Annotated in this window: 48 protein-coding genes and 1 tRNA gene (1 of these 49 running past the window's edge); 24 read left to right on the forward strand and 25 right to left on the reverse strand. The window is 59.1% G+C overall.

The annotated features are described in order from the left end of the window. Nucleotides 1–47: 47 nt before the first annotated feature. Nucleotides 48–350: an IS3 family transposase gene (locus BT179_RS27050; RefSeq protein WP_072430580.1), complete on the forward strand. Its 303-nt coding sequence runs from the start codon at nucleotides 48–50 to the stop codon at nucleotides 348–350. After that, complete coding sequence (locus BT179_RS22430; RefSeq protein ID WP_072430581.1) at nucleotides 347–1,183, forward strand: IS3 family transposase; 837 nt, start codon at nucleotides 347–349, stop codon at nucleotides 1,181–1,183. The genes BT179_RS27050 and BT179_RS22430 overlap by 4 nt, the downstream gene beginning before the upstream one ends. Before the next feature lie 68 nt (nucleotides 1,184–1,251). Here BT179_RS22430 and BT179_RS22435 read toward each other — a convergent pair whose 3' ends face one another. From BT179_RS22435 to BT179_RS22450, 4 genes are all read right to left on the reverse strand, one after another. Then, nucleotides 1,252–2,226 carry a serine/threonine protein kinase gene (locus tag BT179_RS22435; protein ID WP_072389829.1) on the reverse strand — a complete coding sequence of 325 codons (975 nt, stop codon included), beginning with the start codon at nucleotides 2,224–2,226 and terminating at the stop codon, nucleotides 1,252–1,254. Nucleotides 2,227–2,388: 162 nt separating this feature from the next. After that, a complete protein-coding gene (locus BT179_RS22440; protein ID WP_072431934.1) occupies nucleotides 2,389–4,290 on the reverse strand; it encodes a PhoX family protein in 1,902 nt (633 codons plus the stop codon). 66 nt (nucleotides 4,291–4,356) lie between these two features. Then, entirely contained in the window at nucleotides 4,357–5,121 is a 765-nt protein-coding gene (locus BT179_RS22445) for a TOBE domain-containing protein (protein ID WP_072389824.1), read from the reverse strand. Nucleotides 5,122–5,179: 58 nt separating this feature from the next. Further along, complete coding sequence (locus tag BT179_RS22450) at nucleotides 5,180–5,920, reverse strand: ComF family protein (RefSeq protein ID WP_072431935.1); 741 nt, start codon at nucleotides 5,918–5,920, stop codon at nucleotides 5,180–5,182. 90 nt (nucleotides 5,921–6,010) lie between these two features. Here BT179_RS22450 and bioB point away from each other — a divergent pair, with 90 nt between their 5' ends. From bioB to BT179_RS22505, 11 genes are all read left to right on the forward strand, one after another. After that, nucleotides 6,011–7,066 (forward strand): biotin synthase BioB, encoded by a 1,056-nt coding sequence (gene bioB, locus BT179_RS22455; protein ID WP_072389817.1) that lies wholly within the window; start codon nucleotides 6,011–6,013, stop codon nucleotides 7,064–7,066. A gap of 146 nt (nucleotides 7,067–7,212) precedes the next feature. Continuing rightward, nucleotides 7,213–8,391, forward strand: coding sequence for an 8-amino-7-oxononanoate synthase (gene bioF, locus BT179_RS22460; protein WP_072389814.1), 1,179 nt, complete (start codon nucleotides 7,213–7,215; stop codon nucleotides 8,389–8,391). Then, the gene (locus BT179_RS22465; protein WP_072389810.1) at nucleotides 8,384–9,115 is read left to right on the forward strand and encodes an alpha/beta fold hydrolase; all 732 of its coding nucleotides are present in this window, start codon (nucleotides 8,384–8,386) and stop codon (nucleotides 9,113–9,115) included. Before bioF ends, BT179_RS22465 begins: the two co-directional genes overlap by 8 nt. After that, nucleotides 9,108–9,917, forward strand: coding sequence for a malonyl-ACP O-methyltransferase BioC (gene bioC, locus BT179_RS22470; protein WP_072389807.1), 810 nt, complete (start codon nucleotides 9,108–9,110; stop codon nucleotides 9,915–9,917). The genes BT179_RS22465 and bioC overlap by 8 nt, the downstream gene beginning before the upstream one ends. Further along, nucleotides 9,914–10,594 carry a dethiobiotin synthase gene (gene bioD / locus BT179_RS22475; protein ID WP_072389804.1) on the forward strand — a complete coding sequence of 227 codons (681 nt, stop codon included), beginning with the start codon at nucleotides 9,914–9,916 and terminating at the stop codon, nucleotides 10,592–10,594. Before bioC ends, bioD begins: the two co-directional genes overlap by 4 nt. A gap of 118 nt (nucleotides 10,595–10,712) precedes the next feature. After that, on the forward strand, nucleotides 10,713–11,009 hold the full coding sequence (locus BT179_RS22480) for a pyrroloquinoline quinone biosynthesis protein PqqE (protein WP_072431936.1): 297 nt from the start codon (nucleotides 10,713–10,715) through the stop codon (nucleotides 11,007–11,009). 1,040 nt (nucleotides 11,010–12,049) lie between these two features. After that, nucleotides 12,050–13,855, forward strand: coding sequence for a phenylacyl-CoA dehydrogenase (locus BT179_RS22485; RefSeq protein WP_072389798.1), 1,806 nt, complete (start codon nucleotides 12,050–12,052; stop codon nucleotides 13,853–13,855). 224 nt (nucleotides 13,856–14,079) lie between these two features. Then, entirely contained in the window at nucleotides 14,080–15,369 is a 1,290-nt protein-coding gene (locus BT179_RS22490; RefSeq protein WP_072431937.1) for a GGDEF domain-containing protein, read from the forward strand. Between the two features lie 91 nt (nucleotides 15,370–15,460). Continuing rightward, nucleotides 15,461–17,257 (forward strand): acyl-CoA dehydrogenase C-terminal domain-containing protein, encoded by a 1,797-nt coding sequence (locus BT179_RS22495; protein ID WP_072431938.1) that lies wholly within the window; start codon nucleotides 15,461–15,463, stop codon nucleotides 17,255–17,257. A gap of 195 nt (nucleotides 17,258–17,452) precedes the next feature. Then, nucleotides 17,453–19,231, forward strand: coding sequence for an acyl-CoA dehydrogenase C-terminal domain-containing protein (locus BT179_RS22500; RefSeq protein WP_072389788.1), 1,779 nt, complete (start codon nucleotides 17,453–17,455; stop codon nucleotides 19,229–19,231). Between the two features lie 340 nt (nucleotides 19,232–19,571). Next, nucleotides 19,572–19,730 carry a YqaE/Pmp3 family membrane protein gene (locus BT179_RS22505; protein WP_003177654.1) on the forward strand — a complete coding sequence of 53 codons (159 nt, stop codon included), beginning with the start codon at nucleotides 19,572–19,574 and terminating at the stop codon, nucleotides 19,728–19,730. Nucleotides 19,731–19,795: 65 nt separating this feature from the next. Here the strand turns inward: BT179_RS22505 and BT179_RS22510 are convergent, their stop codons facing one another. The 11 genes from BT179_RS22510 to BT179_RS22560 form a co-directional block, all read right to left on the reverse strand. Further along, nucleotides 19,796–21,622, reverse strand: coding sequence for a S9 family peptidase (locus BT179_RS22510; protein WP_072389785.1), 1,827 nt, complete (start codon nucleotides 21,620–21,622; stop codon nucleotides 19,796–19,798). Then, the gene (gene pqqE / locus BT179_RS22515) at nucleotides 21,588–22,757 is read right to left on the reverse strand and encodes a pyrroloquinoline quinone biosynthesis protein PqqE (RefSeq protein WP_072389781.1); all 1,170 of its coding nucleotides are present in this window, start codon (nucleotides 22,755–22,757) and stop codon (nucleotides 21,588–21,590) included. The genes BT179_RS22510 and pqqE overlap by 35 nt, the downstream gene beginning before the upstream one ends. After that, the gene (gene pqqD, locus BT179_RS22520) at nucleotides 22,729–23,004 is read right to left on the reverse strand and encodes a pyrroloquinoline quinone biosynthesis peptide chaperone PqqD (protein WP_072389777.1); all 276 of its coding nucleotides are present in this window, start codon (nucleotides 23,002–23,004) and stop codon (nucleotides 22,729–22,731) included. The genes pqqE and pqqD overlap by 29 nt, the downstream gene beginning before the upstream one ends. After that, a complete protein-coding gene (gene pqqC, locus BT179_RS22525) occupies nucleotides 23,001–23,753 on the reverse strand; it encodes a pyrroloquinoline-quinone synthase PqqC (RefSeq protein WP_072431939.1) in 753 nt (250 codons plus the stop codon). Before pqqC ends, pqqD begins: the two co-directional genes overlap by 4 nt. Before the next feature lie 202 nt (nucleotides 23,754–23,955). Continuing rightward, nucleotides 23,956–24,867 (reverse strand): pyrroloquinoline quinone biosynthesis protein PqqB, encoded by a 912-nt coding sequence (gene pqqB, locus BT179_RS22530; protein WP_072389772.1) that lies wholly within the window; start codon nucleotides 24,865–24,867, stop codon nucleotides 23,956–23,958. Between the two features lie 80 nt (nucleotides 24,868–24,947). Continuing rightward, nucleotides 24,948–25,022 carry a pyrroloquinoline quinone precursor peptide PqqA gene (gene pqqA / locus BT179_RS22535; protein WP_053156473.1) on the reverse strand — a complete coding sequence of 25 codons (75 nt, stop codon included), beginning with the start codon at nucleotides 25,020–25,022 and terminating at the stop codon, nucleotides 24,948–24,950. A gap of 157 nt (nucleotides 25,023–25,179) precedes the next feature. Then, nucleotides 25,180–27,621, reverse strand: coding sequence for a pyrroloquinoline quinone biosynthesis protein PqqF (gene pqqF / locus BT179_RS22540; protein WP_072431940.1), 2,442 nt, complete (start codon nucleotides 27,619–27,621; stop codon nucleotides 25,180–25,182). A 41-nt stretch (nucleotides 27,622–27,662) separates the two neighbouring features. Further along, a complete protein-coding gene (locus tag BT179_RS22545) occupies nucleotides 27,663–28,457 on the reverse strand; it encodes a carbon-nitrogen hydrolase family protein (RefSeq protein ID WP_072389765.1) in 795 nt (264 codons plus the stop codon). 12 nt (nucleotides 28,458–28,469) lie between these two features. Further along, the gene (locus BT179_RS22550) at nucleotides 28,470–30,152 is read right to left on the reverse strand and encodes a flavin monoamine oxidase family protein (RefSeq protein WP_072431941.1); all 1,683 of its coding nucleotides are present in this window, start codon (nucleotides 30,150–30,152) and stop codon (nucleotides 28,470–28,472) included. A gap of 180 nt (nucleotides 30,153–30,332) precedes the next feature. Continuing rightward, the gene (locus tag BT179_RS22555; RefSeq protein ID WP_072389758.1) at nucleotides 30,333–30,794 is read right to left on the reverse strand and encodes an Lrp/AsnC family transcriptional regulator; all 462 of its coding nucleotides are present in this window, start codon (nucleotides 30,792–30,794) and stop codon (nucleotides 30,333–30,335) included. 35 nt (nucleotides 30,795–30,829) lie between these two features. Further along, a complete protein-coding gene (locus BT179_RS22560) occupies nucleotides 30,830–33,310 on the reverse strand; it encodes a YciC family protein (protein WP_305728567.1) in 2,481 nt (826 codons plus the stop codon). Nucleotides 33,311–33,674: 364 nt separating this feature from the next. On the opposite strand from BT179_RS22560, the gene BT179_RS22565 reads away from it, so the two are divergent. Continuing rightward, nucleotides 33,675–34,811, forward strand: coding sequence for a phospholipase D family protein (locus BT179_RS22565; RefSeq protein WP_072431942.1), 1,137 nt, complete (start codon nucleotides 33,675–33,677; stop codon nucleotides 34,809–34,811). Here BT179_RS22565 and BT179_RS22570 read toward each other — a convergent pair. Next, nucleotides 34,808–36,247, reverse strand: coding sequence for a DNA adenine methylase (locus tag BT179_RS22570; protein WP_371264419.1), 1,440 nt, complete (start codon nucleotides 36,245–36,247; stop codon nucleotides 34,808–34,810). The genes BT179_RS22565 and BT179_RS22570 overlap by 4 nt on opposite strands. Nucleotides 36,248–36,255: 8 nt before the next feature. Between BT179_RS22570 and BT179_RS22575 the strand changes: the two genes are divergently transcribed. The 7 genes from BT179_RS22575 (at nucleotide 36,256) to BT179_RS26870 (ending at nucleotide 43,882) form a co-directional block, all read left to right on the forward strand. Continuing rightward, nucleotides 36,256–37,377 (forward strand): site-specific DNA-methyltransferase, encoded by a 1,122-nt coding sequence (locus BT179_RS22575; RefSeq protein WP_072431944.1) that lies wholly within the window; start codon nucleotides 36,256–36,258, stop codon nucleotides 37,375–37,377. A gap of 522 nt (nucleotides 37,378–37,899) precedes the next feature. After that, on the forward strand, nucleotides 37,900–38,826 hold the full coding sequence (locus BT179_RS22580) for an FRG domain-containing protein (protein ID WP_072431945.1): 927 nt from the start codon (nucleotides 37,900–37,902) through the stop codon (nucleotides 38,824–38,826). 757 nt (nucleotides 38,827–39,583) lie between these two features. Further along, nucleotides 39,584–40,315, forward strand: a complete 732-nt coding sequence (gene virB5, locus BT179_RS22585; protein ID WP_072431946.1) for a P-type DNA transfer protein VirB5 — start codon at nucleotides 39,584–39,586, stop codon at nucleotides 40,313–40,315. Between the two features lie 13 nt (nucleotides 40,316–40,328). Continuing rightward, a complete protein-coding gene (locus BT179_RS22590; RefSeq protein ID WP_072431947.1) occupies nucleotides 40,329–40,814 on the forward strand; it encodes a hypothetical protein in 486 nt (161 codons plus the stop codon). Further along, nucleotides 40,811–41,065: an EexN family lipoprotein gene (locus BT179_RS22595; protein ID WP_072431948.1), complete on the forward strand. Its 255-nt coding sequence runs from the start codon at nucleotides 40,811–40,813 to the stop codon at nucleotides 41,063–41,065. Before BT179_RS22590 ends, BT179_RS22595 begins: the two co-directional genes overlap by 4 nt. Before the next feature lie 8 nt (nucleotides 41,066–41,073). Beyond that, nucleotides 41,074–42,159 carry a TrbL/VirB6 family protein gene (locus BT179_RS22600; protein ID WP_072431978.1) on the forward strand — a complete coding sequence of 362 codons (1,086 nt, stop codon included), beginning with the start codon at nucleotides 41,074–41,076 and terminating at the stop codon, nucleotides 42,157–42,159. Nucleotides 42,160–43,087: 928 nt separating this feature from the next. Next, nucleotides 43,088–43,882, forward strand: a complete 795-nt coding sequence (locus tag BT179_RS26870) for an HNH endonuclease (protein WP_072431951.1) — start codon at nucleotides 43,088–43,090, stop codon at nucleotides 43,880–43,882. 327 nt (nucleotides 43,883–44,209) lie between these two features. On the opposite strand, the gene BT179_RS22620 is transcribed toward BT179_RS26870, so the two are convergent. From BT179_RS22620 to rpsU, 8 genes are all read right to left on the reverse strand, one after another. Continuing rightward, nucleotides 44,210–44,971: a helix-turn-helix domain-containing protein gene (locus BT179_RS22620; RefSeq protein ID WP_072431952.1), complete on the reverse strand. Its 762-nt coding sequence runs from the start codon at nucleotides 44,969–44,971 to the stop codon at nucleotides 44,210–44,212. 2 nt (nucleotides 44,972–44,973) lie between these two features. Continuing rightward, a complete protein-coding gene (locus BT179_RS27055; RefSeq protein ID WP_072431953.1) occupies nucleotides 44,974–45,204 on the reverse strand; it encodes a hypothetical protein in 231 nt (76 codons plus the stop codon). A 260-nt stretch (nucleotides 45,205–45,464) separates the two neighbouring features. Beyond that, nucleotides 45,465–46,520 carry a tyrosine-type recombinase/integrase gene (locus BT179_RS22630; protein WP_072431954.1) on the reverse strand — a complete coding sequence of 352 codons (1,056 nt, stop codon included), beginning with the start codon at nucleotides 46,518–46,520 and terminating at the stop codon, nucleotides 45,465–45,467. Nucleotides 46,521–46,646: 126 nt separating this feature from the next. Next, nucleotides 46,647–46,723 (reverse strand) — tRNA-Ile (locus BT179_RS22635). Nucleotides 46,724–46,738: 15 nt separating this feature from the next. After that, the gene (locus BT179_RS22640) at nucleotides 46,739–50,482 is read right to left on the reverse strand and encodes a bifunctional diguanylate cyclase/phosphodiesterase (protein WP_072431955.1); all 3,744 of its coding nucleotides are present in this window, start codon (nucleotides 50,480–50,482) and stop codon (nucleotides 46,739–46,741) included. 124 nt (nucleotides 50,483–50,606) lie between these two features. Beyond that, nucleotides 50,607–52,454, reverse strand: coding sequence for an RNA polymerase sigma factor RpoD (gene rpoD / locus BT179_RS22645; protein WP_072389752.1), 1,848 nt, complete (start codon nucleotides 52,452–52,454; stop codon nucleotides 50,607–50,609). A gap of 67 nt (nucleotides 52,455–52,521) precedes the next feature. After that, nucleotides 52,522–54,480, reverse strand: coding sequence for a DNA primase (dnaG, locus tag BT179_RS22650; protein WP_072389749.1), 1,959 nt, complete (start codon nucleotides 54,478–54,480; stop codon nucleotides 52,522–52,524). Nucleotides 54,481–54,960: 480 nt separating this feature from the next. Then, nucleotides 54,961–55,176, reverse strand: coding sequence for a 30S ribosomal protein S21 (gene rpsU, locus BT179_RS22655; protein ID WP_002551877.1), 216 nt, complete (start codon nucleotides 55,174–55,176; stop codon nucleotides 54,961–54,963). 199 nt (nucleotides 55,177–55,375) lie between these two features. Here rpsU and tsaD point away from each other — a divergent pair, with 199 nt between their 5' ends. Then, complete coding sequence (gene tsaD / locus BT179_RS22660; protein WP_072431956.1) at nucleotides 55,376–56,401, forward strand: tRNA (adenosine(37)-N6)-threonylcarbamoyltransferase complex transferase subunit TsaD; 1,026 nt, start codon at nucleotides 55,376–55,378, stop codon at nucleotides 56,399–56,401. 8 nt (nucleotides 56,402–56,409) lie between these two features. Here the strand turns inward: tsaD and plsY are convergent, their stop codons facing one another. Beyond that, complete coding sequence (gene plsY / locus BT179_RS22665) at nucleotides 56,410–56,979, reverse strand: glycerol-3-phosphate 1-O-acyltransferase PlsY (RefSeq protein ID WP_072389742.1); 570 nt, start codon at nucleotides 56,977–56,979, stop codon at nucleotides 56,410–56,412. Nucleotides 56,980–57,053: 74 nt separating this feature from the next. Between plsY and folB the strand changes: the two genes are divergently transcribed. Then, a complete protein-coding gene (gene folB, locus BT179_RS22670; RefSeq protein ID WP_072389739.1) occupies nucleotides 57,054–57,407 on the forward strand; it encodes a dihydroneopterin aldolase in 354 nt (117 codons plus the stop codon). After that, nucleotides 57,398–57,671: the 5' portion of a 2-amino-4-hydroxy-6-hydroxymethyldihydropteridine diphosphokinase gene (gene folK, locus BT179_RS22675; protein WP_072389736.1), read on the forward strand. Its footprint extends 245 nt past the window's final position; 274 of the gene's 519 nt are visible here — the first part of the coding sequence; it begins with the start codon at nucleotides 57,398–57,400; its stop codon lies off the right edge, out of view. The genes folB and folK overlap by 10 nt, the downstream gene beginning before the upstream one ends.

Consider the following 57,671-nt stretch of genomic DNA (forward strand, 5'->3'; position numbering starts at 1 on the left):
ACCTCAATCGGGCGCTATGATAGCGCCCAAATCTGAGGTGTTTGGCTATGCGTAAATCCTATTCGAGAGAGTTCAAACTCAAGGCCGCCAGCATGGTGCTGGACGAGGGGCAATCGGTACCTGAGGTCTGTGTCGGTTTGGATATTGGCCCTACAGCCTTGCGCCGTTGGGTCGATCAGGTTCGTCAGGAACGCCAAGGTTCAACGCCGGCAGGGGCCAAAGCGATTACCGCCGATCAACGTGAGATCCAGGAGCTCAAAGCGTTGCTGCGGCAAAAGGATCGGGATATCGAAATCCTAAAAAAGGCCAGTGCTCTCCTGCTTTTGGACGCCAAAGATCACTCTCGTTGATCTGTGAGCTGGGCGAGCAATACGGCGTCAATGAGTGCTGTCGGGTGCTTGGCATCAACCGCAGCAGCTTTTACGCCTGGCGTCAGCGCCAAGACAAAGTGAATCCTCGGCGAGAAAAGCTCAAGGCCGTGCTGGTCAAGCATCACAAGGCGTCGAGAGAGTCGGCGGGGGCCCGCACCTTGGCCAAGCAGTTGCAAGCCAGCGGACACAGTGTCGGGCGGTTTATGGCTCGCAGTTTGATGCGAGAGGCAGGCATTGTCAGTCGTCAGCGCAGGCGTCATAAGTACAAGTCACCAGGGGTGGAAGCGCTGGTGGCGCCACACATACTCAAGCGCAAGTTTGATGTGACGGCGGTTAATCAGGTGTGGTGTGGAGACGTGACGTACATCAAGGTGGGCAAGCGATGGCTGTACTTCGCGGCGGTTCTGGATTTGTATGCTCGCCGGGTGGTGGGTTGGGCGTTTTCGATGATCTCCGATGCCACGTTGACCTGCGAAGCTCTACGAATGGCGGTTGAAGTGCGCCGTCGCCCTGCAAACGTGCTGTTTCACTCCGACCAGGGTTGCCAGTACACCAGCCATAAATTCAGGAATGTACTGATGGAACACGGGCTACAGCAGAGCATGAGTCGTAAAGGCGAATGCTGGGACAACGCCCCAATGGAGCGTTTCTTTGGAAGTCTGAAATCAGAGTGGGTACCCGAAACAGGCTACGAATCCGAGCATGAAGCCCGAGCGGATGTGCAGCGCTATGTATCGCGCTACAACACCGTCAGGCCTCATAGCTACAACGACTATCGGTCACCAGTCGCCAAAGAACGGCTGGCGGCGTAAGCCTTAACTGGTGTCCAAGATTACTTGACCAGTTCAAGCTCGCTCCCACAAGGGATCCGCGGCGGTCGTCAGAACAGCCTCAGCGGCTCTTCATTGAGCGCCGCCAGTTGCTCGCGCAACGCCAGTATCTGGTCGCCCCAGTAGCGTTCGCTGCCGAACCACGGGAAGCTGCGAGGGAAAGCCGGATCATCCCAGCGCCGCGCCAGCCAGGCGCTGTAGTGCATCAGGCGCAACGCGCGTAGGGGCTCGATCAGGGCCAGCTCCCGCGGGTCGAAGTCGTGGAACTCCTGATACCCGTCCATCAATTCCGACAACTGTCCCAGGCATTCCTGCCGATCACCGGCCAGCATCATCCACAGGTCCTGCACTGCCGGTCCCATGCGGCAATCGTCCAGGTCGACGATGTGGAAGACCTCGTCGCGGCACATCATATTGCCCGGATGGCAGTCACCGTGCATGCGGATGTTCTGGTGGGGTGTGGCGGCGTAGACCTCTTCGACACGCTTGAGCAGGTCCCTGGCCACCGACTCGTAGGCGGGCAGCAGGCTGCGGGGGATGAATCCGCTTTCCAATACGGTGGTCAGCGAATCATGGCCGAAGTTCTTCACGCCCAAGGCTTCACGATGTTCGAAGGGGCGAGTGGCCCCCACCGCATGCAGGCGCCCGAGCAGTTGCCCCAGGCGGTAGAGCTGATCGAGGTTGCCCGGCTCCGGTGCACGACCGCCGCGACGGGGGAACAGGGTGAAACGGAATCCGGCATGTTCATGCAGGCTGGTGCCGTTGTGGATCAGTGGAGCCACCACCGGCACTTCGCAATCGGCCAGTTCGAAGGTGAAGCGGTGCTCTTCGAGAATCGCTTCGTTGGTCCAGCGCTGGGGGCGATAGAACTTCGCGATCAGCGGCTCGGCATCCTCGATACCCACCTGATAGACCCGGTTTTCGTAGCTGTTGAGGGCCATTACCCGGGCGTCGCTGAGAAAGCCAATGCTTTCAACGGCATCGAGTACCAGGTCGGGGGTGAGGTTTTCAAATGGATGGGACATGCTGACTCCTGCGCAGCGGCAGGGCTGCCGCGTCCGGCCCGGCATGGTAGCGCAGACAGAGGCAGATAGGTGGCGGCTGTGCTGACGCTATCGCGAGCAAGCTCGCTCCCACAGGGATAGCGGAACCATTGCGGGAGCGAGCTTGCTCGCGATGAGGCCCTGTCAGGCGCCGATGACTCCACCGTCTTCCCGGGTGATCACCATCACCGAGGAGCGTGGCTTGCCATTGGGCTGATGCTCAGGGAATGTCGAACCGCCGTTTTCCCCCGGGTGCTGGATCCCGACGAACATGGCCTTGTAGTCCGGCGAGAAACTGATGCCGGTCACTTCACAACCCACTGGCCCGACCATGAAGCGGCGAATTTCGCCGCTGTCAGGATCGGCGCAGAGCATCTGGTTGTTGCCCATGCCGGCGAAATCCCCGGTGTTGCTGGAGTCGCCGTCGGTTTGAATCCACAGCCGTCCGCCCTTGTCGAAACCCAGGCCATCGGGACTGTTGAACATGTTCTGCGCATTGATGTTGGATGAACCGGCCTTTGGCGTGCCGGCATGCACCGTCGGGTTGCCTGCGACGACGAACAGGTCCCAGGAGAAGGTCTTGGAGGCATGGTCGTCGCGGTCGGTGCGCCAGCGCAGGATCTGTCCGTAGACGTTCTTGGCCCGAGGGTTCGGTCCGCCCACCGGCTGGCCTTCCTCGCCGCGCTTGGAGTTGTTGGTCAGGGTGCAGTAGACCTGGCCGTCTTTCGGGCTGACCACGATCCACTCCGGGCGGTCCATGCGCGTGGCGCCAACGGCGCTGGCGGCAAGGCGTGCGTGGATCAGCACTTGGGCCTGGTCGGCGAAGCCGCTGCTGGCGTCGAGGCCGTTCTTGCCATGGGTCAGTTCGATCCACTGGCCCTTGCCTTTCGGATGGTCCGGGTTGCCGTCACCGGCATCGAAGCGCGCCACGTACAGCGTGCCGTGGTCCAGCAGGTTGCGGTTGGCCTTGGCATTGCGATGGTTGATGCGTTCACGGCTGACGAACTTGTAGATGAATTCGCCACGTTCGTCGTCGCCCATGTACACCACGGCGCGGCCGTCATTGGTCTGGGCGAGGGCGGCGTTCTCATGTTTGAAGCGGCCCAGGGCCGTACGTTTGACCGGCGTGGAATCTGGATCGAATGGATCGATTTCCACGACCCAGCCGTGGCGATTGAGCTCGTTGGGGTTCTTCGCCAGGTCGAAGCGTGGGTCGTGCAGGTGCCAGTTGATCTCACGGCTGGCAACGGTGGCGCCGTAGCGCTTCTGCGCTTCGTCGAACTGCAGGTCGGGCTTGCTGCTGCCGAAGCAATCGGTGAAGTTCTCTTCACAGGTCAGGTAGGTGCCCCACGGTGTCATGCCGTTGGCGCAGTTCTGGAAGGTACCGAGCACTTTCTTGCCGCTCTTGTCGGCGCTGGTCTTCATCAGCTCGTGTCCGGCAGCCGGGCCGCGCAGGCGGATTGGCGTGTTGCCGTGGATCCTGCGGTTATAGCGCGACTCCTGGACGAACTGCCATTGGCCACGGCGACGCTGGACTTCGATCACCGAGACGCCTTCGCTGGCCTGGGCCTTGCGCACGTCTTCGGCGGACTGCGGCAGGCCGCCATGGGAGAAGAGGTAGCGGTAGTTGGTGTATTCGTTGTTGATCGCCATCAGCGCACGGTTGTTGTCACCGGGGAACGGGAACAGGCTCATGCCGTCGTTGTTGTCACCGAACTGCATTTCCTGGGCCCGGGCAGTGCCGTTGCCACTGGGGTCGAAGGCCGGCGCATTCCTTTGCAGCGGCTGGCCCCAACTGATCAATACCGAGGACTTGTAGCCCGGCGGCAATGTGATGGTGTCAGCGCTGGTGGCGGCGATGCTGTCGAAGCCCAGCAGCCTGCTGTTGCCTTCGCTCACGGCGGCGGCCAGCACGCTGCGGCTCAGCAGGTTGCCACCCAGGAACATCGCCGCCCCGCACAGGGCGCCGGCGCTGATGAAGCTGCGTCGGCTCAGGCCAACGATTTTTTCCAGGTCGGTGGATTGGTTTTCTTCTAATAGGCTCATCTCAGGCTCCCTGCTGGTTTTGGCAGACACCTTAAAGCCGGTCGATGAAGCTATTGTTTCAGCGCGCTACAACGGTGTGCCGAGCAGCACATTTGTCGGCGAAAACACCACGTGCACCGCTGAGCCCACCGTCAATTGGCGTGCCTGCAACCGGAGCGGGTCGGCCAGGGCGCACAGGGTCTGGCCATTGGGCAGGCCGATGCGCACTTCGCTGGGACCGTCGCTGGCATTGGCGATCTCCTCGATCAGGCCCTGCAGCACGTTGTCGTCCGGCGCTTGCGCCTGGCCGATGGGGAACAGCTCCAGCCAGCCGGCTTTTATCAGGGCGACCACTTCGGTCCCCGTCTCCAGCTCCAGGCGCATCGTGCTGTCATGGGTAATCTGCGCCTCGATCACCAGGCCTCGGGCCAGCTCCAGGCGTATCCGATCGTTATGGCCCTGGGCCTCGATGCCGAGGACCGTGCCGTGCAGCTGGTTGCGGGCGCTGGTGCGTAGCATGAGCCGGCTCAGCAGGCCCAGGTCACCTGCGTCCTCGCTCGCCTGCAGCAACTGCGCCTGCAGGGCTTGCAGGCGCAGGTACAGGCGCAGCACGCGCTGGCCTTCTTCCGATAGCCGTGCGCCGCCCCCGCCCTTGCCGCCGACACTGCGCACCACCAGCGGCTGATCCGCCAGGTTGTTCAGTTCGTCGATGGCATCCCAAGCGGCCTTGTAGCTCAGGCCCGCGCTCTTCGCCGCGCGAGTGATCGAGCCTTGTTCGGCGATATGCTGCAACAGGGCGATGCGCTGCGGGCGCCGGACGATGTGCTGGGTCAGAAGCGTGGGCAATGACATGACGCAAAACCGTGCGAAAGAGTGAATGCAAGGACGTTGGCGCCTTGGGCCTGGCGCGTCAAGCCGGCTCACCCGGTTTTGGCGTACGGGCCAGGCAATACACATCGACCCGTGCAGCGCCGGCGTCGAGCAACAGCCGGGCCAGGGCCTGGGCGGTGGCGCCGGTGGTCAGCACATCGTCCACCAGGGCCAGGTGCCGATTGCGGACCGGGGCATCGGCCATCATGGCGAATGCCTGGCGCAGGTTTTGTCGGCGTGCCCGGGCGTCGAGCACCTGCTGGGCTGGCGTGTCCTGGACACGCCGCAACAGGTTTTCTGCACAAGGGATCTGCAATACGGTGCCGAGCCAGCGCGCCAACAGGCTCGCCTGATTGAACCCTCGCTGGCGCAAGCGTCGAGTAGTCAGAGGCACCGGTACCAAGGCGTCGGGGCGTTCCAGGCCTTCATCGAAGTGGTGCTGTAGCGACAGCGCGAGCAATTGGCCCAGTAATCGGCCAAGGGGCCATTTGGCCTGATGCTTGAATCGGGTGATCAGGCTGTCTATCGGGAAATCGTAGGCCCAGGACGCCAAGACCCGTTCGTAGGCCGGTGGCCGGGTGGCGCACTGTCCGCACAGCAGGTCGGCCATGGGCAGCGGCAGGGCGCATCTGCCGCATTGGTCGCCGAGCCAGGGCAATTCGCTTTCGCAGGGCGTACAGATGGGTTGGGGGGTGTCAGTGGTTTCCCCGCATAACAGGCAGGATTGTTTGTTTTTTAACCAGATGTAAACTTGGCCTTTGTATTGCGGTTGACAGCTCATGACTCTTCCTTAAATATGCCGAACATCCGTGTCGCGCCTGTGGGTATTGCATTGCCCAGGCGCCAGCCAAGCATAATCAAGGAATTGCCCATGAGCGCCAGCACCACTGCCAACCTGCGTCATGACTGGTCTTTGGCCGAAGTCAAAGCACTCTTCGTCCAGCCATTCAACGACCTTCTGTTCCAGGCGCAGACCGTGCACCGCGCGCACTTCGACCCTAACCGCGTCCAGGTCTCCACGCTGCTGTCGATCAAGACCGGCGCCTGCCCGGAAGATTGCAAATATTGTCCGCAGTCCGGTCACTACAACACCGGCCTGGACAAGGAGAAGCTGCTGGAAGTGCAGAAGGTCCTCGAAGAAGCCGCCCGCGCCAAGGCCATCGGTTCGACCCGTTTCTGCATGGGCGCGGCGTGGAAGCATCCGTCGGCCAAGGACATGCCCTACGTGCTGGAGATGGTCAAGGGGGTGAAGGCCATGGGCCTGGAAACCTGCATGACCCTGGGGCGTCTCGACCAGGAGCAGACCGAGGCGCTGGCCAAGGCTGGCCTGGACTACTACAACCACAACCTCGACACGTCGCCGGAGTTCTACGGCAATATCATTACCACCCGCACCTACAGCGAGCGCCTGCAGACCCTGGCCTATGTGCGTGAGTCGGGGATGAAAATCTGCTCTGGTGGCATCCTGGGCATGGGCGAGTCCCTGGACGATCGCGCCAACCTGCTGATCCAGCTGGCCAACCTGCCGGAGCATCCGGAGTCGGTGCCGATCAACATGCTGGTGAAGGTCGCCGGCACGCCGCTGGAGAATGCCGAGGATGTCGACCCGTTCGATTTCATTCGCATGCTCGCCGTGGCGCGGATCCTGATGCCCAAGTCCCACGTGCGGTTGTCGGCCGGGCGCGAGGCGATGAACGAGCAGATGCAGGCGTTGGCCTTCATGGCCGGGGCCAACTCGATTTTCTACGGCGACAAACTGTTGACCACCGCCAACCCGCAGGCCGACAAGGACATGCAACTGTTCGCGCGCCTGGGTATCCAGCCCGAGGCCCGTGAAGAACATGCCGATGAGGTCCACCAGGCGGCGATCGAACAGGCGCTGGTGGAGCAAAAGAGCAGCGAGCAGTTCTACAACGCGGCTGTCTGAATCGACGCAAAACCTGTGAGAGCGGGGCTTGCACGCGAATGCGGTGCGTCAGGCCACAATGCTTGGACTGGCACGCCGCATTCGCGAGCAAGCCCGCTCCCACAGGAAAACCCCTGAGTCTTTGAATAGTGTCACCCGAGGCCTGCATGCCTTTCGATCTCGCCGCACGCCTGGCTGCCCGTCGTGCCGACAATCTCTATCGCCAGCGCCCACTGCTCGAAAGCCCACAGGGGCCGCAAGTGGTGGTGGACGGCCAATCCTTGTTGGCGTTCTGCAACAACGATTACCTGGGGCTGGCCAATCATCCGCAGGTGATCGAAGCGTGGCGCGCCGGGGCGTCCCAGTGGGGTATAGGGGGCGGCGCGTCGCATCTGGTGATCGGCCACAGCGGCCCGCATCATGCACTGGAGCAAGCACTGGCCGAATTCACGGGCCGTCCCCGTGCGCTGTTGTTCACCACGGGCTACATGGCCAACCTTGGCGCCGTGACCGCACTGGTGGGGCAGGGTGACACCGTGCTGGAGGACCGGCTCAATCACGCCTCGCTGCTCGACGCCGGGCTGTTGTCGGGCGCGCGTTTCAATCGCTACTTGCACAACGATGCGCAAAGCCTGGCCAAGCGTCTGGAGAAAGCCACCGGGAACACCCTGGTGGTGACCGATGGGGTATTCAGCATGGATGGCGACGTTGCCGACCTGCCGGCCCTGGCCCGGGAGGCCAAGGCCCGAGGGGCCTGGCTGATGGTCGATGATGCCCACGGCTTTGGCCCGTTGGGTGCCAACGGAGGCGGTGTCGTCGAGCATTTCGGCCTGGGCCAGGAGGATGTACCGGTGCTGGTGGGCACTCTGGGCAAGGCCTTTGGTACTGCTGGGGCGTTTGTCGCCGGAAGCGAAGAGCTGATCGAAAGCCTGATCCAGTTCGCGCGGCCCTACATCTATACCACCAGCCAGCCGCCAGCCCTGGCTTGCGCCACGCTCAAGAGCCTCGAACTGCTGCGTCGCGAGCATTGGCGACGCGAGCATCTGCAGATGCTGATCCGACAGTTTCGCCAGGGGGCCGAGCAGATCGGACTCCAGTTGATGGACAGCTTCACACCGATCCAGCCGATCATGATCGGCGATGCCGGGCGGGCAATGCGGTTGTCGCGGATGCTGCGTGAGCGGGGGGTGATGGTGACCGCGATCCGCCCGCCAACCGTGCCGGCTGGCAGTGCCCGTTTGCGCGTGACACTGACCGCTGCCCACAGCGAAGCCCAGGTGCAGCTATTGTTGAATGCACTGGCCGAGTGTTTTGCCCAACTGGGACCGGAGCCAAGCCATGCGTGATCGACTGATTCTGCTGCCCGGCTGGGGATTGGGTGTATCGCCGCTGGAGCCGTTGGCGGCCGCGCTGCATGGGCTCGATGAACACCTGCGGGTGGAAATCGAGCCGCTGCCGACGCTGGCGTCAAGCGATCTTGGTCAATGGCTCGATGAGCTGGACGCGACCATACCCCAGGACGCCTGGTTGGGCGGCTGGTCCCTGGGCGGCATGCTGGCCGCGGAATTGGCCGCGCGCCGGGGCGAACATTGCTGCGGTCTGCTGACCCTGGCGAGCAATGCGTCATTCGTGGTCCGGGAGCACTGGCCGAGCGCGATGGCCGGATCGACCTTCGACGGGTTCCTCGCCGGGTGCGTGGCCGATCCACGCCAGACCCTCAAGCGCTTCAGCCTGCTGTGCGCCCAGGGTTGCGGCGATCCACGCGGGCTGTCGCGGTTACTGCTGGCCGGTGCGCCATCCCTGTCGCCCGAAGTCTTGCTGGCTGGGCTGCAAGTGCTGGCACAGTTGGACACCCGTGTCGCGTTGCAGCGCTTTCGCGGTCCGCAACTGCACTTGTTCGCCGGGCTCGATGCCCTCGTACCGGCCGAAGTGGCCAGTGACTTGCTGGCATTGTTGCCGGACGTCGAAGTCGGCCTGATCGAACAGGCCGGCCATGGATTCCTTCTGGAGGATCCCCACGGTGTGGCGGGGGCGATCCAGGCTTTCTTGCATGAGTCCGGCGATGACTGATCTGTCTCTACCCAAACTGCCTCCGGCCCTGCCCGACAAGCGTCAGGTGGCAGCCTCGTTTTCCCGGGCGGCGGCCAGCTATGACAGCGTGGCCGAACTGCAGCGCGACGTGGGCCAGCTTCTGCTGGAGCGGTTGCCACCTATGGTGCCGGGACGCTGGATGGACCTGGGTTGCGGCACTGGCTATTTCACCCGGGCCTTGGGCGCACGCTTCGGTGAAGCCAACGGCCTGGCGCTGGATATCGCCGAGGGTATGCTCAGGCACGCCCGGCCCCAGGGGGGCGCCGCGTATTTCGTTGCCGGCGACGCAGAGCGGCTGCCGCTTGAGGCGGCGAGTTGCGATCTGATGTTCTCCAGCCTGGCGGTGCAGTGGTGCGAAGCGTTCGACTCGGTCCTGAGCGAGGCTTATCGCGTCTTGAAGCCGGGAGGCGTGTTTGCCTTCACCAGTCTTTGCGTGGGCACCCTGCATGAGTTGCGCGACAGCTGGCGTCAGGTGGATGGCCTGGTGCATGTCAACCGGTTCCGCGAGTTCGAGACTTATCGAAAGCTGTGTGCAGCCAGCGGATTGTCTGTAGTCAGTCTCGAAAAACACCCCCATGTATTGCATTACCCCGATGTGCGCAGCCTGACTCATGAATTGAAGGCATTGGGCGCCCACAATCTGAACCCCGGTCGACCGGGTGGCTTGACGGGCAGGGCACGGATCCTGGCGCTGGTCGAAGCGTACGAGCGGTTCCGTCAGACCCAGGGGTTGCCGGCGACTTATCAGGTGGTCTACGCCATTTTGGAGAAACCGCTATGAGCCAGGCTTATTTCATCACCGGCACCGACACCGATGTGGGCAAGACCACCGTCGCCGCTGGGCTGCTGCACGCCGCACGGCAGGCCGGTATGAGCACGGCTGCCGGCAAGCCCGTGGCCTCCGGCTGCGAGATCACTCCCAAAGGTCTGCGCAACGCCGATGCCCTGGCGTTGTTGGCCGAGTGTTCGATGCCGCTCGGTTACGCACAGGTCAATCCGGTGGCCTTCGAGCCGGCCATCGCACCGCACCTGGCGGCCCGGGAAGCGGGCGTGGCACTGACAGTTCAATCGTTGTTGGGGCCGATGCGTGAAGTGCTGGCCTTGAACGCCGATTTCACCTTGATCGAGGGGGCGGGTGGCTGGCGTGTGCCGCTGGCCGATCAGGACAATCTCTCGGACCTGGCAATGGCTCTGGGCCTACCGGTGATCCTGGTAGTGGGCGTGCGCCTGGGCTGCATCAGCCACGCCCTGCTAACCGCCGAGGCGATTGCCCGCGATGGTTTGCAACTGGCCGGATGGGTGGCGAACATCATCGACCCCAAAACCTCTCGCCTGGAAGAAAACCTGGCCACCCTGGCCGAGCGCCTTCCCGCGCCCTGCCTGGGTCGTGTGCCGAGAATCAAGGGCGTGACAGCCGAAATCGTGGCTGGGCATCTGCATCTGGATTTGCTGGAATGAAGACATGCCAAGGTTTTGCCTATGAGGCGGCACTGTGCCATTAGTGTTTTTGACGGGCCTTTTTCCAAGGCTTCTGCTTCAATAGCACCGTCGATCCTTCAAGAAGACGAGTCCTGCCATGGAAATCTCAGGAAATACCGCGTTCTACGCCGGTCTGAGCACTATTCAGACAGGGCAGGGCCGCGTCGATCTGGCATCAGGCCAGATCGCCAGCAATACGATCGAACGTTCGCTGACCAGCCAGTCGTCCGACATACAGGTCGATCGCCTGCGTTCGGTGGATCGCAGCCAGCAGTCAGACCTGGCCAGCAACATGGTCGAGATGGCCCAAGGCAAGTTCCAGGTACAACTGGGCGTCAATGTGGCCAAGGCGTCCGATGAAATGCTGGGAACGTTGATCGATACCTTCGCCTGATCTTGCGTTCATTGGCGCCGTGGAGAGAAGTGCACCCGATTCGTGGCTGTCGTGCATTCCAGGGTGTCTCATGAACTTGCGATGTAGCCCCAGACCGTTGGGGTAATTGCGCTGCCAGCCCCAGAGCTGCCTGCAATGACAACCTGTCCCAAGGTTGGACTGTTACCTCTGCGCAGTCTCCGGGGCTTTGCGCCAACTAGAAGCCCTCTAACTGTCCGCTCCGAGTCACGCGCTCGTACTGCTGCACCTTTACACCAGCCGAGACGGCGGTACCTACCACCACGATTCTGCCGTCCGGTTGCAGGCCCATCGAGTTGTGGCTCAGTTTGTTCAACGTGCGGAAATCAACAGCGGTTCACCGTTATTGAAACTGTCATCCTCTCACCGTTCGCTTCCGACCTGACAAGTAAGCCGCTTTGCAGGTCGTCTGGCGCATTTGCGTAACCGGCGACGAGAATCTTGTCGTCATTCTGGACCAACACGCGGTTAACGATATCCGTACGCGTGTCGGCAAACTCTTGTCGCCATCCAGGAAATTCCAACCAAGCTCGTGGAAGGCCCTGTCCTTGATCCCGTCAGGCAGGTAGCGCGTCAGTGCAAAACGATCTTCGAGTTGCAAGGCAAAGATCAATCTGGCTTCTCCATCGTGAGCGATAGTGGTGACGCTACCTCGTCCATTGAAGCTGATAGAACCGTCTGTATCAGATTTACAGTCCGGTTCGCCTGGAATGCGAGTCGAGCTGTCTCCTGCGGATTGGGTGGCCATGTGCTTTCTTCCAGGGGGAGCTAGTCTTGACCGAAACGGCTCTGTGCCTCCTGGCCGGTACGTCAGTTTTCCCGTAACGCCGAACCTGTAAAGGTTGACAGTGGTGGCGTTGGTTCAAGTCAGGCTCGATGAATTTCAAGACGAAGGACGAGTGGTAACGGATCGACGCTTGACAAGATTTGGGCGTAAACGTATGTTTCAAACAACTGTTTGACCGCCACAACAAATCCTCGCGGTCGTTCATTCCCGGTTACATCAGCAGAGGTTTATCGCTATGCCTGACTACAAGGCCCCCTTGCGTGATATTCGCTTCGTTCGTGACGAACTGCTCGGCTACGAAGCGCATTATCAGAGCCTTCCGGCTTGCCAGGACGCAACTCCGGACATGGTTGACGCCATTCTCGAAGAAGGCGCCAAGTTCTGTGAGCAGGTGCTGGCTCCGCTGAACCGCGTGGGCGACCTCGAAGGCTGCACCTGGAGCGAGTCCGGCGTGAAGACCCCGACCGGCTTCAAGGAAGCCTACAAGCAATTCGTCGAGGGCGGCTGGCCGAGCCTGGCCCACGACGTCGAGCATGGCGGCCAGGGGCTGCCGGAATCCCTGGGGCTGGCAGTCAGCGAGATGGTCGGCGAGGCCAACTGGTCGTGGGGCATGTACCCAGGCCTGTCCCACGGTGCGATGAACACCATTTCCGAGCACGGCACGCCCGAGCAACAGGCGGCTTACCTGACCAAGCTGGTTTCCGGCGAGTGGACCGGCACCATGTGCCTGACCGAACCGCATTGCGGGACCGACCTGGGCATGCTTCGCACCAAGGCCGAACCCCAGGCCGATGGTTCCTACAAGGTAACCGGCACCAAGATCTTCATTTCCGCCGGTGAGCACGACATGGCGGACAACATCGTCCACATCGTCCTGGCGCGCCTGCCGGACGCACCGGCCGGGACCAAGGGCATCTCGCTGTTCATCGTGCCCAAGTTCCTGCCTCAAGCCGACGGCTCCATCGGCCAACGCAACGCGGTGAGCTGCGGTTCGATCGAACACAAGATGGGTATCCACGGCAACGCCACTTGCGTGATGAACTTCGACGCGGCCACCGGTTTCCTGATCGGCCCGGCGAACAAAGGCCTGAACTGCATGTTCACCTTCATGAATACCGCTCGCCTGGGCACCGCGTTGCAGGGCCTGGCCCACGCCGAGATCGGCTTCCAGGGCGGCCTGAAATACGCTCGCGATCGCTTGCAGATGCGTTCCCTGACCGGTCCGAAAGCACCGGACAAGGCTGCCGACCCGATCATTGTCCATCCGGACGTGCGTCGCATGCTGCTGACCATGAAAGCCTTCGCCGAAGGTAACCGGGCGATGGTGTACTTCACGGCCAAGCAGGTCGACATCGTCAAGTATGGCGTGGACGAAGAAGAGAAGAAAAAGGCCGATGCACTGCTGGCCTTCATGACTCCGATCGCCAAGGCATTCATGACCGAAGTCGGTTTCGAGGCGGCCAACCACGGCGTGCAGATCTATGGCGGCCACGGCTTCATTGCCGAGTGGGGCATGGAGCAGAACGTTCGCGACAGCCGTATCTCGATGCTGTACGAAGGCACCACTGGCATCCAGGCCCTCGACCTGCTGGGCCGCAAGGTGCTGATGACCCAGGGCGAGGCGCTGAAGGGCTTCACCAAGATCGTTCACAAGTTCTGCCAGGGCAACGAAGGCAACGAAGCGGTCAAGGAGTTCATCGAGCCGTTGGCTGCGCTGAACAAGGAATGGGGCGAGCTGACCATGAAGGTCGGTATGGCTGCCATGAAGGACCGCGAAGAGGTCGGCGCGGCCTCGGTGGATTACCTGATGTACTCGGGCTATGCCTGCCTGGCCTATTTCTGGGCCGACATGGCGCGCCTGGCAGCGGAAAAACTCGCCGCCGGCACCACCGAAGAAGCCTTCTACACCGCCAAGCTGCAGACCGCGCGTTTCTACTTCCAGCGCATCCTGCCACGTACCCGTACCCACGTGGCCGCCATGCTGTCGGGCGCCAACAACCTGATGGACATGAAAGAAGAGGACTTCGCGCTGGGCTACTAAGCCTTACGCGTTTCTCCTGAAAAAGCCGCTGCTTCCTTGCGAAGCAGCGGCTTTTTCATGGGTGCCAATATCTTGAAAAAACATTCATCGAGCTGAACCCTAAGAAAACATTCCTTCCTGCCGTTACAGGGATGGCAGTGTGACATCTGTCACATCTTCCGTGCCTTATTGTGCCAATAGCAGGCACAATGCCATCTTTGATCAGCCGGGTCGGAGTTCTACCCTTGCCGCGTTCTTCCGCTGTACGTTTCAGCCATTTCCTGCCGTCATTGCTGCTATTGCTGGCGGGGCTTGCGGCCGCCTACGTCAAGGATCTCAACGTCTTCTTCACGTCGTTGTTCAACGTTCTTCCAACCTTGGTGCTGCTGTTGGGCGGAGCCTACTGCGCGGTCTATCGACGCCAGCGTGAACTGTTCCTGATGGTCACGGTGTACATCGCCTATTTCCTGCTGGACACCCAGACCGACTTCTACCGCGACAACGGCAAGGTGCGCGAAGACGCGGCGGTGGTGTTCCACCTTGTTTGCCTGTTGCTGCCCTTGTTGTTTGGCCTGTTCGCAGCATGGCAGGAGCGTACCCATCTGTTCCAGGACATGGTGGCGCGTTTTGCGGTACTGCTGGCCTTCGGCAGCGTGGCCCTGGCCCTGGAGCAGAGTTATCCCCAGGCGTTGCTGGTGTGGCTTTCGGAGATCCGCTGGCCGGCGTTGCATGGTGCCTGGATGAGCCTGATCCAGCTGGCCTACCCGGTGTTCGCCGCAGCGTTCCTCTTGCTGGCCTGGCAATACTGGCGCAACCCCCGTCCCCTGCACGCCGCGCAACTGGTAGGCCTGCTGGGGTTGTTCTGGATGCTGCCGAAAACCTTCATCCTGCCATTCACCCTGAACATCATGTGCAGCCAGGTGATGTTGATGATCGCGGCGGCGGTCGCCCATGAGGCCTATCAGATGGCGTTCCGTGACGAACTGACCGGGCTGCCGGGGCGCAGGGCGTTGAACGAGCGCATGCAGCGCCTGGGGCGCAACTATGTGCTGGCGATGAGTGATGTGGACCACTTCAAGAAATTCAACGATACCCACGGCCACGACGTCGGCGACCAGGTGTTGCGCCTGGTGGCCAGCAAGCTGTCGAAGATCGGCGGTGGCGGCAGGGCATATCGCTATGGCGGTGAAGAGTTTGCCCTGGTGTTCGCGGGCAAGACTGTCGACGAGTGCATGCCTCACCTGGAAGTCATCCGCCAGTCCATCGAGACCTACAGCATCCAATTGCGTAATCCGGACAGTCGTCCCCAGGATGACCAGCAAGGTCGCCAGCGGCGTTCCGGCGCCGGCACATCCAGCGTGTCGGTAACCGTGAGCATCGGCGTGGCGGAGCGCGTCGAGCAACGGACCCCCGAAGAAGTGCTCAAGTCCGCCGACCAGGCGCTCTATAACGCGAAGGGGGCCGGGCGCAATTGTGTGGTTGCCTTCGGTCAGAACCGGCGGGGCGCGGTGCGCATGGAAACTGCAGCGGGTTGAGTGATGACGGCGCATTCAGCGCCTGGACTGTGATTGTGAGCACCGGTGGCCGGCAGTAGGTTTGAATGATCTGCTACCGGAGAAAACCACCATGCCCGAGTACAAAGCCCCCCTGCGCGACATGCGCTTTCTGATCGACCACGTCTTCGATTTCCACGGCCGTTATGCCGAGCTGGGGGCCAATGACGCCAGCCCGGACATGGTCAGCGCAATCCTCGAGGAAGGCGCCCGTTTCTGTGAGAACGTACTGGCGCCGCTCAACCGCTCCGGCGACGAGGAGGGTTGTCACTTCGACAAGGGCGTCGTCACGACGCCTGCGGGATTCAAAGAGGCTTTTGCCCAGTATGTGGAGGGTGGCTGGCATGGCCTGGCGGCGGATCCGGCATATGGCGGCCAGGGACTGCCCAGCTCCCTGGGCCTGGTCATCAGCGAAATGATCGGCTCCAGCAATACCTCCTGGGGCATGTATCCGGGCCTGACCCATGGCGCCATGTCGGCCATCCATGCCCATGGTACCGAAGAGCAGAAGCAGACCTACCTGAGCAAACTCACCGCGGGCCAGTGGACCGGCACCATGTGCCTCACCGAAGCCCATTGCGGTACGGACCTGGGCATCATCAAGACTCGCGCTTTGCCCCAGGCAGATGGCAGTTACGCGATCAGCGGCAGCAAGATCTTCATCTCCGCCGGCGAACACGACCTGAGTGAAAACATCATTCATCTGGTGCTCGCCAAGCTGCCCGACGCGCCCGCCGGCACCAAGGGCATCTCATTGTTCATCGTGCCCAAGTTCCTGCCCGATGCCACCGGCGAAGCGGGAGAGCGCAATGGTGTCAGCTGTGGCTCCATCGAACACAAGATGGGCATCAAGGCGTCGGCCACCTGTGTGCTGAATTTCGATGGCGCGAAGGGCTTTCTCATCGGCGAGCCGAACAAGGGACTCAATTGCATGTTCACCATGATGAACCATGCCCGGCTCGGCACCGGGATGCAGGGTCTTTGCCTGGGGGAAGCGAGCTTCCAGGGCGCGATCAGGTACGCCAACGACCGTTTGCAGATGCGCTCGTTGACCGGTCCCAAGGCGCCGGAAAAAGTCGCCGATCCGATCATCGTCCATCCCGATGTGCGCAGGATGTTGCTGACCATGAAAGCCTTCAACGAAGGCAACCGGGCACTGACGTATTTCACCGCGCAGTTGCTGGATACCGCGCACCTGGCCACCGAAGAAAGCGCTCGCCAGGAGGCCGAGGATCTGCTGGCGTTTCTGACGCCGATCTGCAAGGCGTTCATGACCGAGACCGGGCTGGAGGTGACCAACCACGGGATGCAGGTGTTCGGTGGCCATGGCTTCATTCGTGAATGGGGCATGGAGCAACTGGTACGCGACTGCCGCATAGCACCGATCTATGAGGGCACCAACGGCATCCAGGCGTTGGACTTGCTCGGGCGCAAGGTGCTGGGCAGCCAGGGCAAGCTGCTGCGCGGGTTCACTGGGATCGTGCACAGGTTCTGCGCCGCGAATGCCGATCATCCGCAGCTTGAGGGCTACGTCGCACAACTGAACGGGCTCAACCAGCAATGGGGCGAACTGACCACGCAGGTCGGTATGGCGGCCATGAAGAACCCGGATGAAGTGGGGGCTGCCTCCGTGGATTATCTGATGTACAGCGGCTACATCATCCTGGCCTACCTGTGGTTGCGCATGGCACTGGTGGCCCGATCGCAACTCGACAGTGGCACTGGTGACGCGGATTTCTGCCAGGCCAAGCTGGCGACCTGTGAGTTCTACTTCAAGCGCTTGTTGCCTCGCACGGCTGCCCATCGGACCGCCGTCGAGGCCGGAAGCGATTGCCTGATGAAGCTGCCAGCGCACTTGTTCGCGTTCTAAACGACCCAGACCAGGTTTCACCCGATCCCGCAGGCCCTGTGGCGGCTGGCGAAACCTGCGGCTTCATCTCAATGACTAAAAATAACAAATCAGTCATGGGTTGACCCTATGTGTCGTAAAAGTTGTTGAGGTACACTCGGGCCATACTCAAACCGTTTCTTACGAACCAACTGTTTAGATCCTGCGAGGTTTGCCATGGCTGACTACAAAGCGCCCCTGCGCGATATGCGCTTCGTCCTCAACGAGGTATTCGAGGTCGCGAAACTCTGGGCTCAACTGCCGGCGTTGGCCGAAACCGTGGACGCCGAAACCGTCGAAGCGATTCTGGAAGAAGCCGGCAAGGTCACCAGCAAAAGCATTGCCCCCCTCAGCCGTGCCGCCGACGAGGAAGGTTGCCACTGGGCTGACGGTGCTGTCAGCACGCCGGCGGGTTTCCCACAGGCCTACAAGACTTATGCTGAAGGCGGTTGGGTCGGCGTCGGTGGCGATCCGGTATACGGCGGCATGGGCATGCCCAAGGCCGTTTCGGCCCAGGTCGAGGAAATGGTCAACTCCGCCAGCCTGTCCTTCGGTCTGTACCCGATGCTGACCGCCGGTGCCTGTCTGTCGATCAACGCGCACGCCAGCGAAGAGTTGAAGGCGGCTTACCTGCCGAACATGTACGCCGGCATCTGGGCCGGCTCGATGTGCCTGACCGAACCGCATGCCGGTACGGACCTGGGGATCATTCGTACCAAGGCCGAACCCCAGGCCGACGGTTCCTACAAGGTCAGCGGCACCAAGATTTTCATCACCGGCGGCGAACACGACCTCACCGAGAACATCATCCACCTGGTGCTGGCGAAGCTGCCGGACGCGCCGGCGGGGCCCAAGGGTATCTCGCTGTTCCTGGTGCCCAAGTTCATGGTCAATGCCGATGGCAGCCTGGGGGCGCGTAATGCGGCCAATTGCGGGTCGATCGAACACAAGATGGGTATCCAGGCTTCCGCTACCTGCGTGATGAACTTCGACGAGGCCGTGGGTTACCTGGTAGGTGAACCCAACAAGGGCCTGGCGGCGATGTTCACCATGATGAACTACGAACGCCTGGGGGTCGGTATCCAGGGCCTGGCCTCTGGTGAGCGCTCTTACCAGAACGCCATCGAATACGCCCGTGACCGCCTGCAAAGCCGCTCGCCCACCGGTGCGCAGAACAAGGACAAGATCGCCGATCCGATCATTGTCCATCCGGACGTGCGTCGGATGCTGCTGACCATGAAAGCCTCGAACGAAGGCGGCCGAGCGTTTTCCACCTACGTGGCGATGCAGCTGGACACCGCCAAGTTCAGCGAAGACCCTGCCACGCGCAAGCGCGCCGAAGATCTCGTGGCCTTGCTCACCCCGGTGGCGAAGGCCTTCCTGACCGACCTGGGCCTGGAAACCACGGTCCACGGCCAGCAGATCTTCGGCGGCCACGGTTATATCCGTGAATGGGGCCAGGAACAGTTGGTCCGGGACGTGCGCATCACCCAGATCTACGAAGGCACCAACGGCATCCAGGCGCTGGACCTGGTGGGGCGCAAGATCGTTGGCAGCGGCGGTGCATTCTACAAACTGTTCGCGGAGGAAATTCGCCATTTCATCCATACGGCGAGCAATGACCTGGCGGAGTTCACCAAGCCGTTGGGCAAGGCTGTCGATACCCTGGATGACTTGACTGCGTGGCTGCTGGATCAGGCCAAGCAGAACCCGAATGAAATCGGCGCGGCATCGGTGGAGTATCTGCAAGCGTTTGGCTACACCGCTTACGCCTATATGTGGGCGTTGATGGCCAAGGCTGCGCTGGGCAAGGAAAGCCAGGATGACTTCTACGCGAGCAAGCTGGGAACAGCGAGGTTCTATTTCGCGCGCCTGTTGCCGCGTCTCCATTCCCTGGATGCATCGGTGAGGGCGGGTAGCGAATCGCTGTTCCTGCTGGAGCCTGGGCAATTCTGAGGCAGGTGATTGTAAGAAAATGCTTACACAACGTGATGCCGATTTCCCTCTATCGGCAGATTGGATCCAGGACTAATCTACTTCACATGGACGTCGCGCAGGATGCGCAGAGAAACAACACGGACACGTAGGATTCCGCCAGGATGGTGGAGTGAAAGGGATGTCAGGGAAACAGTCTGCAAAGCCCCGCTTCGGCGGGGTTTTCTTTTGCCCGCGTTTTTTGTCTTTCGTTCTCGGGCCCGTTCGGGCGGTCTTTCTGGACAGTGTCTTGAACCCTGACGAGCGGTCAGGTGTCAATGAGCTATATGGCAACGTAGCCATTGCAGATCAGGAGCCATCCATGGATTTCATTCGTATCATCATCGCCATTCTCTTGCCGCCCCTTGGCGTATTCCTGCAGGTCGGTTTCGGCGGGGCCTTCTGGCTGAACATCCTGTTGACTCTGTTGGGCTATATCCCGGGCATCGTGCATGCGGTGTATATCATCGCCAAGCGCTGAAGGCTGGGTGCACGGTCAAACCCTGAGGGAGCGAGCAAACTCGCTCCCTCAGTTTTTTCCTCTGTCTAAAGGCTGTCCTCGATCACCCTGCGATAGAACAGCCACTCATGCTCCAGCGCGTGCGCCTGGTTCGCCGCCTTGCGAAAGCCGTGGCGCTCATCCGGGTAATAGTGTGCTTCGACCGTAATGCCATTCGCCTTCAAGGCCCTGACCATGTCCCGAGTCTGCTGCGGCACGACCACGGCATCCAACTCTCCCTGGAAGAAAATCACCGGCGCGCGGATCCGATCAGCGTGTAGCAGGGGGGTGCGGGTGCGGTAGCGTTCGGCGTCCTGCTGCGGGTCGCCGATCAGCCAGTCGAGGTAATCGCCTTCGAATTTATGCGTGGCTCGACCCAAGGCGACAGGATCGCTGACGCCGTAGAGGCTGGCGCCGGCACGGAAGACATCGTGGAACGCCAAGGCACAAAGCGTCGTATACCCACCGGCGCTGCCACCGCGGATAAATGCACATTGGGGGTCGATCAGGCCATGTTCGCCCAGGTAGCGCACCACCGCGCAGGCATCTTCGACATCCACAACGCCCCAATTCAAGTGCAGGGCCTGGCGGTAGGCCCGGCCGTAGCCGCTGCTGCCGCGATAGTTGAGGTCGGCGACGGCGAAGCCGCGCTGGGTCCAGTACTGGATGCGCGGGTCGAACTGGGGATAACAGGCCGAAGTCGGCCCACCGTGGATGAACACCACCAGTGGCGGTTTATGCTTGGCATGCATGGCCGGATAAAAGAAACCATGGGCTTGCCTCGACGCACTGGGGTAACGCAGTGTCCGGGGGCGACTGATCAGATCGGTAGGTAGCGGTGCCACGCCCCCGGCCAATACCACCTCCTCATGGTTTTGCCGCCCGATTGCGACGATGGCCGACGGGCTGGTCGGCGATGACACGATGGCGTAAACGAACTGCTCATCCAGCGCCAGGCTGCGAAACCGGCTATAGGTGCCGGTAAAGTCCTCGGTCTGGTCGCCGCGGCACAGTCCCAGGCGTCCAAATCCCGCCTCGGTCCAGCTCGCCAGATACGTATGCCGGTCCAGGGGCAGCCAGGTACGGCCACCCAACTGCCAGGGCGCCGGGGCGTGGTCGGCTTCAGCGCAGGGCAGTGGTTCCAGGCCGTGGACCGATTCAACCCATGGTTGCCAGTAGCCGCCACGGTCGGTCAGGCAATACAGCCGGCCGGCATCGTCGAAGCGTGGTTGCTGGATGGATTCCTCTTCGGCATCACCCGCCACGCAGCGCGGTTCATTCCACCCTGAAGCGTTGCGTTCGGCCAGCATCAACCGCGTTGCCGTCCACGGTTGATGAGGACGGCTCCACTCGATCCAGGCCAGTCGTCGACCGTTCGGGCTCAACACCGGCGAGGCGTAGAAATCGGCGCCTTCAGCCAGCACACGGCGCTGCCGATCCGCCAGCCCAATCGATACCAGGCGATGCTGGTTGGCGTGTTCCTCCACCGCCAACACCTGGCCGCCGGCAAAGCCAAGGTCTGCGTAGCGGCAGTCGCCCGAGGTCAGTGCCATGGGGGGCTTGTCGGTCAGTGGCTGGTGATACAGCTGCTGGTCTGCCTCGTTGACGAACAGCACCCCGTCGTCGCTCAGGCAGAACGATCCACCGCCATATTCATAAACCCGGCTGCGAGCGCTGAACCCATCCGGGGTCAGGCATCGGGCCTTGGCATTGCGCCATTGCCAGATCCGGCAGGCGCCGTCTTGCGGGCGGTACTCGTTCCAGAACAGCCCAAGGGGGCCGACCTGCAGCTCGGCGAAATCGATGCCGGCGGCAACAGCCTCGGCGGCGCTGAGCGGTTCAGCCCTTGGCGATGAGGCGTGAGTTTCGTTCATTACGGAAAGCCAGTTGCTCGATGGTCTGGGTGGCGTGCTCGGCGTCTTCACGTGCCTGCAGGATCATCCCGTGATGTTCGGATTTGCTGCACACCGGGTCGGCATTGCTGGCATCGCCCGTGAGCATGAACGCCTGGCAGCGGCAACCGCCGAAGTCCTGTTCTTTTTCATCACAGGACCGGCACGGCTCGGGCATCCAGTCATAACCGCGGAAGCGATTGAAGCCAAAGGAGTCGTACCAGATGTGTTGCATGCTGTGGTCGCGTACGTTGGGAAATTGCACGGGCAGCTGTCGGGCGCCGTGGCAAGGCAGTGCGGTACCATCCGGCGTGACCGTCAGGAACAGGCTGCCCCAGCCGTTCATGCAGGCCTTGGGGCGCTCTTCATAGTAGTCCGGGGTCACGAAGATCAACTTGCAGGGATTGCCCTCGGCTTGCAACCTGGCGCGGTACTGGTTGGTGACCTGCTCGGCGCGCACCAGTTGTTCCTGGGTGGGCAGCAGTCCGACGCGGTTGAGCTGCGCCCAGCCATAGAACTGGCAGGTGGCGAGCTCGACGAAGTCGGCCTCGAGGGCAACGCATAGCTCGATGATGCGGTCGATCTTGTCGATGTTGTGCCGATGGGTGACGAAGTTCAGCACCATGGGATAGCCATGGGCTTTTACCGCACGAGCCATTTCCAGTTTCTGCGCGAAGGCCTTCTTCGAGCCGGCCAGCAGGTTGTTCACCTGCTCGTCGCTGGCCTGGAAGCTGATCTGGATATGGTCCAGGCCGGCTTTCTTGAAATCGCTGATTTTCTGTTCGGTCAATCCGATGCCGGAGGTGATCAGGTTGGTATAGAAACCCAATCTGCGCGCTTCGCCGATCAATTCGGCCAGGTCCTGGCGCACCAGCGGCTCGCCACCGGAAAAGCCCAGTTGCGCGGCGCCCATTTCACGGGCTTCGCGAAAGACCTTGAACCACTGCTCGGTGCTCAACTCCTTGCCTTGCTCGGCGAAGTCCAGCGGGTTGGAGCAATACGGGCATTGCAGCGGGCAGCGATAGGTCAGCTCGGCCAGTAACCAGAGTGGCAAGCCCACTCCAGGCGTGGCCGGCAGCCCGGTGTTCTCAGGCAAGTTCGATCCAGTGCTCTGCACGGGCGACCTCCATGAATTGCTCGATGTCGTCACCGAGTTCCGGCACGTCGGGAAACTGCTGCGCCAACTCGCCGATGATGGCCGCGACATCCCGTTCACCGTCGATCAGCCCGCCGATCAGCGCAGCGCTGTCGTTGAGCTTGATCATGCCTTCAGGATAGAGCAGCACGTGGCCCTTCTGTGCCGGTTCGTATTGAAAGCGATAGCCGGGACGCCAGCGAGGGGTTTTGCTGCGATCGAAGCTCATAGATTGATTCCTTTATGCCACACTCGTTGCCCGGTCACGCTGTGGTAGGGCGGGCGGTTCAACTCGTAGGCCATGCTCATGGCGTCGAGCATGCTCCAGAGGATGTCCAGTTTGAACTGGAGAATCTCCAGCATGCGCTCCTGTCCTGCGCGGGTGGTGTAGTGCTGCAAGGTGATGGCCAGACCATGTTCCACGTCGCGTCGGGCCTGGCTCAGGCGGGTACGGAAGTATTCGTATCCGGCCGGGTCGATCCAGGGATAATGCTGCGGCCAACTGTCCAGGCGCGATTGATGGATCTGCGGGGCGAACAGCTCGGTCAACGAGCTGCTGGCGGCTTCCTGCCAACTGGCCCGTCGGGCGAAATTGACATAGGCATCCACGGCGAAGCGCACGCCCGGCAACACCAGCTCCTGGGAGCGCAACTGGTCGGGGTCCAGACCCACCGCCTGGCCCAGTCGCAGCCAGGCTTCGATACCGCCATCTTCACCGGGCGCGCCGTCATGGTCGAGTAGGCGCTGAATCCACTCGCGGCGTATCTCACGGTCCGGGCAATTGGCCAGGATCGCGGCATCCTTGAGCGGAATATTCACCTGGTAATAGAAGCGGTTCGCGACCCAGCCCTGGATCTGCTCGCGAGTGGCGCGGCCTTCATACATCGCCACGTGATAGGGGTGATGGATGTGGTAATACGCGCCTTTGGCGCGCAGGGCCGCTTCGAACTCGGCGGGTGACAGGGGGACATCAGTCATTTCGGTCTCCGGGCAATAACCGTTGGTTTCGGTGGCGTCAGGGCTGGCCCCATCGCGAACAAGCTCGCTCCCGCACGGGTTGTGCTGTGAATCAGATATCAGGACTACTGTGGGAGCGAGCTTGCTCGCGATAGCGTCCTATCAGCCGGCACCAATGTCGACTGATACACCGCAAGCCCACCCCACATTGGTTCTGACCTTCCTACAACTCAATACTCATTCCGTCGTAGGCCACTTCGATCCTTCGGCGTACCAGTTCGGCCCGCTCCGGCGAGTCTTCGTCCAGGATCGGATTGGTGTTGTTGATATGGATCAGGACCTTGCGCTGCTCGGGCAACTGCTCCAGCACTTCCAACATGCCACCAGGACCGTTCTGCGCCAGGTGGCCCATCTCTCGTCCGGTGCGGGTGCCGACGCCACGACGCTGCATTTCGTCGTCATCCCACATCGTGCCGTCCACCAGCAGGCAGTCGCTGCCGGCCATTATTTCCAGCAGGGGCGCGTCCACCTTGCCCAGGCCTGGCGCATAGAACAGCTTGCCGCCCGTGCGCAGGTCTTCGACGATCAGGCCGATGTTATCTCCCGGGTGCGGGTCGAAACGGTGCGGCGAATAGGGCGGGGCGGCGCTGCGCAGGGGCAACGGGGTGAAACGCAGGTTGGGACAGGCCGGGACGGTGAAGCCCTGGTCGAGCTCGATGCGATTCCAGTTCAGCCCGCCGTTCCAGTGGGTCAGCATGTTGAACAGCGGAAAACCGGTGCTCAGGTCTTCGTGGACCATGTCGGTGCACCAGACCTGGTGCGGGCAACCTTCCCGCAGGCTGAGCAGGCCGGTGGTGTGGTCGATCTGACTGTCCATCAGGATGATGGCGCCGATACCGGTGTCCCGCAGGGCCCGGCCCGGTTGCATTGGAGCGAAACTCTGGAGCTGGGCACGGATGTCCGGGGAGGCATTGCACAACACCCAGTTCACACCGTCATCGGAAATCGCGATGGACGACTGGGTCCGGGCCTGGGCCCTCAGGGTGCCGTTGCGAAAACCTGCGCAATTGACGCAATTGCAGTTCCACTGAGGGAAACCGCCACCTGCGGCGGAACCTAGAATCTGGACGAACATGGCCGCTCCATCTGCAAACCGAAATAAAAAACGCCCCGGCTGGCCGAGGCGTTTGCTGCACGTTCAACCGCCTGCAGCAATTAACGGTTGGCGAAGTACATGGTGACTTCGAAACCGATACGCAGGTCGATATATGCGGGTTTGGACCAGGACATGGAAATACTCCTTTGGTTGGGGTGGGACAGGTTGGATCTATACATTTAGTCCACCTCCATGCGGAGATGTTCAGATGCTTAGGCGGCTATGTTACTAAATCTGACATTTTCGTTCGCGGTGATTCTCCGAGAAAGCTCATTACCGAGGCTGTAACGATCACTGCGCCGTTTTCCAGCGTGTGTCCGGACATGTGCCGTTGCTCAGGCAGAGACGTCCACCATCAGCGGCGGCCAGGCGTCGAGCCGCGTCCAGCAGTTGCTTGCGATCCAGGAGGCATAGGGCTTCGACCAACTGCCGGAGATAGTTCGATGGCCGGCCAGCCAGTTTGCCTTGCCAGAGCAGGTCGGCCGCTTGGGCGAAGGGGAGGGCGTCACCCTGGAACTGGGCCGCGAGGGCCTGCTGCTGGGTGTGCAAGGTTGAATCGTCGAGCTGATGGATCAAGTCCGGCAGCTCGCCCAGGAACTGTTCGACATGCGCAGCCAGTTGCGCCGCCGAGACGCTGGGGGACTGGACGCCGAACAACAGGCCGGTTTGCCCATTGATTTGCTTCAAGCTGCTGAACACCGCGTAACCCAGCTGCAAGTCGACCCGCAGGCGCTGGTAAAACGGTGTCTGGCACAACTGCGCCAGCAATCGCCAGCAAGCTTCGTCGAAAAGGTCCCGAGTGGGCGTCGGACAGAACAGCAACACGGCCTGTTCTTCGCTCTGTGGGGTCGCAAGCCTGTCCCAGGTCCATTGCGCAGAGGACACCATGGGCTCGACCGGATGGCCTGGGGCGCCGGGCACCCGGGCCAATGCTGTCCCCATCGCACCTTGGGTGGCGGCCGACAGGCCTACGGCCAAGCCGTCCCATTGGGCAGTGGTCCAGAGGCTCCGATAGTCGTCGGACGCCGCTACCGACGTCGATGGCGATTTTCTTTGGCTGCGGTTCGACAATTCTTTCAGCAAATGTCGAACTGGCATCAACGGTGCGTCGCTGCCTGGCTCGGACGCAGGCAGCGGCTGTTCCAGTCTGGCCAGGATGTGTTCGAGTACCGGCGGCATGGCCGCCTGCACGCCGAGCAACTTGAGCAGGCATCGGTCGCCGCTGGCTTCGAAGGTCACGTCCACGCCGGCCTGGCCGGCTTCACCGCAGACGTCACGCAGGTGCCGCTCGAGCCTGGATTGCAGGTCCTGGGGGGCTTGCGTCATCAGCTGCCAACGCAGGTACAGCGCGCCTTCCCGAGCGCTATCCGCCAATGCCTGGCTGAACTGCATGGGCGAGCGTTCGCGTCGGCCCCTGGAGCGGTCCTGGGCGAAGGTGCGCAGGCCTCGGTGGGCGCTGGTCTGGCCACGGATCAGCCCGGCGCGAGGCGGTTCCACTGGCGACTGCAGGAATGGGTTGGGCGCGGGCAGTTGCCACTCTTCCACGACGGGGTCCGCCGGTTGGGCTTGCTTGAGGATTTCCCTGAGCCTGTGGAGGTCGTTTTCTGACAGCGGTGCCTGCCGGCCTTCGTTGTCCAGGTGGGCGAGTTGCAACGCCGAGGCTGTCTCCTGGCCACGACGCAGCAGGGCCTCAAACTCCTTGCGCAACGGCTGCCAGTCGTCCTGGCGGGCGAAAAAGCCCAACCAATCGTGCAGCAACCGCTGGATGTCGTTATGTGCTCGTCCCTGGACACGCTTGAATTCGATGTGCAGCAGGGCCTGCCCGGTATATTCATACAGTGGTGTGGCCTTGAGGGTATCCGCCAGGCCGAGCCGGCGCAGGGTGTCCAGCAAGCCCCCCGGTTTGCCGGCGTTCAGCCACATGCAAAGGAAAGCCAGGGCTTGAGGCGAGGCAACCGGCAACTGTTCGAAGGCGAACAGCAAGTCGAGTCGATCCTTGTCGGCTATCCGATAGCAGGGCACCGACGCTGTCATCAACGCGGTTGGCAATGGTCTGGCGACCGCTTCGCCCGCAGGCAATTCATGGGCGAATTCTTCAGCCAGTTTTCTCAACGCTTCCAGGCTTTGCGGGCCGGCCAGGCTCAAGGTCATCTGGCCGCGTTGGTAGAACGTTCGGTAGAAGTCTCGCAGGGCCTTCTGGAATTCGGGCCGGGATACGCCCAGGCTGTCGCGGTTGCCCGCATGGAAACCGCGTAACGGGTGGGCGGCCGATAGCCCCGCCAGCAAGGCGACCTGTCGTTGGGCCGCCGCATCCTGGGACCAGGCGACGAACTCCGCATGCAGTACTTCCCGCTCCCGCAATTGATCGGCTTCGGCCAGGCGTGGATCAGCGAGCATATCCGACAGACGTTCCAGCCCGCCGGCGAAGACCGCCGGCGGCAACTCGAAAAAGAAGTCTGTGGTGCGCTCGCTGGTACGGGCATTGACCTGGCCGCCGTGCCGTTGCACGTAGGCCATCAGGTTCTGTTCCGGGGGAAATCGCGCGGTGCCCAGGAAGAAGAGATGTTCGAGGAAGTGCGCCATTCCCGGCCACGCCAGTGGCGCATCGTGGCTGCCGACCGCCACTCGCAACACGGCGGCACTGCGTTTCAGGTCGGGTGCATGGCGTAGCGTCACCCGCAAGCCGTTAGCCAGGGTTTGAGTAAAAGGGCGAAGGGAATCGGGGGCCGGCATGAGCGCTTCCAGGGCAGAGGAGCGCTCATGCTCGGATATGGTCAGTGTTTGTGCAAGTCGCCGTAAAGCTCGGGGCGACGGTCATGCAGATAGTTGTAAGCCTCGCGGGACGCTTGCATCAGCTGTCGATCCAGCTCGCCGACGATCAGCGCCTCGTCCAGGCCGGCGAGTGCGGGGCGGCTGCCGTCCGGCGCGGCGATGCTGCTTTGGCCGCAGTATCGCAACTCACCCTCGTGTCCGCAGTAATTGGCGTAGGCCACGAAGCACTGGTTCTCGATGGCGCGGGCGCGCACGGTGACATCGGCAATGAATTCGTAGGGCTGCATGTTGGCGGTCGGTACCAGGATCAATTCGGCGCCGGCCAAGGCCAGGCGCCGGGCGTTTTCCGGGAATTCCAGGTCGTAGCAGATCAGGAATCCGAGCTTCCAGCCATTGAGCTCCACGATGGGCAGCGCCGCGTCGCCGGCACTGAACATGGCATGATCGAGATCGCCGAACAGGTGACTCTTGCGGTAATTGGCGAGGCGTTCACCCTGGGCGTCGATCAGTTGAACCGAGTTGTAGATCTGCCCATCTTCGCTGCGCTCGGGGTAGCCATAGAGGATCGCCAGGCCGGCCGCCTTGGCGATGCGGCCGATCTGCTGCGCCCACTCGCCGTTGTAGACCTCGGCCAATACGCTCACCGCGTCGACGCCAATGTTGTACCCGCTCATGAACATTTCCGGCAGTACCAGCACATCGGCGCCCCTGGCTTCCAGCGCCACCTGGTGCAGGCGTTGCAGGTTACCGGCCGGATCCAGCGGCAGCGGCGGGCATTGATAAAGGGCTACGCGCATCGACAACTCCTTTCATTCGGGCAGGGCGATCGGGCCGATCTCGTGGAACACGTCGCCAGGACCCGGGTTCTCGGGGTGAGTCTCACCGCCAAAATGCTTCATGATTCCCCACACGGCATTGAGCGAGGTCTGTACCGCGCCTTCAACCCAGGCCGGTGTCCATGAGACGTCATCGCCAGCGATAAAGATCCCTCGCTGTTCGGCCGGCATGTCATCCTGCATGAAATGTGCGTACATGCGCTGGTTGTAGCGATAGTGGCCGGGCAGCGCGCCCTTGAATGCCCCGAGGAAATGCGGGTCGGCTTCCCAGGACACGGTGATCGGATCGCCGATGATGCGCGCGGCGATGTCCACCTTGGGGTAAATCTTCTTCAGGGCATCCAGGGCCAGCTTCACGCGTTTCTCCACCGGGTGCGGCAACATTTTCAGCGCATCGCTCATCCAGGAGTACGAGAGGCAGATGACGCCCGGCTTGTCATCGCCGTTGTCGAACAGGTAAGTGCCGCGGGTGAGGCGATCGGTGAGGGTCATGCTCATCAGGTCGCGGCCGGTTTCCGGGTCCTTGTCCTTCCAGAACGGCCGGTCGACCATGACAAAGGTCTTCGACGACTGCATGTAGCGGGTGCGATCCAGGGCCATCCACATTTTCTGCGAGAACAGCGCCTCCTCACATTCGATCTGGGTGGTCAGCAACCAGCTCTGGCAGGTGACCAGTACTGCGGCATATTCACGGGTGTCCCCCCACACGTCGGTCACGCTGAAGCGACCATCTTCGGCGCGAGCAATGCGTTTCACCCCGCTGCGAGGCGCCCCCAGGTGCAATGAACTCAGGCTGGTGCCCTGCGGCCAGTGCACACAACGCTCCGGCACATGTTTCCAGATACCGTGGGGCACTTGCTCGACGCCGCCGACCACCAGGTGCTGATGGTCATCGCAGTTGGTCATCACCACACGGAAGATTTCCAGCATCGAGTTGGGGAAGTCGGAATCCCAGCCACCGGTGCCGAAACCGACCTGGCCGAATACCTCGCGGTGCTGGAAAGAAAGTTTGGCGAACGCCTTGGAAGTGGCGACGAAGTCGTAGAAGGTCCGATCGTCCCAGAGAGGCACCAGGGTATTCCACAACTCCTTCAGGCGTGGCACGTCGCGGTCGCGAATGGCCTGCTGGATCTCGCTGAAGCGCGAGCCGTCCTCCAATGCATCGGCCCAGGCGTCGGCCACTTCCTGGAACAACGCAGGAAGATCCGCCATTTTTTCTGCGTAGTAGGTCTGGCCCTCCAGGTCGATGACGGTGCTGCCGGAGGCTGGGGTCAGTGGGTTGGGGAAGGGCTTGGTCTCCAGGCCCAGCTTGTCGACATAGTGGTAGAACGCGGTGGACGACACCGGAAAGCGCATGCCGCCCAGCTCGGCGATCACGCCTTCGGCACCGTTGAATGCCTGGGAGCGCAGGCGCCCGCCCATTTTCGAAGCCTCATAGACCACGGGCTTGAGACCAAGCTTCATCAGTTCATAGGCCGCCACCAGCCCGGCGATGCCGGCACCGACGATCGCCACTTCAGCCCCCAGGTTGTGGGCCGGAATACTGCCCAGGCCGGCCGGATGCTCGATCCAGTCGTCAAAGGCGAAGGGGAAGTCCGGTCCGAAAATGGTGATGGGTTTCTTGCCGTCTGCGGGGTGGCGATTGTTCTTGTTCATGGCTGACCTTGATGGCGACTCGACGCGGTATCGCGTCTGAGTATAGGAAAGATGGCAGCCATTCTAGAGAGCGTGAAACACGTTAATAAGACGCAATGTGTCGTCGTTTTGAGCGCTGTCCAGTCATTCTGACGAGTTAATAGAAGCTAATGACGAAAAAGCCTCGAAGAGGCGAGGGCTTCAGACCGGTTGGCCCCGATCGATCTTGCTGCTGAGGATGATCGAGGTGGTGGTTTTTTCAACCCCATCCACGCCTCCGATCTGGTCCAGCAATTGATCCAGCTGCTCCGGTGAGTCCGTGCGCAGCCAGGCCACGTAGTCGAATTCGCCACTGACTGCGCACAGCTGCTGGACCTGGGCCATGGCACTCAAGCGGCGCAGAACATCCTTGCCCGAGCGTGGCTGCACTTTGATACCGACATAAGCCTGCAATCCTCCATCGACCACCCGCTGCCCCAGGCGTACACCGTACCCGGTGATCACCCTGGTCTTTTCCAGCCGCGCCAGCCGCGAGGTCACGGTAGTGCGGGCGATGCCCAACTGCCGGGCAAGCATGGCGACACTTTCCCGGGCGTTGATCTGCAGGGCCGCGATCAATTGGCGGTCGATTTCGTCGAGGACGGGAGGGCGGGTGTCAGGCAAGGTGGGCTCCGGTGCGGGTATCGATGGTGGGCATGTTACAGGCTCTTGTGCTCGAAATAGCCAATGGCTGGCCGAGTCAGTGCTCGCCAGGCCGGTGCCAGATGGACTTGCGAAGCCCGAAGCCAGAAACCGTCCTCGCAGACCAGTTGCTCCGCAGGCGATTGCAGCAAGCTTTCCAGGGAATAGACCTGGACCGAACCTGCATCGTCGTCCCCTTCGGCTGCCCAATCCCGCTCGAAGCAGCGTACCTGCAACCGGTCTTGGTCGAACCCTTCGAACAGTGGGCGGTTGCCCAGCCATTGTCCATGCACTCGCAAACTGTGCGCCTGGACATCGAGCAGCAGCAATTGCCAGCCCCGGTAGCTTGCGCAGAGCTCGGTCACATCCGTCCTGAGGGAGGTCAGGGCCAGATAGCGGCCATCCTTCGACCAGATCATCGAAGGCGCCAGGTCGGTCAAGGCGCAGCCGGACGCCGTCAACAGATGGCCTGCGAGCCGAGGCGTATCGGCTCGTACCCAACTGTCGGCATATTCCGTCTCGCTGCCGAACAACCAGGCGGCATCTTGGTGATCGGGTGCGGGCTGGATGAAATCGCCGTCGGCATTGGCAACTTGCGGACGATCCACCAGGCGCCAAGGGGCCACGCTGGATAGCTGCGAATCAGTCACCTGCAGCTCCACTGTGTTGTAGAACAGCCGGTAGCGGTCGTTGGGGAGAAAGAACCCAGGGTCATCGCCGATGGGCGGCGCAGGGCGGTTGAAACGTCGCAGTGCAGTGCTTTCCAGGCCCTCGTCGAGCGCACCGGCAACCACTGCCAGGCTCAGCCGTCCATCACGAAAATCAAGTATTCGGGCCGCCCACATTCCGGGGCCTTCCATCAGGCGGCGATCCTTCACATCGACCACTACCGCATGGGTAGCCAGGGGTGTCGACTCGGTAAAGGGCAGCAGTGCCAGATAGCGTCCGCAGCCGCAGACCCGGTGATCCAGCCGCCAGCGCCCCGGCAATTGCCAGTCGCCGATCTGGCAGCGGTAGGCTCCGAGACCTTCTTGGCTGTCGCCAAGCCAGATCAACTGGGCAGGCACATCGTCCTGCAGGGGCTGCGTTTCGATGAACGAATCGCCTCGTCGCCCCTGGCTGTCCAGCGGCATCGCGATGGTGGTGCGGGTCAATTGGAATTCAGCGACTTGCACACGACCCTGGGCGTCGTGGCCGGCCTGGATGTCGGTATCGCTGTGAATGCTGTCGAGGCGGTAGCCGTGGCGGCCGGAGCCTGGGCGAGGATAGTCGAGGTATGACGCGATACGCACATGATTTGCATCGAGGCTCGACACCTCGTACCAATAAAAAGAGGGTTCTGCGTCACTGCCTATCCAGGGGGCGGGGAGCGCTCGCCAGCCCTGCTCCTCATGCCACAACCAGTATCGGTCGCCATCCCGGCTGTCGGACTGCTCCCGGGCCTGGCACACCAGGGCGCGCTGGTCGGAGCTCCACACCAGCGGGGCATCGGCTGCCATGACCAAGCCGCAGGGGTGCCCGTCGATGCTGATGGTGTAGCGTGGAGAAAGCAGTGGCTCCAATGGCTGTGGCAGGTCGCGAAACGACGAGGGCAGGGAGAGGCTGCCTGCCAGGCAGTGCTGTCCATTCGCCGAGCGCCGCTGGAAGGTACGCACGATGTCGTTTGGGTCCCACTCCAGCCAAAGGTCGGCCATGGGGACCAGATCGACCCTACTGGCGGTCTGCAACAACTCATCGAGTCGACTCTGGCGAGCGCTGTTATCCACCAACGGGCTGTGACGGCCGCTCAGTCCGTCGAGGTCCAAGGCGTCCAGTTCCCAGAACTCACTGTTGTCGCAGCGATACAGCTGGCGCTGCTGACGATCCAGGACCACCAGCCCCCAGCGCTGCCGGGACGGCACTGTCGCCGCGAAGTAACGTCCATCGCTGGAAAACAGCGCCGAGGAGCCAAGGCCTTGCAGGAGTACGCCATCGGGGAACAGGTAGTCGCAATAGGTGGGGCCACCCATGGCGATTTCCCCCTGGTTGAACGTCCGTATCGGCTCGCCCTCCGGGGTCAGGGTCGGCTCGGCCCCTCCCCAGGCGCTCGGCCCGGTGACAGACTTCGCTGCCAGGCCAAGCCGTCTCTCCCAGGTGCTTACGCAAGCGAGCCCAGCGAAAATGATGACGATGGCCGCGATGATGCCCCACACCTCGGGCAGCGCCCTGCCTACGCTGAAACCAAGGCCGAACACGGCGCTGATCATCAACCGCGCAAGACCCCGCCCAATCGATAAGCGACCCAGGCGCGCCGCGAGGCCCATGAGCAAACCGAAGAGCAGCACCGCCAGGAACGCCAGCGCGGGAGGCATCAGGGCGACGAAAAACCCAGGCACCAAGAGGATGCCGAGTTGCCAGAACAGCTCAAGGAAAAGTCGGGGGAGGGTAGGCGTGGCGATGATGGCAGTCTCGTTGAAAGGGTAGGCCGTCGAGGGATCTATAGTGGTTGATCGAGCCATCCCCGGACAATGCCGGGAAGATGGCTTTTTTCGAAAAACGGGTGTGGACATTCTGAGGGCGAATCAGGCCGAGCCGGAATGCGACGAAGCCTCGAAAGCCGAACGCCGGAAACGCGAAAGCCGCGCAATGCGCGGCTTTCAAGTTGGTGGGCCCACACGGACTCGAACCGTGGACCAAAGGATTATGAGTTTGCGCGTGATACTAAAAGGCTAGTAGAGTTTCGCGTAGCCTACGTAAAGCTGGGTATCAGAGCGAGAAATTGGCTTCTGTATCCAGCAGTAATCAAGCGAAGCTCCAAAAAGTTTAGCACTGTACCTCCAGTGTACCTGCGCTGGATAACAAAATCTTCCATGGACGACATGCATGACCACCCGAATTTGCATCCAAGACCCCGATTACCAAGCCTCAGTATCACTACATGAGGCCTTGAACGCAGCGGGCGAGGGCGCGACGTCTGCTGCTGGCGCTTACGCTTTCGTTTCAAAAGGCGGTGTTGATTTGCTAATGGGCGCGCCTTCATTCAGCCAAATGCTTGGAAAAAAGCCTATTCAGCTCATCGTAGGTATGGATGCAATCACGAATGAAGCAGCTATAGGTGCACTGCAAATCCTTCAGAGTCGTCATCATGGGCTTGAGATCACGGCCTTTGTTCATGACAAAAAAGGGACAGTCTTCCATCCAAAAGTTTGCTGGTTTAAAAACGATCAAGGTGGAGTTGTGGTCACAGGGTCTGGCAACCTTACGGTCGGTGGTCTCAGAAAAAATCGCGAAGTCTTCTCCGTTGCACAGGTCGATGCTGAAGAAATCAACTCCATTGAGCAAAACTGGGAGGCTTGGATTGAGTCAAACAGGAATAACTTGCATTCGCTTGATAGCGAGGTTGTGTCGGAACGAGCTAAGCTAAACAATATCCGCAAAGCTGTATTTCTTGACGATCTGGAAAACGTAGACGTTGTTGGAGAGAAACAGCTTCAAGAAGTTCAAGTCTTTGATATCGCTGATATGGAGGCGGCAGAAGACTTAGATGACTGGAGTTTCAGCTCCAACGCTTTTTTTCTGGTTGCAGAAATTCCTAAAAGTGGTCGACGCTGGAAGCAAGCTAACTTTACACTTGAAACTTTTGTAGGTTTCTTTGGTGGTATTCGAGGTGACAATTCTAAGCGCTTAGTGCTCCGAGCTATTTACGACTCGGGAGAATATGGAAATCTAGAAGATCGCCCTTGTGTGACTGTGGCGAGTGATAACTTTAGAGTCGAACTCGAAGCGGCGTCGGGATTGGACTATCCAGTCGAAGGGCGGCCGATAGGGGTCTTTGTTCGGATTTCTGTCCGAATGTTTGCATACTATCTGAGTATGCCTGGAGCTCCCTCTTATGAGTCGCTACGAAACTGGCTTGATGAAAACGCGGGTCGAGAAAGTGTAAGGCGAGTAGTTTCTTCAGTCAATAACTCGCCTGAGATTATTGATGCGACCCCACTCGCAAGGTTTTTGAAAAACTAATTTTTGCAGATTATTAGAATTTCACCATGCGGCTTTTGCTCGAAACTATTTTCTCGGCTATTTAATTTGTTGTGCTTGAACTCTCCAGGGCACACCGTATAGATTTCTCGGAAGTGGCTACGAGCAAGCGCTGTCAAGTCCTCTATCGTCATAACTCTCGGGTGTTCTCCTTCACGGACAACGTGTGGGGAATAGGATAGGACTAAGCTTGCTCCCAACTTCGAAACTTTACTAAATAGTGTAGTGAAAGCCTGGGGGGCTTGTGAACGGATGCAGAATGGAGATTGATGGCGCTGCTCCCTATAAAGCCCTCGACTAAGGCGCAAACTTCCGCCAATTTTAGTTCGTGAAACGGTTGGTGAGTCTCTAAGGCAAAGTGTCTCAAGGACATGATAAAAACGACTGTAGTGATCACGCGTGTAGGGCGGATCAGCATATACAACCCGAGTGTTTTGCGGTAACTGATCTAGCGCGTCCGAAAAGTCCATGCATAGAGCTCGATGTGGAAGCTTGTTACCTTGCAATCCTACATATTTTTTTAGATTCTCGGAAAAAACATCAAAAATATCGATCTCTCTGTCTTTCTTGACCTTTGCAGCTATGCCTTTCTTGGGCTGTCCATTAGACATGCGGGGCTGTATTGGTTGAGCGAACTGTTTGCCGATTGTGTTCACTGCATTGCTAACAGCGCTGAGCAATGCTGCAAGTAACGTATCTTTATCGCGAGATGCAGAGTTTTCTATTTCATAAAGGATGGCATCAATAGCTGCCGTTTGTTTAAATGAAAAATAGATGCCTCCATAGTATAGAGTAGCGGTGCACAAGCCTTCGAACTTGCTCTCTAGTCGCATAAGCTTTTTATGTGAGGCTTTTAGGGCGCATTCCAGAAGTCCAGAGCAATTGAGATAATTTTCATCGGCTGATTTGATTAAAGACGCCTCCTCCAAGAATTCACATAGTTGCAAAGGTAGTCCTTCAAGTGCTCTTGTAATTGCTTCGCTCTCATACTCTAAAACTTCTGTGCATGATTCAATTAATGCATCGTGCGTGGTCGATGAGCGGCACTGGTCAACAAATATATCAGGCTGAATGGAGTTGCTTGGATTTAAAACGGCTGAACAAATGACTCGAGAATATTCCTGAATGTCGGCCGAAATTACCGTTCTGGCTTGGGACAGGAATCTGGACACGGAGCCAGAGCCAGCAAACAAATCTGCAACTACATCATTAGGCGATGAAAGCTCATCAATAACTTCACCGATAGCGTCAAGCATCCTTAGTTTGCTCCCAAGATAATTGAGAGATCGGAAAAAGTACTTCTTGTTATTGGTAAGCGATGGTATAATCCGCTCATTTTTGATAAGCGATTCAAAGTTTTCAGGGGGTGCTATCTGATTCAAAGTTGTCCCCTTTGAGACTTGATGGCTAGTGAGCAAATTGCAAAATGTTGAAAAAGATTAAGAAACATAGTTGCGATGGTGGTGGTGTAAGCGGGGAGATTATACACGGAGACAATCTCCTGGTGCTACAGGATCTTTTAAAAAAATATCGCGGCGCCGTGAAGTGTGTGTATATAGACCCGCCCTATAATAATGGCGAGGACTATAGTCATTATATGGATAATCGAGCGCACTTGGAGTGGCTCTCGATGATCGAGGTCAGGCTTAAGTTGTTACGGGATCTCCTCGCAGATGATGGGAGTATTTGGATTTCCATCGATGACGGAGAGGTTCATTATTTAAAAGTGGCGGCAGATAAAATATTCGGCCGAGAAAATTTTGTTACCACTGTAATATGGCAGCAACGAACTACGCGTGAAAATCGGAAAGCCTTTTCCAATAATCATGAATATATTCTTGTTTATGCCAAGAGCTTTAAGCGCTTTGCGGCTGTGGCCAACAAATTGCCCGGCACGCAAGAAATAATAGATCGGTATAAAAATCCCGACAATGATCCACGGGGCCCTTGGCAGTCTGTTTCAGCGAATGTACAGGCAGGCCATGCAGTGCCTAGCCAGTTCTATGAGGTAACGTCTCCGAGCGGCCGAGTTCATTCGCCTCCTAACGGTAGATGCTGGGCGTATAATAAAGCTAGAATGGATAAGGAAATAGCTGAGAATAACGTTTGGTTCGGAAAGGACGGTGCTGGCGTGCCTAGAATCAAAAAGTTTCTTAGGGATAAGGTTATAAAGGTCACGCCTGAGACAATCTGGCTTGCGGAAGAATGCGGGACTAGTAAGAGCGCCAAAAAACAGCTGCTAAAAATGTTTCCTGATGAGACCGTTTTTGACACCCCAAAGCCAGAAGAACTAATCAGAAAGGTTTTGTCTATCGCTACTAATCCTGGAGATCTGGTGCTGGATGCTTTTTTAGGCTCGGGAACCACTGCTGCGGTAGCTCACAAAATGAATCGTCGATACATAGGTATTGAAACTGGTGATCATATTGTAGATATAGTTGTTCGGCGGCTTCGTTATGTAATAGACGGGGACACTGATGGTATTACAAAAGTCGAAGGGTGGCGCGGCGGCGGCGGATTCGAGTTCCTCCGCTATACAGCCGATTAATTGGAAGTGCTGATAAAGGGATTGAGACCCTGGCTCCTCGGCTGATTGTCGAATACTCCAATTTTCTCAACTGACCCTGATATCGTGTGTTGCACTAGTCCACCTACACCTTCGCAACTTGGTTAGGGGGCTGGGTAATTGCGTCCTACCGGATCACCCGTTTGCATTCCTTGCCACTCATTTTCATTCGTCCTGATCAGTCGTTTGCGTCGTATTTGACCAGCATACTGGCTAGCCCCGGCTAAGAAGTCGACCCATAAAGGCCCTTGGTGGAGGGCGGTAAACGGCAAAAGCAGACCGTTCAGCAATGGTCCAACAACAGGTAAGTTGAGGCTTGCAGGTGTCTTCGAAATCCGTAGTGCTTCAAACCGCCGCCGTTGACTCTGAAGCGGATAGGCATGCGCGCTGTACAGCTCTTAACGTCGGTTAAAGGGCGGCCATAACCTGAGTGAACTACAATAGCCTACCTGTCAAAAGGCCATTACACTGAAAATCGCCAAACGGAAGCGGAGTGAAGGAGCGATGGCAAATCCAACAGTGATACCTTTCCACACTGCACGCCAGTTGCTGGACCACGTCTCCCCTCTAAACCCTATTTGGGGTACTGGAAGATTCATCTTTAGAGGTCAGCCAAGTGATGAGTACAAGCTGACACCGTCAGTGTGCAGGCGTGGAAGAGGCTCATTCGCCTATGGTTCGCCAAGAAGGATGTTTGATGTCTCAACGGCTGGGCAAGTAGCCTTTGAGCTGGAGATCTTGAGGAAATTCCTGATTGGCTGTGACCGCTCAGGGCTAAATGTTCCGGGTTACACGGAACAGTTGAGCAGAACACTTGCCGATGGTTGGGGGTCGTTCCAAAGCCCGCATACCCCTTGGCCGTCTACTCAACTATACGAAATCATGGCTGTAGCTCAACACTACGATGTGCCCACTCGCCTCCTAGACTGGACTGAGAGAAGCTATGTCGGTTGTTACTTCGCTGCCTCATCGGCAAACCTTGAGATCGATAGCAGGGAGATGCCGAGGCTGGCAATCTGGGCTCTGGACACCACTTATGCGATGCACTGGAAAACAGTGAAGGTGATCAGGACTCCAGGGGGAACGAGCAAAAACCAGGCAGCTCAGTCTGGTTTATTCACCACGCATGAGGTTAAAGGATATAACCCAGGCGATTTGTATCAGGTGGAAGCGCTCGAGGATGTTGAAGAAATTTACAGCATGGCAGGGAGCCACACACCACTTGTCAAAATGACCTTGCCGATTGAGGAAGCCCCGGCATTACTCGACCTTTGCTCGCGTCTCGGCGTAGATGGCTCAACGCTCTTTCCCGGTTTCCATGGTGTGGCAAAAAGTGTAAGAGATTGGGCTAACGTTGAGGTTGGTGTGAGGCCGTCTGAGTCACTCGTTCAAGAATACAATGAAGAAGGTTACGATCCAGACTTCCATTAAATAGCAGTCGCTGCGGGGCATTCGAAGCAACAAATTGAATCGCCCCTGATTCCGGGGCGCCTTCAACGGGCTCTTTTGGCAGACTTCTGCCGCTCGATCCCCCCGGTTGCCGGTCAAGTCCGATGCAAACGACGGGTTGAGTCGGTCCTGACTGCGAGTGGTGAATTATATCGATCTCTTGGATCGTCCGTAACGGTGTCGTGCGCACAGTGTTCCGGTGTTTGGCCTATCCTGCACTAGTCCACCACACCCCCTTTTTACTTTAGTCATGACTAAGGTTTCGGCCTTAGGCGTGAATGGGCGGATAGCGACCGAGGCTGGTGACTTAAGCGCTCGTCGTGTTCTGACCATCACACTACCGGGGTAGTTATCCGGCGGTTAGCCTATCCTGCACTAGTCCTCATACCCATTGTATTTCTTCGTCATGACGAAATTTTCGACCGGGGGAGTGTGCTCGGTAAAACTGCGAGCAAATTGCTGGCTAAACGTTTTTGCGTGATCGACATCTTCTAGCCAAAATGGGAAAATATCGCACGCCAGAATGAATAGTTTTGGTCTTCTAACGAACGTTGCTCTACCCCAAGAACGCCTCGCGCGTACCGGGTGCCGGCCTGAGAAGAAGGGCCTGACCGCCAAGAACAGAATGGCCGCCTAGTCGCCCCAAGAACGCTCAGCGTGCCGGGCGCGGTTCCTAAACAGACCGACAGATCGGAACAGTACGATCCTGCGTTCGCCCCCAACCTTTGGAGTGGCGAATATGAAAAATCCCTTACCGTCTTGGTTCTTGGCTATAGGCATTGCGATGCCTTCAGCAGCCTTCGCGCAGATACCTGTAACAGTAACCACCCAGGCAAGTGACTCGCCGATGACCATGGCGGAGTTCACGGCCAACACTGCGCGCTGGGCGCAGCAAGTCGAGCAGATGACGTCGCAGATTGACCAGATGAAGCAGCAGTACCAGTCGATTACCGGATCGCGTGGAATGGGCAGCATCATGGACAACCCGACTCTGCGTGATTACCTGCCGCGAGACTGGCAACAGGTCTACGACTCCGTGAGGGACGGTGGCTATGCCGGCCTGACTGGTCGCGGTAAACAGGTCTATACCGCCAACAAGACATTTGATAGCTGCAGCTTCATCAACTCCCGCGACGCGCAACGGACGTGTGAAGCGCGGGCGGTCAAACCGTCGCAAGACAAAGCGGTTGCCCTTGATGCCTACGACGCGGCTAAAAGCCGACTTTCGCAAATCGATGGGCTGATGTCGCGTATCAATGCGACGCAAGATCCGAAGGCCATCGCGGAGTTGCAAGGCCGGATTGCGATTGAACAAGCGAAAATCCAGAACGAGCAAACCAAGCTTCAGATGTTTCAGATGGTGGCGCAGGCAGAGGATCGTTTGCAGCAACAACGGCAGCGCGAGCTCAACGCCCGGGCCAATGCCCGACGCGGTTGGATTCAACTAAATGCATCGAAAATCGTGAACTGAGGGGGGACGCGTCATGATTTCATTCATTCAGCTTCCCATTCTGGCAGTCTGTTTTTTCCTCTTGCTAGCCATGTGCCGTTTCTGGGTCTGCATCGACAAGATGGGCTTCCTTCGGGAGGTGGGCCGTCGCGCACCTGCGTTGGTTCACACTGACATCCTCGTTGCATCGTTCGCATTTTTGCCCTTCATAATCGCAGCGGTCGATTGGTTCGGGATTCCATTGCCGTACCAGGAAGGACCGGTTTCACCGGTGCTAGCCGCCTTTCTTTCAGTTGGGTGTTTAGGTGGTGCAGTGCTGGCGTTACGCGATTCTGGAAGTCGCTTAGCTGGGCATTGGGCTGGCACTCGGGAAAGCGCCCTGCGAACTGTCGCGACGCTCCGCATCATCGATGCTGCTGAGCTTGCTTACGCTTTGGATTTTGCGCAGCAACATGAGGCTCGTCATGGGGCGAGTCGAGGTGTTGTGATCGATGTAGAAAAGCAGGAGGTGCGGAAATGAGAGGTTTTTTCCTAACTCTGCTGATCGCCGTGGGACTGGCGGGATGTGGCGAAAACACCCCCGTGCAAACTGTCGACTGGTACAAACAGCACGACTCGGAAAGAAAGGCGATGGTTGCCAAATGTAAAGCCAGCCCTGGTGAACTGGCCACCTCACCGAACTGCGTTAATGCGCAGCAGGCCGACAACGAAAAAGCCAATGCCCGACGCGGATGGCTCACCCCAGGTGCAGTCGATCTCGACAAGAAGTGAGAGTGAGCATGGAAGGTCCGATGATTTTTCAATTTATCGGGAGTTTTCTCGATACTGCAATGAATGCCTTCTTGAGCCAAACCGCTGGCAACGTCATTACGATGTTCATGCTGTTCGCGCTTGGGGGTACCACGCTTTACCTGACTGTCATGGGGTACATGATCGGCTGGGGGTATATCGAAGCGCCGATGTCCACCTTTCTGAAAACCTGCGCCAAGCTCATTTTGCTTGCAGCATTTGCGCTCAATGCTGACATGTATACGGAATGGATTGTTGGAGGCATTCGGTCCTTGGAGGTGGGTTTCACTTCGGCCTTTGCCGGCACGGGTTCCTCTGGCGGGGAGGCCACTTCCGTGTATCAAGTAGTAGATCACGCCTTAGGTCGAGGATGGGGAATCGCTGGCACCCTTTGGGAGCGGGCGGCTAATCGTGATTGGTCGGAAATCGGCATGGCATTTGGTGAGTATTTCAATGCTGGCATCATTGCGGTAGCAACCGGCTTGCTGGGTATCCCGGCTGGCGGAATGATCGTTGTTGCTAAGGCGGGGTTAACGATCATGCTCGGTATAGGCCCTTTCTTTCTCATCGCTTTGATGTGGCCCGCCACTGCTCGTTTCTTCGATAGCTGGTTTGGCCAGGTTATGACCTATGTGTTGCGGATCGCCCTCATGGTAGCTGTCGTAGGGTTGGCATTCAAAGGGTTCGATGCGCTGATAAATAGCGTTGACCTGGATAGCGAGCAAAACCCGCTATTCACTTCCCTGGTTCTGATCACCTTTACCATTGTTATGTTCTGGCTGCTGGGTGAGGCGAACTCAGTTGCAGGGCAGCTTGCCGGTGGGATCAGTAGTGCGGCAGTCACGCTGCGCGCGATGGCTCAGGGCGCTGCCTCGCCTATTCGAACTGCTGCTCGGTTGATGAATGCTCCGAGTACGCGGCGTGATATGGAGTCCGGCATGATGGTGACAGCTGGACGTACAAATCATTTGGTGGCGGGTAATACCCTCTGGAATCCAGCTTACCGGCAACACGTAATGCAAAACTTAGGCAAGAATTGGGGACATGCGAAAGGTGGAAGGATTGGACAAGGCTAATCGTCCTCCATCGACTTCCTCTGGCTGCATGTGTGTTTGCCCTGCGCGCCCTGGCGGGCTTACCCAAAGGGGCTCTGCCCCTCTGGACTTCCTGCCCCTCGCCGGGTGGCAGGGCTACGGGGATAACGCCTCCCGCAACCCAGCCAATAGGGTCATCGTGAAAAGCGCGTCAAGGGTTCGCTGCGCCGGCATCCTCACCCGGTCCCGCTTCGCGGGCTGCGGCTTGTGGTGCCGCCCTTGACCCACTGAGTCCGCGCTGAATTTGTCTTGTTATTAATCTGTCGGTGTTTCGGAGTGATCAATGAAGCTACGCAATACCATTACCGACGAAGAGCGGAAGCGCAGGCAGGAAGCGGTCGATTATGCTCGAGCATCGACCGAGCTTTCGGGTTACAGCCTAAGCACCGAAGATGACGCTCGCGCTCAGGCTTTTGTAAGCGGCGATTTGAGCCTGAGTGATTTTGTAAGCTCTAGAGCGCCGTCTCAGCTGGAAGATGTGTCAAGGGTATCACCGGACGCCGCAACGGAGCGGAGCCTATGAATGTTGTCAGTTGCGCTCGAGATCGCCTTTGAAGGTCTTACTCGGACTGCTGATGAGTAGCAGTGTGCTCACGCTTTTATTTGATGGATTGCTTACGTCGGCAGACTTCGTATCTACAGCAGAGGGGAAGCCTGCTACTCAGCTCTCCGCCGCAAGTGACCGTTGGTTGATCATTGAGGCTGAGGGAGCCCCTAAATCCGCATTGCAACGATTTCTGATTTTTCAGGGCTCTGTTGTGTTGCTAGTAGCGATGATTGCATAATGCTACTACGCTGAGTAAAGCCAGGGCAGTGTCATGAATTCAATGTGTTATTGCCTCGAGTTGGAAACAGTTAACAGTGTTCTACGGCATTAATTTTGCTGCAGATATTTTTCTAAGGGATTTAGATGAAAAGAAATAGAAATGTTGGCGGGGTTGTAATTGGCGGGCCTTCCAATGATCTCGTTTCAGCGGTCGAGCGTTTTGTTTATCGGAGACCTATTGACGAGGGTGAGAAGGTCGAGTTTGAGTTCATTGATTTAAAAAAAATTGCGCTTGAGTCAGTAAATATATCCGAAAACACGGCTCTGCATAAAGTTCTTGACGATATCGCGTACACGAATTTTTATATATATTCTTATGACGATCTAGACTGGATTGGCGAGTACTCCGACTTTGTGGGTTATGTGGTTGGAATGTTCGGGCATATGCAGCTAGCTGTTCCGAGAGAGTTTTATAGGAAAACAGATGAGGGTATCATTGATGCTCGCAATAAATATCGAGATTATTTCATAGGAGGGCTTCGGGTTCTTGTAGGGTCCGCATTTTCTCATTTGTGGCATCGGAAGCAGTTCTTATTCGATTTTAATGCAAGACTTGCAGAGGAGATTTCTCCACTTTTAAAATCAGAATTTCCATCTCTAGCTAAAGATGGACAGCTGCCAAGAGCGACATATTTCCCGGTGTGGGTTGATAATTTACTTATTCATCGTGAGCGCGGGCTTTGTCATTATTGCGGTGGGCCTGCAGCGTTGGTTTCTTTGCCGAATCAAACCTATGATATTGATCATATGGTGCCCATCGCTAGTGGTGGTACTAATGACGCAACTAATTTGGTGCTTTCCTGCCCTGAATGTAATAATAAAAAACGAGCTAATTATCAAGTTGTTCCCGATACGTTTGCATGGCCTACAAGAAGCTAATTTTCAGAAAATAAGCTTGGTCTTTTGAGCGAGACACTTGTGCTAGTTGATTTACTAGTGCATAGCTGAAAGCTGGGTCAAGGGCGTCACCGGAGGCCGCAGCGGAGCGGAGCTCGTCAGGGCGAGCACCGAACGGGCGAGGATGATGGGCGCAGCCTTTACCCTTGATACAGCTGCAAGCGTCCAAGCCTAGCGCCAGGGGTAGGAACCAGGCGAAGCCGCAGGACCTGCCCCTGCCGCCAGTCCGGCAAGGATAGGACGCGGGGTGCAACCGAAGGGGTTGCCCAAGCGGAGCGCGGAGAGGCCTAGAGCTCTTAAAAAACGTCATCATGGCGTTCGCTGTGGTCGTAACTGGGCGAGGAATCTGTTCCCCACTCCTCGGTCCACTTTCACGTCGCTTGCAGGCGGCTTGTTTGGTGAGGGAAGGCTCGCCTGAGGTCTTCTGTTTTTTGCTATCTCCAAACCAAGGTTCGGTTTGAATTGCCCGGCCCGATATTTCATCGCTACCCCAGAGAGCCAGTATTCAGGTCCCTTTTTGATGAAACCTGCGGCCATAGCCCCGGCCAGTTCATCCAGAAGCGTCTGGGCGGCATCGGTGGGGATTCCTTGCAGGATCCTACCAACTGAAGCCTTGGAATGCTTCGTCAACCCTGGTGGATAAACCAGATGCCTGGGTGACGTGTCCGAAGGTAGTAGTGGCTTTAATTTGGTTTTATTTGGTAGTTCAAGGCCTGACATCTGCGTGGCGTCGGGCGGTGACACCCGGCTGACATCCCCCCCTGTCAGTTGAATGTCATGGGGGGGTGACATAGCTGTGACATCCTGCTCAACGTTAATAGTGTAGAAGTTACTGGTTTGTGAGCCGTCAGTTCTAAACCGTGGGGTAGAGGAGACAAGTCCGGCTTCACAGAGCTTCTTCAAGATCCTTTGTACTGTTCGGGCCGAAACGCCGCATTTAGCAGCTAACAGTTTTACGCTGGCAAAACAGGGCTCCTGTTCGTTTTCGCATTTAGCGATATAAACGAGAATGAGCTTGTCTTGCGCAGATAGCTGCTGGTTATAAACCCAGTCTATAGTCCTGTAGCTCATGTTCAGGCCTGAAGAGCTGGGGTATCAAGAGACAGTGCCTGGTTGACTTGCAGAGTGCGGAAGTAGACTCGACGCCCAACGCGAACAACCGCAGGCTTCAGCTTTCTGGAGAGCTCTGAGTCGCTGTACATCGCTACTCTGAATCCGTCTGCAGAACGGTCTAACAAGTCTGCGACTTGAGCCATGCTCATCAACGGGCCAAACCGGTCCAAAAGATATTGTTCAGAGGTCATAAGCTTCTCCCTAGTTACGTTGGTTTACGTATCTTTGTAATGTTCGGGGGAAGCTACCAATAAAGTTTGGCGAAAGTAAATATGGAGGCATGGCGGTAAGCTGTCGCCAATAGTTTTAGTTGTAGTGGATAACAAGCGGATAACAAATAAAAAAACACCGGGAAAACAAGTTAAAACAAAATATAACAGAAGGAAAACAACAAAAAAACAGCAGCCAGAGCCAGGCTGCTATTTTTCCATTTTTTTTAAAATTGTAGGCTTCAGCCAAACTGATCGAGCTTACGCACCAGATCCTCGGCACGTAGATGCGTATAGCGCTTGAGCATCTGCATCGATTTATGACCGCTGATCGCGGAAACCTCCTGATCAGAAAGTCCTCCCTCGACAAGCCTGCTGACAGCCTCGTGTCGAAGATCGTGGAAGCGGAAATCGGGTACGTTAGCCTTTTTCTTGATCGTGCCCCAGATTTTCGTGAACGCATAAGGGCGACGCTTTTGGTCCTTTCCTGGTTCGCCGAAGAAGACCAAATCACAATCGATAGGACGTACCGGATTCGCCAGGGCGGTACGAAATACCTCGGTAGCTAATTTGCTCAGAGGGACGGTACGAGCGCTATCGTTTTTCGTGTCTGAGAGCCGCACTATCCGTTTTTGGATATCAATCTGTGAGCGACGTAGGCTCGCGATCTCAGAAGCGCGCATGCCCGTTGCCAAGGCAATCTGGACAATCCACCCCAGCATGGGGTTGCTGTGCTTGTTCACTGCTGCCAATAGGCGTTTTTCCTCATCAGCCATGAGGCGTCTATTTCGACCTTCGCCTGGGCTCGGCTTACGAATATTGAGCACTGGGTTAAAGGTCAATCCGAGCCCCCACTCTTGAATCGCAACCGTGAACAGATGGCTTAGCAAAGCCAGCTCCAGCCGCACGGTATTGTTACTCGTGGGATTGCCGCGGTTGGTGAGTGAGCCCAGGCGGGTGTCGCGATAGTTAGCGATCACCTCAGACGATAACGCCGCGAGGGAATACTTGCCCAGATGCTGTATCAACTGCTGCGCCTTGGTGCCCTCTGCTCGCTGTGTAGTCGGCTTCTTGGTAGGGCTCACTTCACGGAGATATCGCTGGAGCGCCTTTTCGAGCGTCAGTCGCTCGGAGCCGCTGCGTTGGATATACACGCCGCGCACCATTTCGTCTTCGGTGCGTCGTGACCAGTCTTCGGCGTCGCGTTTGGTGCGGAAGGTTTTGGCGTTGGTCGGCCATCCGGTTTTGCGGATGACGGCCTTCCAGGTGCCGGCAGGGGTTTTGACGATTGTGGCCATCTGAAGGACTCCAAAGGCGTGCAAGCGAAGCCGCACTGTACCTAATTTGTACCTTTAGACCATAGGACTGTATCCGCGATGGTTCCGCCAAAAACGCGAAAGCCGCGCAATGCGCGGCTTTGGAGTTGGTGGGCCCACACGGACTTGAACCGTGGACCAAAGGATTATGAGTCCTCTGCTCTAACCGACTGAGCTATAGGCCCTCAGTAGGCCGCGGATTATAGCGACGGTTTCTCGGCTGTGCTATCCGAAAAATCCGATACGGTCATGCGTAGAAACGTCGCGGCGAACTCTTCGGCGCAGAGGGGGAGGCTGATGATGTAGCCCTGGATCTGCTCACAGCCTTCTTCGGCCAGGAATTGCTGCTGGGCCAGGGTTTCGACGCCTTCGGCGATGATGGAGAACTGCATGCTGCGGCCCAGGGCAATGATTGCTCGTACGATGGCCACATCGTGGGGGTCGTCGGGCAGGCCGCGGACGAAGGACTGGTCGATCTTGAGGATGTCCAATGGCAGGCGCTTGAGGTAGCTCAGGGAGGAATAGCCCGTGCCGAAGTCATCGATGGCCAGTTGAACGCCAAGCTTCTTCAGCTGGTGCAGGACCGTCAGGGCTTCTTCGGCCTGGCTCATGATGAAGTTTTCGGTAATTTCCAGTTGCAACAGGCCGGGCTTGAGATGGTGCTCCCGCAGCAATTGCTCGATGCGTCCCAGCAGGTTGGGTTGGCGCAGCTGGGCCCCGGCGAGGTTCACCGAAAGCGGGCCGAAGCTCTCGCAGGAGCGGTTCCATTCACACAGCTGCCGGCAGGCGTGTTCCAGCACCCAATCGCCGATTTGCAGGATCATCCCGTTCTCCTCCGCCAGGGGAATGAAGTGCTCTGGAGGCACATCGCCGAATGTGGGGTGAGTCCAACGAATCAATGCCTCGGCACCTACCAGTCGGTTGTCGGCGAGGCTGATCTTGGGCTGGAAGGACAACGACAACTCGCTGCGCTCGATGGCCCGCCGCAGCTCGTGTTCCAGGGCCACGCGTTCGCTGGCCTGGGCGGTGAGGTCGCGGGTATAGCTTTCCACCCGGTTGCGACCCTTGGCCTTGGAGCGATACATGGCCGCATCGGCGTTCTTGACCAGCGTGGCGACATCGCAACCGTCCTGGGGATAAAGGCTGGTGCCGATGCTGGCGCTGATGAAAAATTCGTGCTCGCCGGCCTGGAACGGCGCGGCGAAACAGTTCAGCAGCTTCATGGCGATGTGTTCGGCGTCGCTGGGTTGCTGCAGCCCCGGGAGCAGGATGATGAACTCGTCGCCGCCCAGCCGCGCCACGGTGTCGATGTCCCGCAACTGCTCGCGCAGGCGTACGGCAATGCCCTTGAGCAGCAGGTCGCCGACCGGATGCCCGAGGCTGTCGTTGATGTGCTTGAAGCGGTCCAGGTCCAGAAACAGCACCGCGCCCTGACCGCCATTTTCCTGCTGGCTGTTCAAGGCCGTGAGCAAACGGCTTTCGAACAGCGTGCGATTCGGCAGCCCGGTGAGAGGGTCGTGGTGGGCCTGGTAGTCGAGTTTGGCCTGGGCATGCTTGAGGCTGGAGATGTCAGCGAATACCGCCACGAAATGGGTGATTTGCTGATCACGATTGCGTACTGCGCTGATGGTGAGCCAACTGGGGTACAACTCGCCGTTCTTGCGCCGGTTGGAAATCTCTCCCTGCCAATGCCCTTCCGCCGTCAGTTGATGCCACATGGCGGCATAGAACGCGCTGTCGTGCAGGCCGGAAGCCAATAAGCGCGGCGTATGGCCCAGGGCCTCGGTTTCGCTATAGCCCGTGATCTCGGTGAAGGCGCGGTTCACGGCGCTGATGTGTTGCTGTGTATCGGTGATCAACACGCCTTCTGCCGTGCTTTCGAACACCGTGGCGGCCTGCTGCAGTTTTTCCTGCATCAGGTGGCGTTCGGTGATGTCCCGAGCGATGGTCAGCATGCAGTCCTCGTTGCCGATCGGCAGTGGACGGCTGGACACCTCACACAGTCTTATCTGCCCGTCGTTGCGACGAATATGGCAACTGAAATCCCTCACGAAACCATCCCGCTGCAGCAGGTCGAGCATCTGCTTGCGTTCGTTGAGGTTGACCCAGATACCCAGGTCCAGGGTCGAGCGGTCCACCGATAGCGCGCTGTTGAAGCCAGTGATACGACTGAAACCTTCATTGACCTCAATCAGCAGGCCGTCGCTCTGGCGGGACAGCAACAGGCCGTCGGGTGAGGCATGGAAGGCCTTGGCGAATTTCTCCTCGGAAATCTGCAGTTGTTGCTGGGTTTGCTTGAGCTGGCTGATGTCACGCACCACCACGACCAGGGCCGGCGTCGTGTCGAGATCGAAGGGTTCGGCGGAGATCAGGCCGGTGAATACCTGGCCGTTGCTACGGCGAAAGGGCATCTCCAGGTTACGGATGCTGCCGGCCTGCAAACGCTGCAGCAGGCCCGGGCCGACGCCCTGGATGCCCCAGATGTTCAGTTCGGTCGCGGTCTGGCCTACGACATCTTCGGCACCCAGGCCGATCTGTTCCTCGAAGGCCTTGTTGACCTCCAGCAGGCATCCATCCATCAGGCGCGCGATCACCAGGATGTCCGGGCACTGCCTGAATACCGACGCGAATTTCTGTTCCGAGAATCGCAGCGCCTCCTCGGTGCGCTTGGCTTCACTGATGTCGATCATCAGCCCGCGCATCACCGGTTCGTGGCCGTGCTGGATCAAGCTGACAATATCCCGAACCCACAGGCAGCGGCCATCGGCGGTGATCACTCGGTAATCGATGCAATGGTCGCGGCCGGCGAGTACCTCCTGGTCGCAATAAGTCTGGGCGCGGATCAGGTCGGCGGGATGAATGATGTTGCGCCAGAACCCCGGGATCAACCAATGGGCCAAGGGATAGCCGAGCAGGTCTTCGGCGTGGGGCGACACGTAGCTGTAGGTGAAGTCGCTGACCCTGGCTTCCCAGGCTATCGCCGAAAGGCTCTCCACCAGGCCGCGGTAGTGGTATTCGCTACTGCGCAGCTCCTGTTCCAGTTCGACTCGACGGGCGATCTCCGAGCTGAGGCGACGGTTGATGCGGATCACCACGGCGAGAATGCCGACCAGGATCAGCACCCCGGGCAAGCCGTAGAACAGCAGGTCCGACCAGAGCTGTCGATAATCGCGTACGTTGCCGATCCACTTTTCCTGGATTTCACTGACTTCGGCCGGGCTCATGTCCGCGATGACCTTGTCCAGAATGCTGACCAGTATCTTGTTGTCACGCGGAACGGCCATCGCCAATTGATAGCGATAAGGGGTCTCGCCGCTGACATATAGCCCTTCCAGCTTGAGCTGGCGCAGGCTCCAGACACTGGACGCCAGGTCGCCCACCACAGCATCCACCTGGTCGGTTGCCAGGGCCTGCAGGGCTGAGCTGACGTTAGGCAGCGCCACCAGATTCAGGTCGGGATGATGGTTGCGTAGCAGTTCGTGAGGGGCATAGTTTTCCACGACGGCGATTTTCAACCCATACAGATCCTGGAGATCATGAGGCTGGGCTCCGCCGCGGTGGGACAGGATCACTATCGGGAAGTCGAGGTAGGGCCGCGTGAAAGCCAGGTAATTCTGGCGCTCCGGGGTGGACATGATGCCCGGTAGCAGGTCGATCTTGCCCTGTGCCACCTGCTCCAGCACGGCGGTCCAGCTGGCTGGCTCGATGGGCGTGAGCGTGACGGCGAGCCGCTCCCGGATGACGTCGACGTAATCAGCGGCCAGTCCTTGATAGCGGCCTTGGTCGTCGCGAAACTCGAACGGTGGCCATGACGCATCCACGCCCAGGCGCAGGTTGGGATGGTCCTTGAGCCAGCGCAGCTCTTCGTCGGTGAGCGTCAACGCGCCAGCCGTTGCGGTCCAGGTCAACAATGACAGCAAGAGCATGGCCGTCAGTCTGGGCATCACGGTCTCGTCATGATTTTGGGGAGGATGTTTCGAGTGTAGACGGGCAACAGGGTAGGGGGTGTAACGGAGGGGATTTATCTGCACATGAAAAAAACCCCGGCAGGGCCGGGGTTTTCCAGGGTCACTCGTCGAGGAAGGAGCGCAGGTGCTCGCTTCGCGTCGGGTGGCGCAACTTGCGCAACGCCTTGGCTTCGATCTGGCGAATCCGCTCACGGGTCACGTCGAACTGCTTACCGACCTCCTCAAGGGTGTGGTCGGTATTCATGTCGATCCCGAAGCGCATGCGCAGTACCTTGGCTTCACGGGCGGTGAGGCCGGAGAGTACCTCGCGAGTCGCTTCCTTGAGACTCTCGACGGTGGCGACATCGATCGGAGACTGCATGGTGGAGTCTTCGATGAAATCACCCAGATGGGAGTCTTCGTCGTCACCGATCGGCGTTTCCATGGAGATCGGCTCTTTGGCGATCTTCAGTACCTTGCGGATCTTGTCCTCAGGCATTTCCATGCGTTCGCCCAGCTCTTCCGGGGTCGGTTCGCGACCCATTTCCTGCAACATCTGCCGGGAAATGCGGTTGAGCTTGTTGATCGTCTCGATCATGTGCACCGGGATACGGATGGTGCGGGCCTGGTCGGCGATCGAGCGGGTGATCGCCTGACGGATCCACCAGGTGGCATAGGTCGAGAACTTGTAGCCGCGACGGTATTCGAACTTGTCCACTGCCTTCATCAGGCCGATGTTGCCTTCCTGGATCAGGTCGAGGAATTGCAGGCCGCGGTTGGTGTACTTCTTGGCGATGGAAATCACCAGACGAAGGTTCGCTTCGACCATCTCTTTCTTCGCGCGGCGGGCCTTGGCCTCACCGATCGACATGCGACGGTTGATGTCCTTGATCTCGGCGATGCTCAGGCCGGTTTCGGCCTCCAGCGCGCTCAATTTCTGCTGGCAACGGATAATGTCCGGTTGCAGGCGGGCAATGGCTTCAGCGTATTTGGTCTTGCCTTTGGCCAGGGCATCGGTCCAGCTCTCGTCGACTTCGTGGCCAGGGAACTGACGCAGGAAGTCGGCACGCGGCATGCGGGCATCGCGAACGCACAGCTGCATGATCGCGCGCTCTTGCTGACGCAGGCGATCCAGGGCACTGCGAACACGTTCGACCAGGCCTTCGAATTGCTTGGGCACCAGCTTGATCGGCATGAACAGCTCAGCCAGCGCCAACAGCTCGGCAATCGCCTGCTTGTTGTCACGCCCGTGCTTTTTCAGCGCCTTGCGAGTGATTTCCATCTGCTCGGCCACGGCGCCGAAACGCTGTGCGGCGATGACCGGATCGGGACCGCTTTCGGCCTCTTCCTCGTCTTCGCTGGCTTCGGCGTCCTCGTCATCACTGTCGTCGTCGGCCTTGTCGACTTTCGCGTCCAGGGGGGGCGGTACTTCGGCGGCGGGCGGCGTGGTGCCGTCATCCGGGTCGATATAGCCGCTCAGGACGTCGGACAGTCGACCACCTTCGGTGGTGACGCGGGTGTACTCGGAGAGAATATGGTCAACCGTGCCAGGGAAGTGCGCGATTGCGCCCATCACTTCGCGGATGCCTTCTTCAATACGCTTGGCGATTTCGATCTCGCCCTCGCGTGTGAGGAGTTCTACCGTACCCATTTCACGCATGTACATGCGCACGGGGTCGGTGGTGCGACCAATGTCGGTCTCGACCGCCGCCAACGCTGCTGCCGCTTCTTCCGCGGCCGCCTCGTCGGTATCGGCGTCGGCCAGCATAAGGGCATCCTTATCTGGCGCAACCTCGAATACGTTGATCCCCATGTCGTTGATCATGCGGATGATGTCTTCCACCTGTTCCGGATCTGAAATATCCTCCGGCAGGTGGTCGTTGACCTCCGCGTAAGTCAGGTAGCCCTGCTCACGACCCAATAGGATCAACTCTTTGATACGAGACTGCTGTTGCGCTTTTCCGGACATAACACCCTATCCACTGAAGGTCTTGGCGGGCAAAAAACAAGCCGAGGATTATACCTGAGCTGTGACCTCACGCGCCAGTTGAGGTCGGGTTTGATGCGCAAACATTGCGGCTGAGTAAGTCGCGCAATTGGTTTTTCTCTTCGCTGGTCAACTCGCTCTGACGAGCTTTTCGCAGAAGTTGCTCCAGGTTTCGCTCGCGTTGGCGGGCGGACAAGCTAGTAATGGTGTCGAAAAACTGTTGTTCAAGGTTATCTCCATCAATCAGCCATTCCTTTTCGGCCAAGGCCTTCAACAAGCGCCCCTGCTCCGTACCGTGCCACCGTGCGATTAACTGGAAGGAGTTCAACCGGGGGTTCTTCTGCACGGCTTCAAGGAGTGCGACCAGTAATTGCGTGTTGCTGTGGTCCTCGGCGGCGAAGTGCCCCGCATCCTCGACCTTTTCGGCCAGTTGCGGGTGATGCAGCAGGGTGCGCAGGGCGGCCAGCGTCGGAGGTTCGACGGCGGCCGGCACGCGCGGGGCACGTGGCTGGTCGCGATCACCGCGCTTGCCGTTCTTGTCCCAGGGTTTCTTGTCCCATTTCTTGCCGCCGCTGCCGGTTTTCTTCGGCGTCCATTCCTGTTGCGGCGCGTAGTCCTGTTGAGGTTGATGATAGTCGGCGAAATCCGGCATCGCGTCGTAATCGATGCCTGGGTCATAAGCCGGTGGCGCCTCCTGTGGGACGCTGTGGGCCATCTGACTGACGGTCTCGCTACTGAGCCCGGTGATTTCGGTAAGCCGCTGGCGCATCAGCGTACGCAGGTTGGCGCCGGGTACCTTGTCGATCAACGGCGCTGCAAGCGTGACCATGTGGGCCTTGCCTTCGAGGGAGCGCGGATCGGCTTCTTCGGTCAACTGCTGGAAAAAATAATCGGCCAATGGTTGTGCGTGCTGGTTGATCCTGGCGCGGAAGGCGTCGGTCCCTTCGGAACGCACCAGGGTGTCCGGGTCCTCTCCCTCGGGTAGAAACAGAAAGCGCGCCCGGCGGCCATCCTGCAGGCTCGGCAATGTCGCTTCCAGTGCGCGCCAGGCGGCATTGCGGCCGGCCTGGTCGCCGTCGAAGCAGAACAGCACACTGGGCACCACGCGAAAGAGGCGTTTCATGTGCTCTTCGCTGGTGGCTGTTCCCAGGGTCGCCACGGCATTGCGCAGGCCTTGCTGAGCCAGGGCGATAACGTCCATGTAACCTTCCACGACAATGATCTCGTCGAGGTTGCGATTGTTCTTGCGCGCCTCATACAGGCCATAGAGCTCCTGGCCCTTATGGAATACCGGAGTTTCCGGCGAGTTCAGGTACTTGGGCTTGTCGTCGCCCAGGACACGGCCCCCAAAGGCGATGATTCGTCCCCGAGTATCACGGATCGGAAACATTACCCGATCGCGGAAACGGTCGTAGCGCTTGCCGGTCTCGGCATTCTCGATCAGCAGGCCCGCGTCGATCATGGCGCGCTGCTGGAGCGTGTCGCTGCTCAAGTGCTTGTACAGGTTGTCCCAGCCGGGCGGGGCGAAGCCGAGGCCGAAGTCCCGGGCGATTTCGCCAGTCAGGCCGCGGCCCTTGAGGTAATCCACGGCGGCCTTGCGAGCCGGATGGCTTTTGAGGGCCTGGCGGTAGAAGTCGGCCGCGGCGGTCAGCAAGGGGTACAGCGGTGAATCCGTTGGTTGACGCGGCTTGCGCGCTCGACCGCTTTCCTCCCGAGGAATCTCCATGCCAGCGGCTTTGGCCAGTTCTTCGACCGCCTGGGGGAAATCCAGGTTGTCGTGGTCCATGATGAAGCCGAGGGCATTGCCGCCAGCACCGCAGCCGAAGCAATAGTAGAACTGCTTGTCGGGACTGACGCTGAAGGAAGGGGTCTTTTCTTTGTGGAACGGGCAGCAGGCAGTGTAGTTCTTGCCGGCTTTCTTCATCTGCAGGCGAGAGCTGACCACGTCGACAATGTCGGTGCGGTTCAGGAGGTCGTCAATAAAGCTCTGGGGAATCAACCCGGCCATGGCGTTCTCGTCGTCACTGCGTGAAATAAGGCCCCGAAATCGGCAGGCGCAACCGGTTCAAGATCTAGAGGCACTGTTGAAGCGGTGGCTCGACCGGGTCATCTGCGTCATTGCTGTCGGGAAGTGTATCTGCCGATAATCCACTGACGTTAATTACTGTCAGTATTCGACGGTCTGAATAATATTGCGCTGAGTCCGGTAACGGCCGGTCAGGCCTCGGATAGCTCATGGAGCGGGCACGCAAGCAGGTGCCTTGGGCTGATCGTCGTTAGAGGAATCAGGGTGTGCTCGTCAGTAGCCTCGGAAGGCTCGTCAGGAGAGACGTGCACCGCTGGCCAAAAAGCCAGGTCTGACGCGGTAAAGCAGTTGTCTCGGTCGCGTCTGCGGCTTTGACGATGAAACTCAAGCGTTGTTCCGCAAATGCCATAAGCCCGGCTTGAGGGCCGGGCTTGGCAGAAGCTTGCTACGAACGTCTGTGTATCAGTACAGACGTACGGCGCGGCGCTGTTCGCGCTGAACTTTCTTGGCGTGACGCTTAACAGCAGCTGCTGCTTTGCGCTTACGCTCGGAAGTCGGCTTCTCGTAGAATTCGCGGCTACGAACTTCAGCCAGAACACCGGCTTTTTCGCAGGAGCGCTTGAAACGACGCAGAGCTACGTCGAAGGGTTCGTTCTCTTTTACTTTGACGGCTGGCATCCAGAGCTACCTTCATTCATTACCGGGGTCAACATCCTCGCGGCAAAAGAGCACTTGAAGACGTCGGTTTTTAAGGGTTGCGGATGTTAACCCCTCAACGCTCGGAATGCAAAGCCTCTGATCGAAAACCGCTGGTCGGGGCACCACGCGGCGACTATTATGCGCGCCTTCGAATTCAGCCTCCACAAGGCGCAAACCCATGCTAGTACTGGGATTAGAAACTTCCTGCGACGAAACCGGCGTCGCGCTTTACGACAGCGAACGCGGCCTGCTGGCCGATGCGCTGTTCAGCCAGATCGATCTGCATCGTGCCTATGGTGGCGTGGTGCCGGAGCTGGCGTCCCGTGATCATGTCAAGCGCATGCTGCCCTTGATTCGCCAGGTCCTGGCCGAAGCCGACTGCGCCCCAACCGAGATCGACGCCGTGGCCTACACCGCCGGTCCCGGCCTGGTGGGGGCCTTGCTGGTGGGCGCCTCATGCGCCCAGGCACTGGCCTTTGCCTGGGGGGTGCCGGCCCTGGGTGTGCATCATATGGAAGGCCACCTGCTGGCGCCGATGCTGGAGGCGCAGCCGCCGGAGTTTCCGTTCGTCGCTTTGTTGGTCTCCGGCGGTCATACGCAGTTGGTCCGGGTCGACGGCATCGGTCGATACGAGCTGTTGGGCGAATCCCTGGACGACGCGGCCGGTGAGGCTTTCGACAAGACCGCGAAGATGATGGGCCTGAATTATCCTGGCGGCCCTGAAATCGCCCGGCTTGCGGCTCAGGGCGTGGAGGGGCGTTTCGTTTTCCCGCGCCCGATGTGCGACCGACCCGGACTGGATTTCAGTTTCAGCGGCTTGAAGACCTTTGCCTTGAATACCTGGCAACAATGCGTTGGCGCCGGGGACGACAGTGAGCAAGCCCGTTGCGACATCGCGCTGGCGTTCCAGCAGGCCGTGGTGGAGACTTTGACCATCAAGTGCAAGCGCGCCCTGAAGCAGGCCGGGCTCAAGCGCCTGGTGATCGCCGGTGGAGTCAGTGCGAACAAGGCCTTGCGGCTCTCGTTGGAGAAAATGCTCGGCGACATGAAGGGCGACGTTTACTACGCGCGGCCGCAGTTCTGCACCGATAACGGCGCGATGATCGCTTTTGCTGGATGCCAGCGACTGCAGGCCGGCCAGCAGGAAAGTCTTGCGATCAGCGTGCAGGCGCGCTGGCCCATGGAGCAGTTGTCGCCCCTGTGAAGCGTCATTTAAAAATGCCGTTCGCGCCCGGCGAAGAGGTCGCGTAGATTGCCCCGATGGCGCCAGACGATCAGCGCCACGAGCGCTGTCATGGGCAACAGGGCCGCCGGTTCCTGCCAGGCCAGCAGCGGCAGGGTCAATGGTGTGGCGATCAGTGCGGCCAGTGAGCTGGTGCGGGTCAGGTAGAACATCAGTAGCCAGGCCGAAACGGCCAGCAAGGCGGCGGGCGGGTAGAGACCCAGCAACATCCCGGCGGCGGTGGCGACACCCTTGCCGCCGCGAAAGCGGAAGTACAGCGGGAACAGGTGGCCGATGACCGCGCAGACACCGATCCAGGCCTGTTGCTCCAGGGAAAGCCCTGCAAGGCTGGCGATCAGGACCGGTACAAGACCTTTGCAGAGGTCGCCGAGCAGGGTCAGGATGGCAAGCTTGCGTCCGGCCAGGCGCAGCATGTTGGTGGCACCGGCATTGCCTGAACCACTCGTTCGCGGATCGGGGCGACCCGTCAGGCGGCTGAGCAAAATGGCGAAGGACAGCGAGCCGAGCAGGTAGGCGAGGATCGCCAGTAACCAAAACATGCTAACTATTCCGGGCGAGGACGCCCTGATTCTAACGGCGCATTGCGCCCTTGTCGTGCTGCGGAGAAGAGTGCTTGGACAGAGTGTTTATCGAGGGCCTGGAAGTCGACACGGTAATTGGTGCCTACGACTGGGAGCGAGACATCCGACAGTGCCTGCGGCTTGATCTGAGTTTCGCCTGGGATAATCGTCCGGCCGCTGCCGGCGATGACCTGAGCCTTGCACTCGATTACGCCAGCGTATCGTCACGCATCCAGGCATTTGCCGGACAGGCCCGGTTCCAGCTGGTCGAGACGTTTGCCGAACGCTTGGCCCAGGAGCTGATGGACGAGTTCAAGATTACCTGGCTGCGTCTGAAGGTCACCAAGCCTGGTGCCGTTCCGGCGGCCAGCGGCGTTGGCGTGGAGATCGAGCGCGGATGTCGCTGACACAGGTTTTTCTCGGGCTCGGCAGCAATATCGAGCGTGAAGCCCATTTGCGAGCCGGGCTTGAAGCCCTTGCGGGCTTCCTGGTGGACATTCGCTGTTCGGCAGTGTTCGAAAGCCAGCCAGTGGGCATCAAGAGCGGGCCATTCTTCAATTTTGTCGTGTCGGCCTTCACGGATCTGCCGCTGATGGAGCTGGATCGTCGTCTCAAGTTCATCGAGGCGGACAATGGTCGTTATGCGCCGGATCGCAAGGGGCTGCCGCTGG

Origin of the sequence: Pseudomonas sp. NFACC43, from assembly GCF_900119645.1 — a bacterium.
GTDB lineage: Bacteria > Pseudomonadota > Gammaproteobacteria > Pseudomonadales > Pseudomonadaceae > Aquipseudomonas.

Bases quoted from the DNA above. Each gene is read 5' to 3' on its own strand.
- BT179_RS27050 (WP_072430580.1), top strand. From the start codon at position 48: ATGCGTAAATCCTATTCGAGAGAGTTCAAACTCAAGGCCGCCAGCATG.
- BT179_RS22435 (WP_072389829.1), bottom strand. From the start codon at position 2,226: ATGTCCCATCCATTTGAAAACCTCACCCCCGACCTGGTACTCGATGCC.
- BT179_RS22440 (WP_072431934.1), bottom strand. From the start codon at position 4,290: ATGAGCCTATTAGAAGAAAACCAATCCACCGACCTGGAAAAAATCGTT.
- BT179_RS22445 (WP_072389824.1), bottom strand. From the start codon at position 5,121: ATGTCATTGCCCACGCTTCTGACCCAGCACATCGTCCGGCGCCCGCAG.
- BT179_RS22450 (WP_072431935.1), bottom strand. From the start codon at position 5,920: ATGAGCTGTCAACCGCAATACAAAGGCCAAGTTTACATCTGGTTAAAA.
- bioB (WP_072389817.1), top strand. From the start codon at position 6,011: ATGAGCGCCAGCACCACTGCCAACCTGCGTCATGACTGGTCTTTGGCC.
- bioF (WP_072389814.1), top strand. From the start codon at position 7,213: ATGCCTTTCGATCTCGCCGCACGCCTGGCTGCCCGTCGTGCCGACAAT.
- BT179_RS22465 (WP_072389810.1), top strand. From the start codon at position 8,384: ATGCGTGATCGACTGATTCTGCTGCCCGGCTGGGGATTGGGTGTATCG.
- bioC (WP_072389807.1), top strand. From the start codon at position 9,108: ATGACTGATCTGTCTCTACCCAAACTGCCTCCGGCCCTGCCCGACAAG.
- bioD (WP_072389804.1), top strand. From the start codon at position 9,914: ATGAGCCAGGCTTATTTCATCACCGGCACCGACACCGATGTGGGCAAG.
- BT179_RS22480 (WP_072431936.1), top strand. From the start codon at position 10,713: ATGGAAATCTCAGGAAATACCGCGTTCTACGCCGGTCTGAGCACTATT.
- BT179_RS22485 (WP_072389798.1), top strand. From the start codon at position 12,050: ATGCCTGACTACAAGGCCCCCTTGCGTGATATTCGCTTCGTTCGTGAC.
- BT179_RS22495 (WP_072431938.1), top strand. From the start codon at position 15,461: ATGCCCGAGTACAAAGCCCCCCTGCGCGACATGCGCTTTCTGATCGAC.
- BT179_RS22500 (WP_072389788.1), top strand. From the start codon at position 17,453: ATGGCTGACTACAAAGCGCCCCTGCGCGATATGCGCTTCGTCCTCAAC.
- BT179_RS22505 (WP_003177654.1), top strand. From the start codon at position 19,572: ATGGATTTCATTCGTATCATCATCGCCATTCTCTTGCCGCCCCTTGGC.
- BT179_RS22510 (WP_072389785.1), bottom strand. From the start codon at position 21,622: ATGAACGAAACTCACGCCTCATCGCCAAGGGCTGAACCGCTCAGCGCC.
- pqqD (WP_072389777.1), bottom strand. From the start codon at position 23,004: ATGAGCTTCGATCGCAGCAAAACCCCTCGCTGGCGTCCCGGCTATCGC.
- pqqC (WP_072431939.1), bottom strand. From the start codon at position 23,753: ATGACTGATGTCCCCCTGTCACCCGCCGAGTTCGAAGCGGCCCTGCGC.
- pqqB (WP_072389772.1), bottom strand. From the start codon at position 24,867: ATGTTCGTCCAGATTCTAGGTTCCGCCGCAGGTGGCGGTTTCCCTCAG.
- pqqF (WP_072431940.1), bottom strand. From the start codon at position 27,621: ATGCCGGCCCCCGATTCCCTTCGCCCTTTTACTCAAACCCTGGCTAAC.
- BT179_RS22545 (WP_072389765.1), bottom strand. From the start codon at position 28,457: ATGCGCGTAGCCCTTTATCAATGCCCGCCGCTGCCGCTGGATCCGGCC.
- BT179_RS22550 (WP_072431941.1), bottom strand. From the start codon at position 30,152: ATGAACAAGAACAATCGCCACCCCGCAGACGGCAAGAAACCCATCACC.
- BT179_RS22560 (WP_305728567.1), bottom strand. From the start codon at position 33,310: ATGGCTCGATCAACCACTATAGATCCCTCGACGGCCTACCCTTTCAAC.
- BT179_RS22565 (WP_072431942.1), top strand. From the start codon at position 33,675: ATGACCACCCGAATTTGCATCCAAGACCCCGATTACCAAGCCTCAGTA.
- BT179_RS22575 (WP_072431944.1), top strand. From the start codon at position 36,256: ATGTTGAAAAAGATTAAGAAACATAGTTGCGATGGTGGTGGTGTAAGC.
- BT179_RS22580 (WP_072431945.1), top strand. From the start codon at position 37,900: ATGGCAAATCCAACAGTGATACCTTTCCACACTGCACGCCAGTTGCTG.
- virB5 (WP_072431946.1), top strand. From the start codon at position 39,584: ATGAAAAATCCCTTACCGTCTTGGTTCTTGGCTATAGGCATTGCGATG.
- BT179_RS22590 (WP_072431947.1), top strand. From the start codon at position 40,329: ATGATTTCATTCATTCAGCTTCCCATTCTGGCAGTCTGTTTTTTCCTC.
- BT179_RS22595 (WP_072431948.1), top strand. From the start codon at position 40,811: ATGAGAGGTTTTTTCCTAACTCTGCTGATCGCCGTGGGACTGGCGGGA.
- BT179_RS22600 (WP_072431978.1), top strand. From the start codon at position 41,074: ATGGAAGGTCCGATGATTTTTCAATTTATCGGGAGTTTTCTCGATACT.
- BT179_RS26870 (WP_072431951.1), top strand. From the start codon at position 43,088: ATGAAAAGAAATAGAAATGTTGGCGGGGTTGTAATTGGCGGGCCTTCC.
- BT179_RS22620 (WP_072431952.1), bottom strand. From the start codon at position 44,971: ATGAGCTACAGGACTATAGACTGGGTTTATAACCAGCAGCTATCTGCG.
- BT179_RS27055 (WP_072431953.1), bottom strand. From the start codon at position 45,204: ATGACCTCTGAACAATATCTTTTGGACCGGTTTGGCCCGTTGATGAGC.
- BT179_RS22630 (WP_072431954.1), bottom strand. From the start codon at position 46,520: ATGGCCACAATCGTCAAAACCCCTGCCGGCACCTGGAAGGCCGTCATC.
- BT179_RS22640 (WP_072431955.1), bottom strand. From the start codon at position 50,482: ATGCCCAGACTGACGGCCATGCTCTTGCTGTCATTGTTGACCTGGACC.
- rpoD (WP_072389752.1), bottom strand. From the start codon at position 52,454: ATGTCCGGAAAAGCGCAACAGCAGTCTCGTATCAAAGAGTTGATCCTA.
- dnaG (WP_072389749.1), bottom strand. From the start codon at position 54,480: ATGGCCGGGTTGATTCCCCAGAGCTTTATTGACGACCTCCTGAACCGC.
- rpsU (WP_002551877.1), bottom strand. From the start codon at position 55,176: ATGCCAGCCGTCAAAGTAAAAGAGAACGAACCCTTCGACGTAGCTCTG.
- tsaD (WP_072431956.1), top strand. From the start codon at position 55,376: ATGCTAGTACTGGGATTAGAAACTTCCTGCGACGAAACCGGCGTCGCG.
- plsY (WP_072389742.1), bottom strand. From the start codon at position 56,979: ATGTTTTGGTTACTGGCGATCCTCGCCTACCTGCTCGGCTCGCTGTCC.